The organism is Bradyrhizobium sp. CCGUVB4N (genome assembly GCF_024199945.1).
In the GTDB taxonomy this organism is placed as follows: Bacteria; Pseudomonadota; Alphaproteobacteria; order Rhizobiales; family Xanthobacteraceae; genus Bradyrhizobium.
In genome coordinates, this window is sequence record NZ_JANADP010000001.1 from 1,594,019 (window position 1) to 1,651,689 (window position 57,671).

Below are 57,671 nucleotides of genomic sequence, written 5' to 3' on the forward strand. Positions count from 1 at the left end.
GGCTCGTGATGTGAGTGCGTCAGATGCACCATCTGCGAACTCTCAGGAGATGCCTGCCTGGGCGCGCCGCGCAAAGCGCGCACAAGCGATACACCAGGGCGCGACAGCCGCGACAAATGCGGTTCGTGCCGGCGACCACGGAGGCGGTGGCGCATCGGTCGATCTTAGGGAGCAAGAGTAACGATGCCAGTGAAGGCGTCTTTCATCCTTTCCGGGCGCGGCGGCGCTCAAGGCGCGCATTTAGTTTCAGGGAGATCTCCGCATGTTCAAACGATCGGCCGTCCACTATGGCAGCACGCCGGGACCGGTCACGCCCTATCAGAGGGCCGCCCAAGTCTGGGACAATCGTATTGGCTCGGCGCGCGTGCAGGCCAAAAACTGGCGCTTGATGGCGTTTGCATGTTTGTTCTTGAGCGCCGGATTTGCGGGTGCCCTCGTTTGGCAATCGGCGCAGGGAACGGTTACGCCCTGGGTTGTCGAAGTTGATCATCTGGGCGAGGCAAGAACCATCGCTCCGGCAAATGCCGGCTACCAGGCGAAAGACCCGCAGATCGCCTTCCATCTCGCGCGCTTTATCGAGCATGTGCGCGGCCTTCCGCTGGACGCCATCGTACTGCGCGAGGATTGGCTGCGCGCCTATGACTTCACCACCGACCGTGGCGCTGGCGCGCTGAATGACTATGCCCGTAACAACGATCCCTTTGCCAAGGTCGGGAAAACACAAGTCACTGTGGAGGTCTCGAGCGTCATTCGCGCTTCCGTCGACAGCTTCCGCTTAACCTGGACCGAGCGGCATTACGAGAACGGGCAGTTAGCGGCCACCGAGCGGTGGAGCGCGATCCTCACGACCGTCATTGAACCGCCCCGCGATATCGAGCGGCTGCGCAAGAACCCGCTCGGCATTTACGTCAACGCGATCAACTGGTCGAAGGAGTTCGGATCGTGATGCCTCAAGCTTTCATGCCGAGCCCCCGGAAATGCCGACAAAGCGCCGTGTCCGCACTCCTGATCAGTCTATGTATGCTTGGTGGCTGCACCACATTCAAGCCGCCGCAGATCAGCTATGATGACGAGATCCCGCCTTCTCCCGATCTGCCGGCGTTGGGCGATGACCGTCCAAAGCCGCTTCACGTGCCGCCAGCCTGGACGCCGGCGCGGGGCGGCAAGAAGCTTGAGTCCAAGGAGCCTGTCGAGCGGATCGAGAATGCCAATGACGCTGCGCGGGTCGAACCGCGCAAGGCGGGGTATTTCAACGCGGTACAGGTGTTTCCTTATAGTCCCGGCGCGCTTTATCAGATCTATGCGGCGCCGGGACAGATCACAGACATTGCGCTCGAGCCGGGGGAACAACTGATCGGCTCGGGACCCGTGGCTGCGGGCGACACGGTGCGCTGGGTGGTGGGTGATACCGAAAGTGGCGGCGGCGATACACGCCGTGTCCATATCATGGTCAAGCCAACCCGCCCGTCGATTACGACCAACCTCGTCGTCAACACCGACCGCCGAACCTACCTGATCGAGCTCCGCTCCCGAGAAAAGCCCTACATGCCTTCGGTTGCCTGGTTTTATCCCAAACCTCGAACCGCTTCCGCTCAAACGGTGGCTGCCACACCGTATATTCCGGATCCGGCCGAGCGCCGCTATCGCTATGCGATTTCAGGAGACAGCCCGCCCTGGCGCCCTGTCAATGCTTACGACGACGGACGCAAGGTCTACATCGAATTCTCGGTAGGGATCACTCAGGGCGAGATGCCGCCGCTCTTTGTCATTGGACCTGATGGCAAGACCGAGATCGTCAACTACCGCGTCTACGGCAATGTCCTCATCGTCGATCGGCTGTTTGCGGCGGCCGAATTGCGGCTCGGCGGTGAAGGCCAGCAGAAAGTCCGGATCGTAAGAAGCGACGGGAGGCCGCTATGAGCGCCACGAGCGGAGATCCCGCGGAGCGCGAGACGGCGCGAACAGATGCATCCGCGGACCTTGCCCAGTCCTTGCGGCTGCGACCCGAACGGCCGCGTGTGATCCGCCTCTCCCGGAAGGCGCTGCTTGCTGGCACCGGTTTGGCTCTGACCGTTGTCTCCGTTGCGGTTTTGTGGTCGCTGCAAAGACCTGAAAAGCACACCCCCACGTCTGAGGAGCTCTATTCGACTGATCACCACACCATTGCGGATCAACTTTCGACTCTCCCTAAGGATTACGCTGAAATACCCCATGGCGTGCCACGGCTCGGACCACCTTTGCCCGGCGATCTGGGGCGGCCGATCCTCGCAGCCCAAGCCCAGACGCAATCCGGCTCGCTCGTAGCTGACGCCGAACAGCAGCGCGTCAATCAGGAAACCGAGGCGGCCCGCATCAGCAAAGTATTCGCCTCGACCAACGTCCGCCCATTGGCGGCAACAACACCATCCAGTGAAACATCTTCGAACGCGACGACGTCTTCCGATGACGTATTTGCGCAGAATGGGCAGGATCGCAAGCTTGCATTCGTCAACGGGGCTGTGGATCGGCGGACAACAAGTCCTGATCGCCTGGTGAGGCCAGTATCGCCCTTCGTGGTCCAGGCAGGAACAGTCATTCCGGCCGCCCTCATTACCGGAATCAGGTCTGATCTGCCCGGCCAGATCACGGCGCAAGTCACCGAAGCCGTCTACGATACTCCGACCGGTAGGGCTCGGCTGATCCCACAAGGCGCGCGACTGATCGGGATCTACGATAGCCAGGTCGCGTTCGGACAGTCGCGCATACTCCTCGTCTGGACGCGTCTGATCATGCCCAATGGACGTTCCATCGTGCTCGAGCGCCAACCTGGCGCGGACGTAGCTGGCTACGCCGGCCTTGAGGATGAGGTCGACAATCACTGGAAGGAGCTATTGGGAGCCGCCGCGCTATCGACGTTGCTCGCCGTGGGGACGGAGGTCAACTCAGGGGCAGACGGCAATAGCTCCAATAGCGACATCATTCAGGCGCTTCGCCGTGGAGCGGGGGACGCCGCCAATCAGGCCGGACAACAGGTGGTTCGGCGCAACCTGAACATTCAGCCGACTTTGACCATTCGGCCGGGATTTCCGGTGAGGGTCATTGTCAACCGCGATCTCGTGCTCGAACCCTATAGAGGATGACATGACCAAACTGAAGATTGGAGCGGTTCAAGATGACAAGCCTGTCCGGATCGCCATCGACCTGCCTGCGACCGTGCATCGGGATCTGATTTCGTACGCGGAAATCCTGGCTCGGGAAGCGGGCCAAAAGATCAGCGACCCGAACAAACTGATCGCGCCGATGGTGGCGCGCTTCATGGCAACGGACCGGGCCTTTGCCAAAGCGCGAAAGCGACGTCACGCCAAGGATGACGAAGGATAGCGTTCGGCCAGCAATTTGAGGAAACTGGCCAGAGCCGGGTTTTCGTTGTCATCGCGCCACACGGCGGAAAAGCCAACGCGGCTTGGTTCCGCGCCATAGCGCAATTCCCGATAGACCAAGCCAGAAGAATTGGCGCCCACGTCGGATTCCAGCACGAGGGTGATACCGAGGCCCATACTCACAAGGTTCTGGAGTTCTCCGCGGCTGACATCGCGATGCTCGATCCGCGGTCCCTCCATCGAGGTGATGAGTCTTCCATTTAGCAGCGCTTCGAGGTCGCGCCCGGAATCGTATTGGCTCATCAGGATGATTTGGCTACTCAAATCGGTCCATGAGAGAGCATCTTGCTGAACCAGAGAATGATCCTGAGGAAGAGCAGCAAGGATCCGTTCGCTCCAGAGGGAAGTGCTTCTGCTGCTGATATCGAACGAATCTCCAGCTGCAACATAGAGGTCAACCATGCCATTGCGGAGCGCGGTTGCTAATCGGCTTCGAGATCGTTCGAGGATTCGAAGCGTTGCCTGCGGAAATCGCGAACAATATTCCAGCAGCGTCGCACGTAGGTGACCTGCGGTAAGCGACGTGGAGAATCCGATGACCAATCGGCCGTATTCCTCACGGTCTTCGGGCTTCGCCCTCGCGACGACCGTATCCATTTGCTCAAGGATGGACCGTGCTATCCGAAGAAAATCAATTCCAGCTGGTGTGGCTGTAACTCCGGCGCGCGATCGCTCGAAGATAACGATTCCGATTGAATGCTCCAGTAGCTGTATAGAGCGGCTGAGCGTCGATTGCGTGATGGAAAGACTGTCTGCAGCTCGGCGAAAGCTCCCACATTCGGCTGCCGCAATGGCTAGCTGAAGTTGGCCGAGATCCAGATTGAGGCGGCGAATTCCGGCCACCAGATCGACGAAGCTTGTGTGTCGCACCATTGCAGCACCGTGGATTTCAAACGTCGACCAAATGGCGTTCCCGAGACAATGAAGAGGAATCGCCGGCCGGCGAGCTGTGGCCAGGAGAACGAAAGGCTTTACTCGCGCTTGATCGCTCCTGTTTCTTGGCGAGCGTGTGTAGCTAGGTGGGTGAACATCGTTTTGTTTGCGATTCTGGCTTGCTGCCGATCATATGGACCCGAATTGTTTCGTCTTTCCTGGATGGCACGCGCAGTTCACGATATCTGGGGGCACAAATCTGACACGCGCGCAGCCACGATGAATCCGCTCTCGATCAAGTTGGACGTGAGAGATGCAAAGACGATCAGGCGAGCTCAATCCGGCCGGGGAGGTCGGGTAATCAGGCAGCATTCAGTAAGACTGGTGTCCAGAGAACCAGCCCGTCGAGACCGCCCGCAGCGCATACCTTCTGAAGAGCTTCCGTCGAAATTTCCAGGTGTCCTGCCACAGCGAGGGTGTTGCCGATATTGCAGGGAGCGGCGATACGGCAGAGTGGCCAGCCCGCGCGTTTCAGTATTCTCTCCATTCGAACGTCGGTCACCGTGACGATGTTCTTAAGTCGTCTCGACAGTCCGAATTCGATCATCCCCGCGAAGAGCTCGTAAGTCGACTTGGCCAGCCCGTGTTCGCCCTTCGGAGCATGGGGAGAAGCATCAACTGCGAACCGGCTGCTCTCCCAGACCAGCGGGTCTGCCGGAGCAGGAAATCCCCCAAGGACCATTGGAAACGTATCGCGGACCATCGTCGGTCCCATGGTCGGCAACAGACGAACCGAGCCTTCTACGTGACCCTCGAGAGACGTTTGAACCAGGTAGGCCGGATGCAGCGCATCGAAATCATCCATTTCGATGTCGCCGCAAGTCTGAACGCTCCACTCCAACCGTTGCTTAAAAACACGATAGCGCAACTTATACATGGATGCTAAGGTGCTGGAAAACGCGTCGTACGATGTCTCCGTGATAAGCTGAATCATGGTCCCCTCCCAAAGGAGATGAGATTTTGGAGGAGGCGCACGCCAACATCATCCCCTATAACTCTGCGGGATCAGAGTCTTAATCTTGCCCATCTCGTTTGGCAGCGCTCAAACGCACGGCGGCCTGAACGACTTTACGAACTCCCAGCTTGTCTCTCGCACTCCTCAAGTAGTGAGCCGCCGTGTTGTGGGATATGCCGAGGATCCGTCCAGTTTCCCAGGCGCTTTTGCCCTTGGCGGCCCAGTCCAAACATTCGATTTCGCGAGGAGACAACCGGATTCCGTCCATCGTCAGTTCATGCACGAGCTTGCGGCGCACATGAGAATGGAAGCATCTCGCCATCAGCTGAAGGACAGAGGCGTTCAGATCGATGCACTTTTCGAATTGCGGACGCCTTTGGTCGGCGGCAAAGGTCAGAGCAGCAACCGAGCCGTCGTCATCGTGAATCGGGACGGTGAAACCTAGCCGAATTCCGAATCCGCTAGCTTCATCAAGAAGCCTTCGTTGCGCCGGAGAAATTGGTCTCGAAGGTACGCCTAAACCCCATTGAAATGGTTCAGTGCTCTCCAATGAGCGCGCGATGATTGGATCCAAACGTTCGTAGTGGCTGCGCACATAATACGAGATCCAGTTATTCGGATATGTTGATATCACCAATGGCTCTTTGCCAGCCCGCTGCGGCATCGCAAGATATGCAAAGCAAGACAGATCAAGCTCGCTCGCGGTGATCGCCATCGCCTCCGCAAAGGCATTCGCATGTTCAGCGCTCAACAGAAGATCCATGAAGTTTTGAAAGATGCGGTGCATGTTCGTATCCGATGATCAGGATTCGCAGGCCCACAAGATAACCGGAATTTCCTTAAACTGGGCTGCTTAGTCGAAGGAAATCCCCCAAGGCGAGGCATGAGAGCACGTTCGTGTTGAGGCCGAGTAAGTTAAGATATCTCCGTTCATACCCTTCGGCGGCCGGTGCGCATTCGCGATGCTGTGCCATTCGATTAGATAACAAGTATGGCTCGTCCGCGCGTCGTTGCCGGGGCTTGGCTTGGACAATCTCATCTCAACATTTGCCCCACCGAAACTGGGCTAGAATCCTGCGCTATGGCCGGAAATATCGCAGAATTTCAGCGCGCATCTCGCGCCTGTGTCACGAGTTTGCCGTTCTTCGGATAGAACGCATCGCTAATGCAATGAGGGCGGTGTTCCCAAGGAAGTCTGCGCCTGGAGCCGCCGGCCGAATATCTGGCCCGCCGCGCCACCGCGTAGTGGTTGAGGCCAATGCTGACTCCGGCATTGGAGCTAAGGATGGCAGTAATTGCGAGCCTGGGGCAACGATCTCGAGCTGCGGTCGCGAGGCATTTTACATCAACGATGATCGAAGATCGCTTGGCACAAGCCTCGCGAACCGGCTGAGTTGAGTGAACCAGATGCCCTTCACTTACGCCCAGACTAGCAGAAGCCGAAAGGGGATAAAGAATGGATGCCCCGTTAAGGCCCCTGAAACCGGGATTGACGCGGATGGCGGCTTCCGCTACTTGCGCGGAGGTTGTGGACGGGGTGTAGTCGAGACTTAGGATTGGATCGCTTCCAATCACAAGCTTGGGTGTTACAGGCGATGCATATTTTGTCTCCTCGCGTCGGCCGCAGGCCAACCACACTGGTCGTCCCACCTCATCTGATAGTTGATTCATCCGAGCGTTGGTGCTGAGCTCGGCTCGGGATAATCGATCTTGTTCCCGCCTTGGCGGCCAAAATCGTTCAAGTTCCGCGCCATTTGCGTAGCGCGCGTGGAGATCGCGATGAGGCTCAATCGTTCGCGCGGAAATCAAGATGCATGGTACCGGGTGGCCTTGCGCCTGCAGTCGTCCGCAAAATGTGTCTTGGGCACAGTCCGTTGGTCGAGACCAATGCCGGCGTCGACGTTGGCACTATAGATGACTGGTACGAACGATCCGGACTCGGTTCGCGAGGTGTTGGTATCGAGCAGGAGGATTGAAAGGTCCGCGAATTCTAGTCGTCCCAACGGCCGTCCCAGCTGAGAGAGAAGCAGATCTTCGCCTATCTGGCACCAGGGCCGGGCGTCTCATGAAGCTTGGTGCACCAAACCGCCGACAAAACTGCGAGAATGCAGATGTTGAGCTCTTGCTGCTCGCGCTGATGACAAAGGTAGCAGACAGCCTTCGAAACAGCCATGCGAGCCGCGGGCGACTGGCTACAGATGCCATGGGGCCACATTCGGAGCCGTGCCCTCGTGCTCCGAAACCGCAGCTACCTCAAGTTTGTGCCCTGACTGCCAACTCTTATCAGGTCGTCTCCCTCAATCGCAATTGGAAACGCCGAGCCGGATGCCTGCATACTCGCGACGGAGTGCTTTTACCGAAACGTTCGGCCTTAAACTCCACGAATATCACGGCAGATTTGCACGGCAAATAGGCCTCAGCATGCGGCTTAACGAGGCTAGCGCAGAGTGCAGTTCAAAGATCCATATTCGGTGGCGGTAATCGTCTCAACGTTGCGACGAGTTCATGGCGACGACATTGCACGTACGTTGCTCACACAAGGCATGAGCCTGGCGGCACTTATCGATGCGACATTTTCATTGCGAATAAGCAACAGTGAAGCTGTCCGAATGATCGCGTCAGCGCTTGAGTCTGGCGATTTCATCTTCACGCCAGACATAGGGCCAATTTGGCACCTGCGATACGTTTATGAAGACCGACGTGCATCGATGCGCGTCGTCGATATGGAGATGTCAACTCCGCACAGGACCTTCGCGAGCACGGAGATTGCGTTGCGATTGACCGTATGATGCGAGGTCCAGTCATGCGGCCGTTGTGTAAATCGAGTTCCAATTCGTCTCGGATCGACATCCAAAGTGTGAATGCCGATCCGCATCAAGGATCATCGTAGGCCGAAACAGCTGTTGAGATGTGCGAGCAGGAGCGATGCGGCGCCAAGAACCCGCCATGCCGCTTGCTCATTTGAGTTATGAATCGCGGTCGTGAGGAATGACTCGCTGGCCGATGCTTTCGTTGGGCGCAGACAGGTGTTTGATCTTTCGCTTGGCGCATCCTTGCCCGTCGTCATATTGGTGTTGTGCCACCGAGACCTCTCCCGGCCAGGAGCAGCCAATGCACGGGAGGCCGTGGATCACTTCGCCGGCTCGGCATCGCCTTCGCCGGCCGCCTCGATCGCAATCGCAACCGACTGCAAAGCGCACGGCGCTCTGGATCATAGCCGCGCCGACGCGGGTTTCCTGCAGCGCCTTCTCGTGGGCATCCTTCATGTGGGCCTATCGCAGCGGCCAGGACTGCGCGCAGCCGGTCGTGCTGTTCGATTACCAGCCCGGTCGCGGCCAGGAACATCCTCAGGCCTTCCTGGCCGGCTATCGCGGCTTGTTGATGAGCGACGGCTATGACGCCTGGCGCACGCTGACAGGCGCGACCCATCTCGGCTGTATGGCGCATGCGCGCAGGAAATTTACCGATGCGCTCAAGGCCAGGACAAAGCCTGGCGGTCCGCCATTGCAGGCGCTCAGGTTCTTCGAGGCGTTGTATGAGGTCGAGAGGGTGGCGCGCCAGACGCCGCCCGACGGCGAAACGTGCGCCGCATACACCTTGCGGCTGCGCCAGCAGCATAGCCTGCCGGTATTGGCCGCCTTCCGGACCTGGCTCGACGACCAGGCGCCGAAGGTCCTCCCCGAAAGCTTCACGGGCAAGGCGATCGCCTATACGCGCAACCAATGGGATTATCTGACCCGTTACACCAGTGACGGTCTCGCCCCGATCGATAACAATGTTCTAGAGCGCGACATCAGGCCGTTTTGCACTGGACGAAAAAGTTGGCTGTTCAGCGACACCGTTGCCGGCGCCAAGGCAAGCGCCGTGATCTACAGTTTGGTGCTGACATGTCGGGCATGCGGCGTCGATCCCTATGCATGGCTACGTCACGCGCTCACCGAATTGCCCCAGCGCGCGCCAGACGCCGATATCGAAGACCTGTTGCCATTCAACTGCATCGCTCAAAAAACTGCCAGCTGACAACGACAGCGGCTGACGGTCGAACGCTCAGGATCAATTAAGCCGTTCCGATGATCCCGCTGACGCCCGGCGCCACGCGACGCCGTGGACAGCCGCGCGCGCAGCCTGTGCAGTAAAATGCGCGCTTACGATACACTGCGGGCGGCGTTCTTTGCGCTCAGGCGTAGGGCCGCTCCCGGAGTGGATGGCATGACGTGGCAGGACTACGAGGAAGATCTCGAGCCCCGGCTCGCCGATCTGCACAAACGGGTCCAACGAGGAACGTACCGCCCGCAACCGTCTCGCCGGACGTACATACCAAAGGCAGACGGCAAGCAGCGGCCGTTAGCGATCGCGGCGCTCGAAGACAAAATCGTCCAGGGCGCCACCGTCATCGTGCTCAACGCCGTCTACGAAGGAGACTTCTGTGGCTTCTCCTACGGGTTTCGGCCCGGCAGAGGACCACATGATGCGTTGGACGCGCTCTGCACAGCGATCGAGACGCAGCAGGTGAACTGGATCATTGACGCCGACATCCAAAATTTCTTTGGCGCAGTCAGTCAATCTTGGCTGGTTCGCTTCTTGGAACATAGGATCGGCGACAAGCGCATCATCCGCCTCATCCAGAAATGGCTGAAGGCGGGTATTCTCGAAGACGGCGTCGTAACCGCTGATGACAGGGGAACGGGTCAAGGGTCGGTGATCTCACCGCTCCTCGGCAACATCTACCTGCACTACGCTCTCGACCTGTGGGCCAAGCGCTGGCGACAGCGCGAGGCCTCCGGCGATATGATCATCGTGCGCTACGCGGACGATGTAGTGGCCGGCTTTGAGCGCGAGGATGACGCACGTCGTTTCCTCGACGCGATGCGCGCGAGACTGGAGGAGTTCGAGCTGACGCGCCATACGGCCAAGACCCGCCTGATTGAGTTTGGTCGCCATGCGGCGGCTCAACGTAAGCAGCGCGGACTCGGAAAGCCGGAAACCTTTGCGTTCATGAGGGTCACGTTCATCTGCGGCAAATCACACCAAGGGCGCTTCCAGCTTCAACGGAAGACCCGTAGCGACCGCATGCGAACCAAACTCCGCGAGATCAAAGAAGAGCTGAGGCGCCGAATGCACTGGCCGATCCCTGTACAGGGGAGATGGCTCAGGCAGGTCGTGACCAGCCACTTTGCGTACTTTGCTGTACCGACGAATGGCCGAGCGCTCAATGCGTTTCAGTTCTATCTGACCGACCTCTGGAGGCGTACGCTTCGGCGGCGCAGTCAGCGGAACTGTCTGACCTGGGATCGCATAACGCGGATCGCCGACGACTGGCTCCCCAAGGCTCGCATCCTTCATCCATGGCCGAAGCTGCGCTTCGCCGTCAAACACCCGAGGTAGGAGCCCGGTGCCTTAATTGGGCTCGCCGGGATCTGCGCGGGGGGCGCCCAGTGATGGGCGTCCCTACCGCGAACAGATTTCGAGCGGCGCTGCTCGTGGCAAATCCAATTTCGGCAAAATGGGCATCGCTGCGGCGACAGTCGAGCGAAGTGTTCGAGGATGGCGTGGCGCACGGCCGGCAAGCTTGGTTGAGGCGGTGGGCCGTTGATTCTTTTTGCCTCTTTTGAAAACCGAGTGGGGGCAGTGACGGCTTTGGCCGCTTGACGACGAGCGCCGCGTTCATCCCTATGTTCGACCGGATGAGAGACCATCCCTCCGTCCCGACCTGCCTTGCCCGGTGCAAGGGGGCGTTCGGCGGTCAAGGATGGCCGCAGGCCACCGCACCGCGGCGCGAAGCGTCCTTGAGGGCCGACCGCCCCCTTGCGATGCTGGGTGCAGGTGGGGCTCTGGGAGGCGTGTGGGACGGTGCAAAATCAGCTCTTCGAATCGGCGCTTGGGATTACCAAGCCGTGGTACGTTCGGGGCGTCGACTTCGACGCTGCCAAGAAGGTTCTGACGATCACTGTCGATTTCGTCGCCGGGACGCGATTTGCGGTCGCCGGTGTCGCGGGCGTCCACCCGGTTCATGACACCCAGATCAAGCGGCTGCGACATCTCAACTTCTTCCAGCACGAATGCTTCCTGGAGGTTCGGACGCCGCGGGTGAAGCTGCCCGATGGGAAGGTCGTCCTGGCCGAGCCCGCTTGGTTCGGCAAGCTCGCCGGCTTCACCCTGCTGTTCGAAGCGCTGGTGCTGGCCATGGCCCAGCAGATGACCTTTGCGGCCGTCGCCAAGCTGGTCGACGAATCCTGGCATCGGGTCCACGCGATCTGCTCGCGCTATGTCAATCTCGCCTTGGCCGAGGCGGACCTTTCGGCAGTGACCGCCGTGGCGATCGACGAGACGTCCTGCCGGCGCGGCCACAATTATCTGACCATCACCGCCGACACCGATGAGCGGAAGGTAGTGTTCGTCACCGAGGGCAAGGACGCCAAGACGGTGGCCGATTTCGCCGCCGATCTGGCCGCCCACAAAGGTACCGCCGAGCAGGTCCGTTTGGTCAGCATCGACATGTCGCCGGCCTTCATCAAGGGCGTCGCAGATCATCTGCCCAACGCCCGCATCACCTTCGACAAGTTCCATGTCGTCGCCCACGCTTCCACTGCCGTCGACAAGATGCGGCGCCTCGAACAGCGCACAGATCCAAGCCTCAAAGGGCTGCGCTGGACGTTGCTCAAGGACCGCGGCCGGCTGTCGGACGAAAGTCGCGCCGATCTCGACACCTTGATTGCTCAGGCCGCGACCAAACGCACGGCGCGTGCCTGGCTCTATCGCGAGCATCTGCGCGACATCCTCGATCGCAAGCAGATCAACGTCGTCTCCGCCATGCTCAAACAGTGGTGCACCAACGTCCTGCGCTCCAGGGTCGAGCCGATGAAGGAGGTCGCCAGAATGATCCGCAAGCACTTCGACGGCATCGTCGCCTGGACGCAAACCCGCCAGACCAACGGCTACATCGAAGCCCTCAACGGCCTATTCCAGGCGGCTAAACGCAAGGCCCGCGGCTATACCCGTTTCACAACGATGCGCACCGTCCTCTTCCTCATCGCCGGAAAACTCGACTTCACTCCGATCAACCCCCATGCCGCGTAGCCCACTCAAAGTTCAAAAGAGCCATAAATAACTCCTTGCTCGCACATGCCGATCCGGTCGACGCAGCTCTACGAATCACATTTCCGGTGCGATCGGCGATATTCGCTGGTCAAGAAGATCGCGAATGATTGGCGGGCTGGCGCAATCTTTCTGATCGGCAGCGGTGGCGTCCTTGGTACCCCAACCTGAGTCGGCTCGTCGACAATTGGTTAAGGGCAGCTCATGATGAGCGAAGCAGCGGATGATTGCCAGTGGTATTGAATCGAACCATCGACTTGAATGCGGGCCGCGGCGCTGATCGACTGGACGCGTCCGGATGGCCGCGTTGGTTCGGTGTGCCAATTGGTCGGGTCCCGCCTGGCCTGCCAGCCCGTCCCTGTCGTTGCCGTACGTCACGAAACACATCTCAATCACTCGGATGAAATGGTGGATAACTCTCATTCCAACACTTCTGCGGGCGAGTCGAGCTGCCAGCGCTGCCGCTCGATCGTCGAGACCGCGCTGACATCAATCGATCGGCAATAAGCGGCTCATCGCGCTGATCGAGGAATCTGATGCCGCACGAAAACCGTCGGGCGCACGCAGGACGACAACTATCGCCACAGGCGACTTGAGTTTATTGGTGTGGCCGCGGACGGGATCCAGCACCAGGGCGTGGTCTCTTCAACTGCGGTGGGCCAACTGCTTATACGATTGAGGAGCGGATGCCCGAGAACCATAGCGCTGGCCTGATCGTCTTAGCAATGCACTGCGCCGCAAGCTGTAGCAGCCCCATGGTCTAATACCGACCGAGAGCGCTTGGCCGCCGTTGAGGCCAATCATTCCAAGTGGCTCCGTCAATTGGAATAAACATTTCCCTCATCAGAATAGATAGTATCTTGAGACATCATTGGTACTGTACACATCAGCTGAAAGTGGCCGTCTAGGCTGCGCGCATATCATCACATCAGGAACGAGGGGCAATAATGATGAACATAGTAGATCCGCTGCAGGTCTCACGATTCCTTCGAGTATACGACGACGCCGCCGCCCAAAATGGCATCAGGCTTTCGATAGGACTTGATTTCAATGAGTACGTCTCGATCACAAGAGCCCTTCCAACGAAAAAACCGACATATCCAAATTTTCGGCCAGATCGTTCGCCGATCAAATTAGGCGAGGGATATTGGATGGTGGGGTTCGACAAGAACAACCAAATTGCGCTTGTACAGGCTGCTCGACTTTACGACCTTTCGCATAGTAGCTTTGCAGAGCATCTTGAATCTCTCTAGGGCGTTTTACGCCGATCCCGCTGTCCATGCGCATCCACAGGACTGTTGTACCTGTGCTGCGCCAACCGCAAAGAAGATTGCCGGCAAAGTAGCCTACCACGGAGATTTTTGGTTGCGCAGCGACTTTAGAAGAAAAGGCATTCCCACGATCATGGCTGCAGTACTGCGCGGTGCTTCACTCGCCATGTGGGCTCCGGATTTCGTATGTGGACTCGCAGAGCGCTGGCTGCTGGAAAAGGGTGTTCTCGCGCAATACGGACATGCCCATTATGAACACGGGGGATCGATACTACACTTGGTAGAGGAGAATATAGTGGATCACGATCTGCTTGTTTGGCTAACCGGCGACGAGTTGAGGGGCCTTGTTGCCGATTACGACAGAAACGAGCCAGCCTCAGCCTCCTGAGGTCTCGCTGACGGTGATCGTCATCAATCTGTTGATTGTGGTACATCGATCGCGTTTCCGCAGATCTCGAGGTCGCGCAGGACCAAGTCTTCCATCATTCGGTCTAATTCACGAGAGTGTCAGCCGAGCGGCCGTCGCCTCCGCCCCTGCACGGTGAAAAGATCGGGGTGCGGTCAAGATCAGGTGCGCCCGCCGGAATGAATACGACGTTCTTGAGCTGGCAACGAAGCGGCGTGCCCCGGTGTCCCCGCCATCACCCCGCGCGTGACGACCATTCGCGTTAGTTGTCCAGATCTGCAGTAAGTAGCTTGGGGCTTGCACACTGTCGAGCATGCCGTTCATTCTTGTCCGTGTTGACGGGAGCCTGAGTGATCGTCTTGGCTTGCAGGAATTGGCGACTATGGCGACGCCACCAAAGATGGCGAACCCTCGACATCGCTATGATTCGGTCGCTCGACCACCACTTTACTGCTGGCCTGAAGCGCCTTGCCGGATCCCGCCAGCGCAGTCTGCGTCTAGAGCGTTTTCCGACCGGAATGAATCGGTAGGGATTCCCAAAACGGCACGAGTCAGATTCAAGCGACATGCCGGCGAAGGAGGTCAGCATGTATGACCAGGGCGCTTTCAGTTGACCTTCGCCAGAGGGTGGTAGCCGCAATTGACGGTGGTTTGTCCTGTCGACAGGCCGCGGAGCGTTTTGGTGTCAGCGCGGCGAGCGCGATCCGCTGGCGAAGTCGCCTCAAGGAAGTTGGCGACATCGTTCCTAAACGCCAAGGCGGTGACCGCAAATCGCAGCGCATCGAAGCACATGCACAATTGATTTTGGACGCGGTGACAGCGAAGCCGGATATCACGCTCGCCGAGTTGCGAGAACTGTTGACGCGTCATGGAATATCGGCCGGCATCGCGTCGCTCTGGCGTTTCTTCCAGCGCAGAAAGATCACACTAAAAAAAAGACAGCGCACGCCGCCGAGCAAAGGCGCCGCGATATAAATGCCGCGCGTGAGGAGTGGTTCGAAGGGCAAATCGATCTTGACCCTGAGCGCCTGGTCTTCATCGACGAAAGTGTGCTGCAGACAGCGGAAGGAGTTCAACATGAACTAAGACCGATGGTGAAGCTGCGGGAAAGATGGGGGCTGGCCCCCCGAGATCGGCTTTCAGGAGCGGGTCTCAAACCAGTCCGAGCTGCTGCGGTAAAGAGCCGTGGTGGTGAGCGTCGGATCAAAAGTTCGGATTAAACCGAGCAGGTGAGTGTCCGAAAGACGAACGAAAGTGAACCCTTCGAAGACGCGTCGTTATGAATCCAAGTGTCGTCAAAACCAGGACCGTTTCGTCATCCTGGGACAAGTCCGCCAGATGCCTGATGACCGGGCGGGCGGCGACCGGCGTAGAGGGGGCGTGAGTCGGACACAGGCTTTCGCGTGGAACTGCAGGAACCAGGCTCTTGATGCCAAGGGAGAAGCGCAAGCGGCGTCAACCGTGAGGCGAGAGTACCGATGCAAGAGACTGGGGCGGACCGATCCGTAGGAGCGTTGAGGGCCCTGTAATGGGGTCGGAGCAAAGGGATCGGGTCAGGTAGTCGTACTCTTGGACCAACTGGAAACAGGATGACTTCGAACAGTGCGATAAACAAGCCGTTCTCGATTGAGAAGCGGCGAGTGTACGAAGCGTACAAGGCGGTCAAATCTAATCGCGGAGCGGCTGGAGTGGACGGACAGACCTTGGAGATGTTCGAGACAGATCTTGCAGGGAATCTCTACAAAATCTGGAATCGCATGTCGTCAGGGACGTACTTTCCACCTCCGGTGCGCGCCGTCTCCATTCCAAAGAAGACGGGCGGCGAAAGGATTTTAGGTGTGCCCACTATCAGCGATCGGATCGCGCAGATGGTGGTCAAGCAGATGATTGAGCCGGAACTGGAATCCATCTTCCTGCCGGACTCTTACGGTTACAGGCCGGGAAAATCGGCTCTGGACGCCGTCGGCGTCACGCGTCAGCGGTGCTGGAAATATGATTGGGTCCTGGAGTTCGACATCAAAGGACTGTTGGATGTTGCGTCATACTACACCTTCAGTTTTTTTGAGAGGGTCGAAGAGGTCCGGAGCAACTGCAGGTACTTGAATTCGTATGCCTTTTGCCCGTCCGCGATAGACGTGAACGGCCTTAAGCTCGCCGCACTTTACACGTTGCAAGATGGTTTGCCGCGAGACGCCCAGTAGATTCATGGCCTTGAACATCTTCACATAACCTTCGGGCGCGCTCTCCACAAAGCGCGACCGCAACTCGTCATTGATACGGATGCGCCACGGCGCGCCAGGTGTGATCTGCTCTCCGGCAATGAAGCCATCGTTGAGGCAGCGATGCAAAGTAGAGGGTGCGATCCCGAGAGCGCGTGCTGCTTTCTCGATCGTCATGCACTCGCCGTCCTGCACTTGCTGTTTCGGCTCGAAGCGCGGGATCTCCCAGTGCGTCCGCAGGCTCGACACACGATTTGCCGTAAACGACAGTCCTGTGGCCGTTGTACGGCCTTGGCGATTGAGGATGCCGGCGATCCTGGTGTCGGGATAATGTGCAGCCAGTCGCCGCAGCAGATCGATCGTATCGTCGGCGGTGCGGATCGGCGATGGATGCGAGTGCGGCAATGGGACATTAACTTCACTGAAGAGACCGCCGCGCCAACGCAGCGTCAGGTGAGCGTTGTATTTATCGCGCTCGACTCTCAAGGTGACATCGTCGAGCAGCGTGCGGAGCAACTCCTTGCGATCGCGATCGCTCGTGGTGGGAGCGAACCAGATATGCTTGAGGTCTTTACCGAGTGCAAGGATCGCGTCGCGTTCTTCGCGCGTAAGCGAGCGCGGTCGGGCATGTTCGCGATCCGAGAGTTCGGATTCGGCAGTCTTCAGTTCCAGCAGAGCGCTTTCCCATTCTGCTTCGAGTCCACGCGCGACGAGTCTATTCTCCGGGTCCACGGCGCGATAGCGTCGCTCGGCGCGCTGCGCGTTGTAGCGCGCACGCTCGACGTCGCGACGGAACTGCGCGAGAGTCGTCTCGTGATCGGCGTCGAATTGCTCGATCGCCTGGAGCGAGGCTTCCAGGCCTGCGGGCGCGAGAGCCGCAAGGAACGCTTCGGCGACAGCCGCATCGATCTGCACACCGCCGATGTTGAGGCAGTACTCGCCCCGGCCGTTGACGATGTTCTTGCCGGCGCAGTGATATCCGGGCGCCGAGAACCGGCCGCTGTAGTGTACGGCCAGGCGCCGACCGCAGTGTCCGCACACGGCGAGGCCTTGCAGGAGTGCTGCGCCTTCTCTCACGGCACCCCCGCTCTGGTGCGGTCGAGGACGGATGTTCTGCGCCAGGCGCTTCTGGTTCGCCTCGAAGGTACTCCAATCGATGTATCCGGCATGATGGTCACGAATGAACACCGGCCACTGCTCGCGGTCGCGTTGTCTGATGCGCTTTCGGATTCGACCGCCCGCATCGAGATAGCATGTCTGCTGGGTGCGGCCATACACATAAACGCCGGCATAGAACGGGTTGGTAAGGACCTGGTGGATCTTTGTGTAGGTGGGGGCGACCCAGCGGAGATCGACAAGGCTGTTGGAGTGCAGCGGAAAGCGCAGGCCTTGCGAGCGGAACCACAGCCACACGCGTCGTGCCGAGCCGAATTCGGCAAAGCGGTCGAAGACAGCATGGATCGCGGCTTGCACCGACTCGTCAGGATGCAACAGCACCTCCCCGTCGGCGTCGCCCCGTACCAGACCCACCGGCAGCCCGCGGTGCAGTTCTCCGCGTGCGGCCTTGTTGCGGATGCCACCGAGCAGCCGCGCACGCAGCACATGCAGCTCTGCCTCTGACATCGTACCTTTGAGCCCGAGCACCAGGCGGTCATTGAACAAGCCCGGATGATAAATCCCATCTCCATCACCGATGAGCGTGTGGGTCAGGCCGCATAGATCGAGCAGACGGTACCAATCAGCATTATTGCGCGCTAGTCGCGAGACTTCCAAGCCGAGCACGATGCCCACTTGGCCGAGGCCGACCTCCGCGGTCATACGCGCGAAGCCGGTGCGCTCGGAAAGGCCGGAACCGGAAATACCGAGGTCCTCATCGATAACCTTCACTTGATCGCGTCGCCAACCAAGCCGCGCGGCGCGTTCGGCTAACTCGTACTGACGGGCAGTGGACTCGCGATTATGCTCGACCTGCGTCGTACTGGACTGACGCACGTAGACGATTGCGCATCGGCGTAGGTGCTCAGCGGTGATCTTGCTCAGTTCGTTCATCGTTGCGATCTCCGGCAGTGGCGATTGCTCGGGCGATTAGTCGGGCGAGTCGCAGCACGAGATGTGCGCGCTGCTCTTTATCGAGGGCCTCCCATACGGGTACGGCCCCGCGCTGAGGTGGTGGGTCGAGAAAGCTTAGCTGCTGCATGGCTGTCCTCGGATTCCGGTGGCAGGACAGTATGCGCGGCATCCAATTGCCGCAGCAAAGCGTCGACGATCGTCCGGGCGTGCAGCAGCGCGGCGTGGGAAGCCAGGAATGCCGTTCGAGCGCATTGCGGGCTTGCACGCGATAAATGTTGTGCGATAGGCAGATCTGTCCACGCGGCCGGTACAAGGGCACGGGTACCATCGGGCAGTACAAGCGTCAGATGAAGTTCGCCGCGTCGATGACACCAGCCAAGCACATCGAGCGCAGATCCCTCAAAGGGATGCCGCGACCGAACGATGGTTACCTGATCGGGATAGTCGTCGAGATGATGAGCGCGGTGGTGGGTAGTCTGTCGAGTAGTCTTTTGACAATCTCCCGCATGATCTTCTGCTGAAGGCGGTCCGGAGACACGTGAAATGCAAATGGGCGCTGCTCTACATCGAAAGATGGCTGACGGCGTCAATGGAAAAGGACGGGAAGCTCGTTGAGCGGATCCGCGGAACCCCGCAAGGGGGCGTGATCAGCCCAATGCTGGCCAATCTGTTCCTGCATTATACGTTTGATCTCTGGATGGCGCGGACACATCCCGATCTCCCTTGGTGTCGGTATGCCGACGACGGACTGGTGCACTGCCGGACCGAGCAAGAAGCGGAAGCCATTAAGGCGGAGCTTCAAGCAAGGTTGGAGGTGTGCGGACTTCAGATGCACCCGACAAAGACGCAGATCGTCTACTGCAAGGACAACAGACGTCGGCGAACGTATCCGAGGGTCAAGTTTGACTTCCTCGGATATCAGTTCAGGCGGCGGCAGGTGGCAACGTCACAGCGGAAGGAGTTCTTCTGTGGATACACCCCGGCGGTCAGTCCGACAGCTTTGAAGGCCATGCGAGCGACGATCCGAAGCTTGCACATTCCTCGGCAAACGCCGGGGACGCTGGCTGAGATCGCCCAACAGATCAATCCGCTCCTCCGGGGGTGGATAGGTTATTATGGCCGGTTCAGCCGTTCGGCGCTGTTCTCTCTGGTCGACTACGTCAATCAGAAGCTGAAGGCGTGGATCATGCGAAAGTACAAGCGCTTCCGGCTCCACAAAACCCGTGCGTCGCTGTTCTTGCGAAAGTTGGCTCGGGATAATGCGGAGCTGTTCGTACACTGGCAGTTGTTCGGAACGACCACGTTCACCTGATGGGAGCGGTGTGAATCGAGAGGTTCACGCACCGTTCTGCGAGAGGCCGGGGGTGAAAATCCCCCGGCCTACTCACCCCAGCGCCAACACTAAAATGGCGCGGCTTTACGGCCGTTCACCTCGCGGCGAGCGATGTCGCGTGGCTGTCCCACACGGACATTGGAAGACGACGACATTCACCGCTGGCTTGCGCTCCAACGGTCTGATCGCGCCGCTCGTCCTGGACGGTCCAATGGATGGCGACGCTTTCCTGGCCTACGTCGAACAATTGCTCGCCCCATCGCTGCGGCCCGGCGATACCGTTATCATGGACAACTTGCCCGCTCACAAGGTCCATGGCGTCCGAGAGGCTATCCAGGCAGTCGGGGCAAGCCTGCTCTATCTCCCACCCTACAGTCCGGACTTCAACCCGATCGAGATGGCCTTCTCCAAATTGAAGGCGCTGTTGCGCGCCGCTGCGGCGCGCAACATGCCCGATCTTTGGCAAGCAATCGCCAGCGCGCTCAAACGCTTCTCACCCGAGGAATGTCAAAATTATCTCGTCGCTGCTGGTTACGATGCAACGTGATCGGAAAATGCTCTAGACCTGCCGACGTCCCAAGATTCCACGTTCCTGGGCGTTTGCGGCATCTGTCAGCATATGTGGGTTCAGCAGGCGACACGACGATAGACTTTGCCCCTCAAAAGCCAGCTCGCAGAGGCGGCCAAAGATTAACTCAAGCTCTCGCCCATCGTGGCTTCGGACTGCTCGCAACCTCAGGACCTGGCGCCTTTGTCCCGCCGCTCGCGCCCTATGCTACGATACTGGATGCCTTAGCCTAACGTTGGTTTGAGTACTCTCATGCTGGTTACCAACGCTCGATCGTTCTGAACGGCGAGATCAAGCGGGGACCGAGGCGGTCGGCATCTTGCCAAACGAAGATACGAATGTTGCACGTCATCAGCGCAATCCTGCTAGAGCAGCACATGGATCGTTGGGCATCCGAAGGACGAGCACACCGAAGTCACCCTGCTGTTCTGCAATCGATGGTGCCAGTCGCGGGACGAATGATCATCGCAGAAGTTCTCGCCAGATAGTCCAAGGCGTGGCACAGGCGTCAATTCAGTCGGTACCCTCAGGACTTCGCTCAAAGAGCCTGCGAGCCAACTCTGGGGCTGTGGCTGCGCGCAATGTGCGCTTTGATCAACTACCATTGCTAGGCCGTGTTGAAGGTTTTTGACAGAGGAATCGAGGTTTGATTCAAGGCTGCCTTTCTAGGAGGCAGGATTGAGTCGGGCCGATCTGACGGAGACACGATGGCAGATGCTCGATCCGTTGTTGCCCGATCGCGGCGAACGAGGCCCGCCAATCCTAGACAAGCGGCGTACGGTCAACGGCATTCTGTGGGTTCTGCGAACTGGCGCGCCGTGGCGCGACATGCCGGAACGATATGGCAAGTGGAACTCGGTCTTCATTCGCTTCACACGCTGGAGCAAGCTCGGGGTGTGGGATGCGGCATTCGAGACTTTGGCGAGTCTCGGGCCTGCCGCCGACGAGGAGCACGCCATCGATTCCACCATCATCCGGGCGCACCAGCATGCAGCTGGAGTAAAAGGGGGGAATCAAAATCAAGAGGCGCTCGGCCGCTCGCGCGGCGGCTTCTCGACGAAGGTCCACATCCGCACGAATGCCGAAGGCCACCCGCTGACCTTCGACATCACTGGCGGCGAGGTCCATGAAGTTAATGGCTACGACGCATTGATGGAGCTTCACGACCTCAGTCCCAGAAAACTTCTCGGTGACAAAGGCTACGACAGCGACGCCATTCGTGCTGACCTTGTGGAGCGTGGCATCGAGGCTGTGATCCCGCCGCGATCGAACCGCACGATCCAGATCAAATATGACCGTGAGGCCTACAAACATCGCAATCTTGTCGAACGCTGTGTCAATCGCATCAAACAGTTCCGTCGCGTCGCCACCCGTTACGAAAAAACTGCCAGAGCTTTCCTGTCGATGCTAAGCATCGCCGCAGCGATGCTCTGGATTAGAACCGTCAACACGACCTAGGTCAGCGTTTTCATGGTTCGAATCATATCAGGCCGCCTCGGCGAGCTTGTAGGACCAGGTGTGGATGACCGGGTGCCGATTGACGTCATCGATGCCTTCCATGATGCGCTCCTTGAGTTCGTGTTTCGATGTCACTCGGATGTGGCGTAGGACGGAGCGGGCGAACTTGGAGAAGAAGCCTTCGATAAGGTTGAGCCAGGAGCCGTGCCTAGGCGTGAACGTAAACTCGAAGCGGCCTGCCGGTTGTGTATCGAGCCAGGCTCTGGTTTCTTTCGAGATGTGTGCGGAGTGATTGTCGAGAATCAACTTGATCGCGGTACCGGCCGGATAGGCAGGATCGATAAGTTTGAGGAATTCGATGAACTCGCGGCTGCGGTGGCGGTCTTTGACGAGAGCGTGGACCTTGCCGGTCAGCAGATCGATTCCAGCCAACAAGCTGAGCGTGCCATGACGTCTATACTCAAAATCGCGCGCAAAGGCCGGATAGACGCCTGGCACAGGGGGCAAATCCGGCGCCGTCGTCGCGATCGCCTGGATTCCGGGCTTCTCGTCGTAGGAGACGATCGCCACCTGCTTGCCCGATTTCTTCGACCTGGCTGCGCTCTTCTTCAGGACCTGGACTTCACGATAGACACACAGGACCTCCGCCATTTTCTGCTCGAACTCGGCATCGCGACGCTCCAGATAGTAGCGCACCTTGTGCGGCTTGATTTCCTCTTGGCCGAGAATCTTGCACACTGTGCCCTGGACCAGGTTGGCAACGCATTGGTGCCCCGCCGACGGGCCATGCTCACGCGCATGGCGTGCCAGCAGCCGCGTCGTCCACAGCTCGTGCGGGTAGCCGTGCTCCTTGGCCTTGTCGCACGCCAAAGACACCAGCCAGGCCTTGGCCTCCGGCGTGATCACCGGCTCCTTCCCCGGTCGCGGTCGGTCGTCGAGTGCCGCCACCGCACCATAGGCTACCGCCCGCTCGACGCAGCGCTGAACCGTCTGATGATGCACACCAAGTCTTCGTCCCACGGCAAAGAACGACGGGTTCTCGCGATAGGCCAGCGGCATTGCTGCCCGCGACACCCGGCTCGCCGACTCGGTTCGAGACCGCGAAAGAGCCGTCAACGTTTCAATCTCCTTCTCAGTCATCGCCAACTCGACTGCTTGCCGCCATGTCGCCATGATACCAACCCTCGTTCGGACAATCTCAAAACGAGGAATCCACGAACACACTTCCAGTTCCGTGCCGGTTTCATGGAATCGATCGTCTAGCACTACTCTGGCAGTTTAGTTTTGCTTGGATCGACGAGGAGTTTCTCACAGTGCGGGCATCGCCGGGGTGGAGGCTGCGCGAAGAGGTCGAGGATGGCTTGCCTGACGGCCGGCATGCTCGGCTGTGGCGGCGGTCCGGCGATTCTTTTTTTTTCGTCCCGCTGCTTTGAGGCGGCGGGATTGGAGGAAGGCGTAGGCGATCATGGTCATCAAGGCGTGTCGGTGTAACCCCGTCCAGGATCTCCCTTCGAAGTGGTCGAGGCCAAGCTCCTCCTTGAGCTGCTGATGGGCCTGCTCACAGACCCATCTGGCTTTGATCGTGGCGACGAGCATCTTGAGGCTCGCATCGGCCGGTAGGTTCGACACATAGTATTTTTGCTCGCCAGTCGACCGGCGTTCGCCGACGAGCCAGACCTCGTCGCCCGGCATGCACTGCACCCGATTATCGAGCATGCGGTGCTTATGGCCATCCGCAACGCGGACACGGCGGGCCGCGAAGAGACATGTCAGTCGACCTTTGGTGCCCCGCCGCCAACTGACCCTTCGCCATTTTCCTTTGGCCAACATCGCTTCAGCAGCGACAGGGGGCTGATCTGGAATGTGGTATTTGCGGCGCTTTCCGGCCTTCGCGACAGGGAAGATCAAGGCAACGTCGGTGGGATAAACGTTCTGGCGTCGCGACAGACCCACCGCCCACAACAGACCGCGCTCGCTCAAAGCCTGACGGAAAGTCCCGCTGGAGCCGTACCCTGAATCGGCAAGCACACAGCCAAAACGTGCACCGGAGGCGATGACGCGGTCGATCTCCGCGATCGCGATTTCCGGCTTTGTCAGTGCAGTCTGTCTATCCTTCGGCACACCGGCCCGCGCCATGCGCTCACGATCATCTGTCCAACTCTCGGGTAGGAATAGCCGCAGGCCCACCATCACGGGTACCTCGCGCGACGCCAACGTTACCGAGACCAGCGACTGGCAGACCGTATGTTCGTTGTCCGAGAGGTGGCTCGTCCGCAATATGCGATGAGCGAGGGTTGCGCCGGGTGGGCCGACGCCGAGCCTCTCGCATAGGAGGACGAGCCGTGCGGCAGGATAGCAAAATCTACGTGGGACTGGATACGTCGAAGCTGAAGATCTCGGTAGCCGTAGCCGAGGCGGGGCGCGATGGCGACGTGCGCTTCATCGGCGAGATCGACAGCACGCCTGATGCGGTGGAGCGATTGATAACGAAGCTCGCCAAAAGGCACCGGGGCCTCGCCTTTTGCTACGAAGCCGGCCCGACCGGCTACGGTCTCCATCGTCAGATCACACGGCTTGGCCACGACTGCATCGTGGTTGCACCATCACTGATCCCGAAGCGGCCTGGAGAACGGGTCAAGACCAACCGCCGTGATGCGCTGACCCTGGCCAAGCTGCATCGTGCAGGAGAGCTGACCGCGGTCTGGGTACCGGATCCGGAGCACGAGGCGGTGCGAGAACTGGTACGTGCCCGGGAAGCCGCGATGGAAGATCTGCGGCGGGCCCGTCAACGCTTGCAGTCCTTCCTGCTCCGTCACGGCCGGGTCTTCACCGGCCGTCAAGCGTGGACCAAGGCGCATACACGATGGCTGTGCGAGCAACGCTTCGAGCATCCGGCGCAGTATCTCGTGCTGGCCGAGTATCGCCAAGCGATCGAGGCCGCCGAGATCCGTCTGAAGCGTCTGGACGACCAGGTTGCCGAGGCGGTGAGTTCATGGTCCATGGCTCCAGTGATCGCCGCCTACCAAGCGCTACGCGGCGTCGCCTTCCTGACCGCGGTCACCTTCGTCACCGAAATCGGCGACGTGCGCCGCTTCGACAGCCCGCGCCAACTGATGGCGTATCTTGGCCTGGTGCCCTGCGAAAACTCTACGGGAGAACGCATCCGGCGGGGCAGCATCACCAAAGCTGGTAATGGCCGGGCGCGCCGCGTGCTCATTGAGGGCGCCTGGACCTACCGCTTCCCCGCCCGGATGAGCCGCCTACTGCAGGAGCGGCAGGCCGGCCTGACGAAAGCGGTGTGCGACATCGCCTGGAAAGCCCAAGTCAGACTCTGCGCTCGCTATCGCAAGCTGATGGCACGCGGCAAACGCCAGGCAGTCGTCACCGTGGCCATCGCCCGGGAAATGGCCGCCTTCCTTTGGGCAATCGGCCAAGAGGTGGAGCCGCACAGCGCAACCTGATCGCTTGCTGAATTAGCTACGCTTCCTTCCACCTCAACACAGGAGAACTCTCAGGAGCGACATCATTGTTGCGCATCGCTGGAGGCAGGGCCCCGGTTGGGGAACTCTCGCACCAATTGTGTGGCCGACATTGTCGATGCCCGCTGGCAGATCGAGACAGCCCCGGACGAACAAACGGAAATGCGGTATCCAACCCGCGTATCAGAGTCTACAAACCGTCGTCTCAGCGGCTCTGCCTCCTGCGCTGCGTAACAATCATCCAATTGACAACTCCGGCACAAACGGAGGTCGCACCCTCATGCCGATAACCCTGGACAACGAACATCAGAGTTGGCCGTCTTTCCGAGCGACGAGGCATATTGGGGTGCCACGCCAACCGAGTGAGATCCCTTCTTGGGCAACGCCGTGTCATCGATGACAAGAAACCCCGCCTCATCACCAACCAGGCCATCTGCCTTCTTCAGCAAAACGGCTTCAAGCGAGGCACTGTCCCAAACTCCGGCGGTGACGAAATGATGCAGCTGATCGTAGCCGACTTCGCGAGCGCGCGTCGCCATCGGCTGAATGCTCTTGCGGTCTCCTGGACCAATCAGCCCGGCGATATAGGCTGGACACATCCGCGCTCTAGTCTTGTGCCGTAGCGCCGCGACAAACGGCGCAAGCCAGCGATCGAGATCAGCCTGCCAGTTTACGTCCATTGATCGGCCCTCCATGAGCCGACCTCCCATGAGTCACAGAAAAACTGATTTGGGAATCCCGCGCCGCTAAAAATCTGCCAAGGTAGTGCTAGCAATTGATCCACATAGCGGAAGCATGTCACCTATCAATCAATGAAGGTCAGCCGGTTAAGTCACCCACGGCATCATGCAACGAGGCTAGGCGGTTCGGAAGCCAAAGCCATCGGGCAATGGCGACGATCGTCGGCGAAAGTTTCCCGGTCGGCCCTGCGTTCGGGATCCTGTGAATCTGACGGCAACCCGACACGCGCGGCGGTCGCGTTAGGCTTAGGCCGACCAGAAACCTTCGGCCGCTACGAAAGATCGAACGGGGCAGCCATCTGTTTTGGTCAAAGACGAGGACTGCCAACCGAACATGGTGCGCTAGTTAATCCAATTCAACACTGGAGATGCGACATGCAACGCGATGGTGAAATGAAGCTCGGGTTGTACCTGATTCAGGCGGGGTACAACGAAGGTGCATGGCGCGATCCGAGCGTGCCGGCTGATGGTGGAGTTGATGTCAACCATTATGCTCACCTAGCAGAACTTGCTGAATCTGCAGCGTTTCACTTCGTGTTTCTACCCGATAGTCCAAGTGTTGTAGAACAAGATCACGCAAACATGGCTCGCGTAAGCCGAAACGATGGGTTCGAGCCATGAAGTGGACCCCGGATTTTGGACCGGCGGCTTAGGTGGTGCGGATGCCGTTCCGTTTTGATAAACGGAGCGGACCATGAAGAAGACGAGACGGACAATCGATGCGGCGCTGAAGGCAAAGATCGCCTTGGAGGCGCTGCGAGAACAATCAACGGTGACGGATCTGGCGCAGCGCTACCAGGTGCATGTGAACCAGATTTATGCCTTGAAGAAACAGCTTCAGGATCAAGCGGTTCGGGCGTTCGACGCGGGCGCTGGTCGGGATGGCGAGGCGGCCCACGAACTGGAGGTCGAGAAGCTCCACGCCAAGATCGGACAATTGACGGTCGAGCGGGATTTCTTAGCCAGGAGGTCCGGAAGATGAGCGCGCCGGATCGCCGAGGATTGCTTCAGCGCGATCATGCGGGTCTATCGATCCGCCGGCAATGCCAACTGCTGAGCGTTGCGCGATCGAGCGTGTATCGGCCGCCGCGGCCGGCCAAGGACAACGACCTTGAGCTGATGCGGCGGATCGACGAGCTGTTCACGGCCTGGCCGTTCTTGGGCTCGCGGCGGATGACGGCGATGCTCAATAGCGAAGGCTGTCGCATCAATCGCAAGCGCGTGCAGCGGTTGATGCGCAAGATGGGCATCGCGGCGCTGGGACCAAAGCCCAGAACCACAAAGCCGGCGCCGGGACACAAGATCTTCCCGTATCTCCTGCGCCATATGGTGATCGACCGACCGAATCAAGTGTGGGCGGCCGATATCACCTATCTGCCGATCGGCCAGGGCTTTCTGTATCTGGTGGCGATCATCGATTGGGCGAGCCGTGCGGTGCTGGCCTGGCGGCTGTCGAACACGATGGACACATCGTTCTGCGTGTCTGCGCTCGAAGAGGCCTTGGCGCGCTTCGGCCGGCCGGAGATCTTCAATACCGACCAGGGCAGCCAGTTCACCAGCGCCGCCTTCACCGGCACGCTGGCCGCCACCGGCGTCAGGATCTCGATGGACGGTCGTGGGCGCTGGATGGACAACGTGTTCATCGAGCGGCTGTGGCGCTCGCTCAAATACGAGGACATCTATCTCAAGGGGTATTCGGATGGCCCCGAGGCCAAAGCCGGAATCGCCCGATGGATCGAATTTTACAATTTCCAGCGCCCTCATCAGGCGCTGGAAAACCGCGCGCCGATGGCGGTCTGGCGGGCCGGTGTCACCGGCGCACAGGCTGTGGATATGACGCTTCTCGCAAGCGAGAAGCTTGGACAACGCTGCGCGTTGCCCACAGCCACAACAGCAGCAGGCAAGAGTAGCGTAAAGTCACTGGGAAGAACGAACGGCAGCAGCTCCACTTAAAAAACCAGACCCAGTGGTCCTCAGCATAGGGTCCACTTCACAACCTGAACATTGCCTTCCTTTCTCGACTGACCGCAATAGTAACGTGCAGACCGAATGCGCCCAATCGTGGCAAAGTCGGTGTTATCAACGATTCAAGCTTCGACCTCTCGTGCAATTCCGCGCCTCCAGTACCAACGCACGAATCCTGACCAATAGTTGGTGGTTCAATCAGTCGCATTCTCTTGCGATCACATTGGCACGGTCGAAGTGTACGAAAACCGACGCTACGTCGTCCGCTTTATCAGTTTCATGTCGACCTCCCTCACAGAAAGTGAACTCGCAAAGCCACATGATGCCCGCCGAGAAAGGCCACCAACATCACAACCAGTAAATAGGTGCGACCTGGGAAACACGCGGTACCGCGATCATCCACTGCCCATGCCTGCTCGAGTGAACCGATTGATCGGCCGCTCGAGGCCCAGATTCTCTCTTAATGTCGTTCCCGAATATTTGGATCTGAATTTACCTCGCCGGCGCAACTCTGGGACAACAAGTTCAACAAACTCCTTGAGGCCGCCCGGAACAGTTGCGGGCAGAATATTGAATCCGTCAGCCGCACGTTGATCAAATCTCTGCACCATGGCGTTGGCAATTTCGTCCGGCGTTCCAACGATCATGAGATGGCCCCGGCTGTCCGATACCGAACGGATCAGTTGTCTCCAAGTGAACTTCTGGCTCACGGCCAAGTCGAGGATCACCTTCTGACGGCTCTGGATAAAGTTCGTTCGCGGCAACGATTCCGGTACCAATGCGTCAAGGTCAATCGAACGGAGGTCCGTGACAAATCCGAGCCAACGTTCGGCGGTCCCAATTTGAACGTCGATGTGCGTATACGATTGCAGCCTTTGAAGCTTCGCGGACGCTTCTTCCTTCGTCCTCCCGACGATTGGAACAATGCCTGGCATGATTTGCACTTGATCGTACCCTCTCCCCAGTGCACGTGCCTCCGCTTTGAGAGTTGCGTAGTATCGTTTACCGTTCTCTAAGCACGGCTCAGCGGTAAACACCACCTCGGCCAGCGCCGCACCGAATCGTATTCCGGCATCCGATGCACCGGCCTGAACCAACACGGGATATCCTTGCGGCGGCCGTGCAACGTTCAACGGGCCTCTGACTGATAGATAAGCCCCCCGGTGATTGAGTAGATGCAGCTTCGTCGTGTCGGCAAAAATACCTGTCTGCTTGTCGCGGATGAAAGCGTCGTCTTCCCACGTATCCCAAAGCCCTTTTACAACTTCTACGAATTCTCTCGCTCGGACATAGCGCGTGTCGTGATCCGGAAGTTGCTCTTCGCCGAAATTTGGCGCTTCGTACTTATTCCCCGAGGTAACAATATTCCAGGCCGCCCGTCCATGCGACAGGTGATCAAGTGAGGCGATCATCCGTGCAAGATGGTATGGCTGGTGATACGTCGTTGTCGCTGTCGCGACAAGACCGATATGCTGTGTTCTGGACGAGAGTGCCGACAAAAGCGAGATTGGTGAAGTGGACCCTATGCTGAGGACCACTGGGTCTGGTTTTTTAAGTGGAGCTGCTGCCGTTCGTTCTTCCCAGTGACTTTACGCTACTCTTGCCTGCTGCTGTTGTGGCTGTGGGGATGTGGGCAACGCGCAGCGTTGTCCAAGCTTCTCGCTTGCGAGAAGCGTCATATCCACAGCCTGTGCGCCGGTGACACCGGCCCGCCAGACCGCCATCGGCGCGCGGTTTTCCAGCGCCTGATGAGGGCGCTGGAAATTGTAAAATTCGATCCATCGGGCGATTCCGGCTTTGGCCTCGGGGCCATCCGAATACCCCTTGAGATAGATGTCCTCGTATTTGAGCGAGCGCCACAGCCGCTCGATGAACACGTTGTCCATCCAGCGCCCACGACCGTCCATCGAGATCCTGACGCCGGTGGCGGCCAGCGTGCCGGTGAAGGCGGCGCTGGTGAACTGGCTGCCCTGGTCGGTATTGAAGATCTCCGGCCGGCCGAAGCGCGCCAAGGCCTCTTCGAGCGCAGACACGCAGAACGATGTGTCCATCGTGTTCGACAGCCGCCAGGCCAGCACCGCACGGCTCGCCCAATCGATGATCGCCACCAGATACAGAAAGCCCTGGCCGATCGGCAGATAGGTGATATCGGCCGCCCACACTTGATTCGGTCGGTCGATCACCATATGGCGCAGGAGATACGGGAAGATCTTGTGTCCCGGCGCCGGCTTTGTGGTTCTGGGCTTTGGTCCCAGCGCCGCGATGCCCATCTTGCGCATCAACCGCTGCACGCGCTTGCGATTGATGCGACAGCCTTCGCTATTGAGCATCGCCGTCATCCGCCGCGAGCCCAAGAACGGCCAGGCCGTGAACAGCTCGTCGATCCGCCGCATCAGCTCAAGGTCGTTGTCCTTGGCCGGCCGCGGCGGCCGATACACGCTCGATCGCGCAACGCTCAGCAGTTGGCATTGCCGGCGGATCGATAGACCCGCATGATCGCGCTGAAGCAATCCTCGGCGATCCGGCGCGCTCATCTTCCGGACCTCCTGGCTAAGAAATCCCGCTCGACCGTCAATTGTCCGATCTTGGCGTGGAGCTTCTCGACCTCCAGTTCGTGGGCCGCCTCGCCATCCCGACCAGCGCCCGCGTCGAACGCCCGAACCGCTTGATCCTGAAGCTGTTTCTTCAAGGCATAAATCTGGTTCACATGCACCTGGTAGCGCTGCGCCAGATCCGTCACCGTTGATTGTTCTCGCAGCGCCTCCAAGGCGATCTTTGCCTTCAGCGCCGCATCGATTGTCCGTCTCGTCTTCTTCATGGTCCGCTCCGTTTATCAAAACGGAACGGCATCCGCACCACCTAAGCCGCCGGTCCAAAATCCGGGGTCCACTTCACTCCCGCTCTGTCACATCGAAGCTATCGGATCTAGTAGCTGCCCAAGCGCCCTCGTCAATGGTTAAGTCTTTTCGACCGCAGGACGCGGTCGAGCCGCGCGCAAAACGTCCAGTGCGAGCGGTTGTCAAAGTGCCTGCCATGCGACTCAGATAGCCGTTGGCTCTGTATGCTTGGCAAGTGAAACGGAGAATGAGATGCCACAGCGGAGCCTATTCTCCGAGGATCGTCGGCCGGGCGGACATTTCCGGAACACCGCTTACATGATCGACAAGAGTCGCTCGTATTTCGATGCAGCGCATGACGCTGGTCTTATGGGCGTCCATGGACGTTCCACGGCCGGACGTGCCTTTGCTTTGGGCTCCGGTCCGCTTGAAGGTCGAGCGGAAAAAATCGATTTCGTGCGATGTTCCTACCTTGGCTTGGACAATCATCCTCTGATCATCGCTGACGCGATCGACGCGATCGAGACGCATGGGTCATTGCATTGGTCATGCGCGCGAACGCGGCTCAATTTCGATCGTCTAGCAGAGCTTGAAGAAGCCCTGTCGGGAATGTTCGGCGCACGCGTGCTCGCGTTTTCCACTGTTATGCTCGCCAATCTAGGTGCGATGCCCCTTCTTTCTTCCGGCCAACTGACAGGCGGAAGAAAGCCGCTTGTCGTGTTCGATCGGCTTGCGCACATATCGCTGGCCTATCACAAGCCGGTGGTCGCTGATGAAACTCAGGTGGAAACGATCGCACACAATGACGTCGACGCCCTCGAACGCTTGTGCCGTGAACACCCACTGGTCGCTTACGTATGCGACGGCATTTACTCCATGGGAGGGAATGCGCGTGTCAAAGAACTGCGCCAACTCCAAGAGCGGTACGGGCTCTTTCTCTATATCGACGATGCGCACGGCATATCGATCTTCGGGCGACAAGGCGAAGGATTCGCTCGCGCCCAGTTTCCGGAAGTGCTGGGTGACCGCACGATCATCGTAGCCTCATTGGCCAAGGGCTTTGGCGCATCGGGCGGCATGGTGATGCTCGGAACGGTCGACCAAGAAGCTCTGTTTCGACGTTACTCCATTCCGTATGCCTTTTCTGTACCACCAAATTTGGCGGCGGTGGGCGCTGCGCTTGGCTCGTGCAAGATTCACCGGTCGCCAGAACTCGGGGAGCGGCAAAGGCGTTTGGCCCGACGTATCCAGGTCTTTGATCGTAATGTTGCAACCGCGCAGCAAGGAAATGCATTTCCCATCAGAATGATTGCGTTGGGATCGGAAACCAAGGCGATTGAAATCGCCAAACAGCTACTCGATGCCGGCTTCTACACGTCGGTGACGTTCTTCCCGACGGTTGCGCAAGGGAAGGCCGGGATTCGCGTGTGCATTACAGCCGATCATGAAGACAGCGATATAGAGCGATTGTGCCACTGCATCCTGGAGGCAGTGGCCGAGACGACCGGAAAACCGTACCCTCTGAGGTGATATGATGATTCAGCCGACGAGATCATTCTGCTGCCCTGCACGGTGTCTATCACACGACGCGTGGAAGACTGATGAAAGCCTGCCAGGTCTCGACCGATTGTACGACGGCGAAAGCGTATCCGGACCGCCTAGACCAATATTCTCGGCGGGGCGGTACTCGCCGCCGTTTGCAACGGCCTGATGATGCTACAGCCAGAAAAACGCAGCGGCCCTAGCGACCGGCGCATTGCTCTGGTGACTGGAGGAGCGCGTGGGATTGGACTGGAGATCGTCCGCCGGTTCTTAACTGATGGCTATCGCGTCGCCTTTGTCGCGACGAAGGCGGAACATGTGGAGGGGGCGCTCAAAACTCTCCGCTGCCCTGAAGATCGGCTCTACGCTGAGAGGATTGACGTATCACGACACGACGATGTGCAGTGGTTTGTTGACCTCATCCGGGAGCGTTGGGGCGAAATAGCGATCCTGGTGAACAATGCTGGCATCTCCCCCAAGCGCGTGGACCAAAATGCGCCTTGGCTTTCGCAGACGTCCCTCGATGAATGGGCGCGGGTCATCGATGTCAATCTCGGTGGCCCCTTCATCCTCATACGGCTCTTGGCGCCAGCAATGATCGCGAATGGCTATGGGCGCATCATCAATGTAGGGTCGCTGGCGGGGCGTGCCATGCCCCTGATCGCAGGGCCACATTATGCCGCGTCCAAGGCGGGATTGATCGGATTGACTCGCGCTACTGCGCGGGATCTCGCTCCACACGGCATTACCGTCAATTGTATCGCTCCTGGACGGATTCTTAGTGATCTGACCGGGCCACCCGAGGCCGCGGTCAACCGCGCCGCTCTTAGCAGAATTCCAATGGGCCGTTTTGGAACCGCTGAAGATGTGGCGCACGCCGTGGCCTTTCTAGCCTCTCCGATGGCGGGCTTTATTACCGGCGCAACAATCGACATCACGGGAGGCGAGTTCGCCGCATAAGCCGATGCAGATCGCGATCTGATCGCGGACAGCACCATGCTGGCCTCGTTCAGGATCAAGGTCGTCGAGTGTCACGCCTCGTCAATAGGCCGTTCAGCCGTGCGTAAACATGAACAACATGGATGCAACAGTTTCTGACAGTTCAATCACAAGTGTTCCGTGCGGCCAATCTTCAGCTGGGAGAGGGGGAAAATCGCCGATCTGCTTCTTCATCTATCATGAGGAAAGCAATTGCGGGGCTCTCTGCCGTTTGGCCGCGACGTTCAAGATCAACACCGTCATCAGTACGTGGAACAGGTGTAGGCTCCCGTGGCGATGACGCCGACACTCCGGACGGTCAGATGGGACGAAAATGGAGCGAAGTGTTCTCGCATCTGCGAGTCGTCGAGATAGGTAGTTCAGCGGCGACCAGCTATTGCGCGCGATTGTTTGCCGACTTCGGCGCCGATGTTCAGAAGGTCGAGCCGCCAGGAGGAGATCCACTCCGCAATAGCGCCCCGCTCACGCCTTCAGGCCAGAGCGCGTGGTTTGCATTCCTGAACTTCAACAAGTCAAGTGTGGTCATCGATGCTGCCGACCCGGACGCGACCCCGCGGCTGACGACTCTAATCGAAGACTGCAACATATTGCTCGATGGCCGCGATATTGAAGTCGCAGATTGTCCTTCGATTGATATCGCCGCGATACGGCAGAGAAGCCCCGGGTTAATTCATATCGAGGCGAGCTGGTTTGGCCGCGCGGGGCCGTATGCAGGATTCGCCGCAACCGATTCGACAGTCCGCGCACTCGCCGGCCTCATCAAGCTGGCTGGACCGGCCGAGGGCCCGCCATTGCATGCACCGGATTTTCAGACAGGTATCCTGGCCGGTCTGTGGGGCTTCATCGCCGCGGTGTCTTCGACGGTTCAGGACGAAAAAGGTGGTGGGAGAGTATGGTCGTGGTCGCTCAGTGTCTTTGAATCGAGCCTCGCTTTGAGTGAGTATCAGATGTTCGAGACGTATGAGCGCGCGGACGTGATGCGCCGGCTTGACCTCAATCGCTTCTGGCCGAACTTTCCGATCGGCATCTACGAGACCAAAAGTGGCTGGCTTGGCGTCACGACGATCACTCCGGCACAATGGTGTTCGTTCTGTGAGATGGTCGATTTGCCGGAACTGGGTGACGATCCGGCTCTCCTTTTCGGCGCCGATCGCCTGCAACACGCGGAACAGATCGAGCAACAGTTCATCCCGAGGCTGAAAACGCGCACCGCGCTTGAGTGGTTTGCGGAAGGACTGAAGCGCAAGATTCCGATCGTGCCGATGCCGGAAATGTCCGATCTGCTGCAGGATGCGGAGAAGAGGGAGCGCGGGGCCATCGTGCCTATCGTGCTTGGCGAAGAAGAGGGCCAGACAGCCGGATCGATGCAGAGGCTGACACTGACGCCGCCGCGCCGGGGCGGCAAGGTCCCGGCTCCTGGCGAGCTGCAGCGCTTTGCAAATGCCCGGAGACGTCTTGTCGGCGCCGCGGAGGCGTCCTCCGACCGAATCGATTCCAGCGCGCTGCCACTGCAGGGTGTTCGGGTTGTTGACTTCTCGATGGGCTGGGCGGGCCCACTGTGTACGCGGACTCTGGCTGATCTTGGTGCCGACGTCATCAAGATTGAGGCCATCCAGTATCCGGACTGGTGGCGCGGTCTTGATCGGCGGCCCGCCTACATCAAGGAACAAATGTATGAAAAGACGATGCGCTTTTGCATGGTCAACCGCAACAAACGTGGCGTCACACTCGACCTGACGCGGCCGCAGGGCCGGGATCTGGCGAAGCGGCTCGTGGCGGCAGCCGACATTGTGGTTGACAATTATTCGGTCGACGTCCTGCCCAAATTCGGGCTTGGCTACGACGTGCTCAAAAGGCTCAATCCTCGTCTCGTCATGATGTCGATGTCTGCCTTTGGTACGAGCAGCGTCAACCGCAATTGCCGGGCCTACGGCTCGACCCTCGAGCAAGGCTCCGGTCTACCGAGTGTGGTCGGAAATCCCAATGGGCCGCCGGCAATGAGCCACATCGCCTTTGGCGATGCGGTCGGCGGGTTGAACGGTTGCGCTGCAGTTCTGGTTGCTCTGATTTATGCCCGCAGCACCGGGCACGGTCAGTTCATTGATCTTGCGCAGATCGAGTGTATGCTGCCGTTTGCGGCGCCGTGGATCACGGTGCATTCGATCGATGGTGCGGCTCCAGTGAGATATGGCAATCGACATCCGCAGTTCGCGCCGCATGGCTGCTTTCGGTGCGCCGGTAAGGACTGCTGGATTGTGGTAGCCGCGACCGACGAGGACATGTGGCAGAGGCTTGCCCGACTAATCGGGCGATCAGACTGGGCCATGGACGTCTCGCTGAGATCTGCGGAAGCTCGCCGCGATATTGAGGACTTGATCGAAAGAGGGATCGAAGCCTGGACGCTCACCCGCGGCGCGGACGACGCGATGTCGGAGTTACAGTCCGCAAGGATTGCGGCCGGCGTGGCCCGCCTGCCAATGGACCTGCTCAGCGACCCGCATCTTAAGTCACGCGGGTATCTGCAAGACGTCGTACGCGCGTTTATTGGCTTGCATCCGCAGCCGTCAATGCCGATTCGCGCGAGTGAAAATCACTATCCGATCCGGAGTGCCGCACCAACGCTTGGCCAACACAACCGAGAAGTTCTATCAGGGCTTCTGGGGCTTTCCGACATAGAGATCACCCAATTGGCCAGGGAGGGTATCATCGGCACGGTCATGCTTTCGGAGGAAGAACTTACAAAAGCGAAGACGGCATCACCAAGTTGATAAGTCAACGATGCATCAGAGTGATGAATTCTCAGGCTTGCTTGGCCGATCGGGTGGCCCGTGAGGTTGTCGTTCCTCGCGAGACACTCTTCAGTGGTCCGGAGCGGGGCGCAAGCGCTGCTCCACTGCATGGAGTTGATCGGCGGGAACAAGGCCAATCAGCGACTGTCAATGCACTGGCGTCGCTCCGACCGCCTGAAGGCATCACAGCAAGGCTTACGCTTTAGCGATAGGTCGAGCCGTGCGCTGAGTCGGGTGTAGTGCTGCGACACCAAGTGTATTGCGGTGGTATCACTGGTTGGGGGACGGGTTGACTTCAAGTTCAGACTGCTCGAGTCCATAAGACCAACATGCTTGTCGTGTGCCAGAACCCCGGGATGCAAGTATCTTCCAGCTGCCGGGTCGGCCGGCACGCAATCACCAAGGTGGCATGACGATTACGTTCTCCGCGCAGCACGGTAGGGCCATTTCAGCCGGACGGTCTGAGGTTAAGCAACCAGTCAAACGAACAGCAACTTGGCGCTAAACTCAGCGGGGCGAAAGATATTGCCACCCATCCGAATTGGCCGTCAGGGCTGCATAGGACCGGTACGGCGGCTCTCTTGGTTAGCCACCACGCGTTCCAGCCCGCGCGTAGCGGGAGCGCTCTCGGCTTTCAAAGGCGCTATCCTCACCAGAGTAGGTAGTGTCTGGGTCGACTATTAATGTGTACGGTCAACCAGCAACTCGCGGTACAGGCCGTGATGGCGCTAACCTCAGGATGCCAACAGAGCGCACCACACACACGGTTGCCAAGTGACGACATTCCCCGCAATCCCAAAACGGCTATGGCGGGCTCGCGCGCGAGACGCGTCCGCAAGCTTCGCTACCACTGCTGCCACAAGATGCATTGGACACGTCGACCCAAAAGTCGGGAGGCGGCAGTATAAGCCAAAAATCGGCAGTTCGGTACGAGAGGTCGCAATCTATTATCAGGTCGCCACGATCGAACGATTCGGCCGATAGCCGCGCCCAAAAGTTATGACTTGCAACGAGTGCTGATCGGTCCACTCAGCAAAAGTCCAATGAGATAGAGGAGGATACTGTGAACCGGGAGATCACAGGTTCCAATATGCCGGCTGGATTTTCATGCGCCGGGCGGCGGTCCGACGAAAGCTTTGCGCGGGCGCAAAGGGTGTTCCCGGATGGTACCTCGCGCGTAACGATTGAGCGAGATCCAACGCCGCTCTACATCGAGCGTGGAATGGGCAGCTACCTGGCCGATGTCGATGGCCGCCGGTTTCTTGATCTCAATTGCAACTTCACAACGCTGATCCATGGACATGCCTTCGGACCGGTTGTGGAGGCACTTACCCATCAACTCCAGCGCGGCAGTTGCTTCGCAAATCCGACCGAGAGCGAGATCGAGCTCGCGGAATTGCTCTGTAGCCGCATTCCGCACGTTGATCGCGTTCGCTTCGTCAATACTGGGACTGAGGCCGTGCTGTTTGCGATCAAGGCTGCGCGGGTTTTCACGGGACGCTCGAAGATTGCCAAGCTCGAGGGCGCCTATCATGGCGCCTATGACTGGGTCGAGGTCAGCCAAGCGGCGGCGCCGGACAATTGGGGTGAGGCCATCCAACCCAAGTCGACGGCCTTCTATCGCGGGATGCCTGCGAGCGTGCCAGAGGAAGTGGTTGTGCTCCGCTTCAATGATGTTGAAGGCGCACACCGCTTGTTATCATCGAATGCACACAATCTTGCTGCCGTCGTTCTGGATCCGATGCCGAGCCGCGGTGGCCTCGTTGCGGCTAAGCCTGACTTCATGGCTACGGTGCAGGAAGTGACCCGCAACAACGGCATTCTTGTGATCGCTGATGAAGTCCTCAATCTCAGACAGAGTTTCCAGGGTGCTTCCGCTCGTTACGGCCTTGTTCCGGACGTCATCACGATGGGTAAGATCATCGGCGGCGGTTTACCGATTGGAGCGATCGGTGGTCGCGAGGACGTAATGAAGGTATTCGATGCCTCAGCAGGTCGGCCGCTGCTTCCGCAAGGCGGTACGTTTTCCGCCAACCCTCTTTCGATGACAGCGGGGCTAACCGCAATGCGGTATCTAGATCATGCGGCTTTTGCACATCTGGAGCGTCTTGGAGACATCGTTCGGGACGGGATTGGCCGAGCCATATCAAGCCGGGGCGCGCCGCTCTGTGTCACCGGAGCCGCCTCACTCTTCCGCATTCATCCCCGGGCAGAAATCCCAAATGACTATCGAGAAGTCTATCCCACGCCCGCCGGAGCAACCCTAATGAAGGAGCTCACACGCTTCTTCGCTGAAAACGGCATCATCTTGCCATGTGGTGCTGCCGCATCGATCTCGACACCGATGACGGGCGCCGAGGCCGGGCTCATCGTCGATGTGTTCGCAGGATTTCTCGAGAGTCGCCAAGATATGTTGGACACGATAGCGTTCCGCAAATGACCGCAATGTGTCGGCAGTGTCGTTCGGTATGATACCGTTAAGATGGATCTCGCCCAGAGCTCGCCATGCGCCGTGCGATCCCGGTTGGCGAAAGCCAGCTGGGGAACAAGCGATGCCGACCTCTGTCTATCGACTGGTGGTGGTGTCCGCACTCCGCCACACAGATTAAGCGCGCCCGACAGAATCTGGCAATGAGGCTCTCCGCGACCTCGGTTCGATGACGATTAAATCCAATACCTGACCAAGCACACACCGCAGTCGCTGGCGACGTTTTCGATTGTTCGACCCTGACCAGCTCCGATGGCACGAGCGCTATCCTCGCGCCGTTGGTGAGGTCCGCGATTGAAAGGCCGGACATCGACAGCTCGGCGTTAAGTGTACGAAGGCGCACCAACCTCGCGGCCTCAAGTATTCAGAAGGTTTCGGGACATAGCCATGGTTGAACGCGCGTGGTTTTTTGCTGCTTCTGATAGTTCCGCAGCCAATCTGCTGCTCTCTTAAGGGCGTGGTCGCTTACTCGCTGGACTGCAGCAAAGGCAACTTAACCCCTCTCAAGGGCGCCGATTTATCAGAACCTGCGCCCGATTGTCGGAAAAACGAGTTCGATCTCGCAAGACATCTCGAAGATAGTTTCTGGATGTTTGCCATTCTCGCAGAGTGCGTACTTGAGCGCTTGATCGCGACTCGCAAATAGGCCACCAAAAGTACCATTTTCTTCGCGGACGACCCAGTCTCCTGAACGATTCTTGCCAACAAAGACCGTCGACCCGGTAGAGCTTTCGGAAGGATATTCGACAAGCTTCATGATTATAGTCCAAGAGTCTGCACGCATAAACAATTGAGAAGCCCGCACCATTTCATGAAAGCCGCCTCGCTGCACAAGATGAGTAGAACGATCACTGCGAGTTTTGGTGGCGCGAGATAATCTCCGTTTTCGGGTGCAAGTGATAGGAAGCACGCACTAAGTACGCCTGCCGCTGAGTTGTCTGCTATTCCGTTTCTGTTCAAATCTTGCTGCACTTTTCGCGAGTGCCACCAAGCGCAAAAGACGTCGTTGCCATCGGGATTGCCAGCCAAGCTCACTTGGCGCCTCCTGACACGAATTGCACCGGTTCGGCGATGCACACGTACGTGGAATCTGTGTGTGCTGGTGGGGTAAACGGATTATCGATCAGTATTGCCATCTACAGCTCCGTTCTTGGATCGCGACTCGTGTTGGCGGGATCGTGCCACTTAAGGGGAACACTCACGATTGTAGCTATGTCGAATGTCGTTGCAGATCGAGGGCCGCCAATTACCTCGCTCTAGTCGCGCACCGATCGTCAATTGCGAAAGCTACGGCAAACACGGACCGAGTGCCGCTACCAATTCTAGGGAAGACAGATCGCGTTCGTCGTCGCTGCGAACGAGGAAACGACCTGGCGCATCAAGGCGTCTTTGATGCTTCCCCAAACAGATCCAAGAGAATGAATGATCTGAGGCCGGAAAACTGAATCAATTCAAGCTAGTAGCTTGTCACAGTGATTGTGACTCTTTGGACGTTGCGGGATAGGCGCGGCCCATTTTGGCGCGGGCTTTTTCGGTCGTGAACATCCATTTGATGCGGGCGCCAGCGGCATTTCGTTGTTTCTCCCATGCGGCGATTTCGCGGCGGAGCCAGTTTGGGTCGTCGATCCTGCGGTCGAGGCACTGACCGCGGAGCACGCCGATCTCGATCTCGACCATGTTGAGCCAACTGGCGTGCTTTGGGGTGTAGTGGAACTCCAGGCGGCGCAGAATTCGCCGGGCTTCGTCAGGCGCGAATGCCTCATAGAGGGAGCCTACGGAGTGGGTCGACAGATTGTCCTGCACGACGCGGATGCACCCGGCGTCGGGATAATGAACATCGACGAGTTCGCGCATGCACTGGGCGTAATCTTCTGCCGCCCGTCGCTCTGTGACTTTGACTTTGCGCCATGGCCGATGCACGTCGATGCAGACGAAGAGATTGACGGTGCCGTTGCGGCGATACTCGCAATCGTAACGTTCGAGTTGGCCCGGCTCGGCGGGGATCGGCTCGCGAACCTCGCCGATGAGCTGGACCGGGCTCTCGTCGAAGATTCCATGGGGAGTGGATAGCGACTAGGTCTGAGGCCAGACTGAGGTTGCTGAATCCCTTCAACCTGGAGAACGACGATGTTGCTCGATCATCATTCCGACGGACCGGCCGCTATCCGCACGCAGTTTGGCGCAATTTTTGTGTCGTTGGAACTGAGCCGTTCGACTTGGCTGGTTACCTCGCTATCGCCCGGCAAGAGCGAGAAAATGTCCAAACGCAGCGTGAAGGCCGGCGATATTGCGGAACTCTTGAAGCTGTTCGCAGAGCTAAAGCGCAAGGCGCAGGCGCGAACGGGTGAGAGCTATCCGATCATTACGATCCAGGAGGCGGGGCTGGATGGGTTCTGGCTTCACCGCAGTCTGCAGCAGGAGGGCATCGAGAGCCACGTGGTGGATCCGGCCTCGATCGCGACTTCGCGCCGGCGCAGGCGGGCCAAGACGGACAGGCTGGATGGCGAGACGCTGCTGCGGGCGCTTTTGGCCTACAAGCGCGGCGAACCGCGGGTCTGCGCGATGGTCGTTGCTCCCTCTCCGGAAGAAGAGGACCGCCGCCGGATTTGCCGTGAGCGGCGGACATTGATCGCTGAGCGGATCGAGCATGTGAACCGGATCAAAGGCCTTCTGTTCGCGCAAGGGATATCTGATTACGCGCCGTTGCGGCGCGACCGGCGGGCGCGCCTTGAGGCCCTGCGTACGGGGGACGGTCGCGCACTGCTGCCGCATCTCAAAGCGCAGGTCAGTCGCGAACTCGATCGGCTCGAACTGCTGCTCGACCAGATCAAGGCAGTGGAGGCCGCGCAGGATGCTCTCCTGGTCGAGGCGGGAAAGCCAGCCGGCGAGAAGAAGGGCGCAGCGGACCCGGTCACAATGCTGCTCGCCTTGAAGGGAATGGGCGCCAACTTCGCCGGGGTTCTCTGGTCGGAGGCCTTCTACCGCCACTTCGCCAACCGTCGTCAGGTTGCTGCCTATGCCGGTCTTGCGGCCACGCCATGGCGGAGTGGCGGTATCGAACGCGAGCAGGGCGTGTCGAAGGCCGGCAATCCGCGGCTGCGCACAACCATGGTCCAGCTCGCCTGGCTCTGGGTGCGCCACCAGGGACAATCGGCTCTGGCGCAGTGGTTCAAGGCGCACAGCCAGCGCGGCCGCAAGCGTGCGATCGTGGCGCTGGCGCGCAAGCTGCTCGTGGCTCTGTGGAAGTACGTGACCGCAGGCGTCGTGATTGAGGGAGCCGTGATGAAGTCCGTCGCCTAACACAAGCGCTTTCCCCCGCAAACTCAAAACCAATCTGCCGAGGTTCGATCAGCCTCGGCCGATCCGGGTGGACGAACCGATGGTCTGCATGGCTTCAAAAAGCCGCGTCGAAGAATGGTCTCGTCCTCTCGAGCCTGCCCGCCGCAAGCGGAATGTTGGTGCAGTTGCCTCGCGCGACGACCGAATGTGAGTTTGATCTGGCAAGTAAACCAGATTGCCAAAACCGGGCTCGACTTGGATCGCCATCGAAAAAAGGAGCTATCTGGCCTGCCTACGCCCGACCACATCAGCCTGATGGCGTGCTCGATCAAGTCAAGGCCAAGCCGCTGCGCGGCGGCCCTACGGGCCGGCCTTGACTTGATCTGCGCGCCCCATCTCCAAAGCTCCAAGGTCGGGACGAAGAGCTGGCCTGCCATCGAACAAAGAGCTGACCAACCACCTTGACACACTCAATCCCCATGTGAGCAGACCACCGGCCGGTCGGGATCAGGCGCCTCGGCATATAGGTCGAGCACGTCTTCCATGCGGGCGACATATTCGCCATCGACCTTTGGAATGCACCACATATCCTTGCGCCACGGCTTGAGGCCGTTTTCGGCCAGCCGCCGGCGCACCGTCTCGCCCGACAGGCTCTCGTGGTCGGTGAGCCTGACCATGGCGTCGGCCAAAAGCTCCAGCGTCCAGCGGGCGCGACCCTCGGGAGGGGTTGCGCAAGCCGTTGCCACCAGCAGGGCTTCCTCCTTGCCGGTGAGCTTGCGCTCCGCGCCTGGACGCGGATCCTCGCTCAGCGCCCGCTCCAGATTGCCTTCCACGAAGCGCCGTTTGGTCCGGTACACGGTGGAACCGCCCACCGCCACGGCGCGGGCAATCTCTTCATCGCTGCGGCCGGCATCGGCCGCCAGCAATATCTGGGCGCGCTTGAGCTTGCGGGCAGCCCGCTTGCCCTTGCTCAACATCGCGGTGAGTTCACAGCGTTCGGCTTGGCTCAATTCGACCCGATAACGTACATTCATCGCGACCTCCTTGTCGGAGGACCGGACGAATCGACAAATGAATCGAAAATCAGGCGCCGCTCGCAGCCTCAGCCCTCAAGGCTTCACCGAAAAGCAGGGCCAGTACCTGGCCTTCATCTACACCTACGCGCACATGTTCCGACGCCCGCCCGCCGAGACCGACATGCAGCGCCACTTTCAAGTCAGCCCGCCTTCGGTCCACCAGATGATCGTGACCCTCGAACGAAATGGTCTCATTCGGCGCCAACCCGGCGTCGCTCGAAGCATCCAAATCCTCGTGGCTCCGAAAGACCTGCCCATCCTGAACTGGCTCGGAATCAACCAGTCATAATCAGTGTGACGAGGTACTAGAATGTTTCGCATCGACCTGCCGGCTGGGAGAAGAAATGAACGATGAAAGGCTCGAAATGTCAGACGGCCAAAAGGCTCTCATTCTCAAGCAAGGCGACAACGAGGCGACGATTGCTGAGATGTACCGAAGGCTGGAGTAAGCCACGCGACCTATTTCAACTCGAAAGAGAAGCAAGAGGTGACTCGGCAAAATCGGACGGTAGCTTAAGTGGATTTTCTGCCTGACAGCGGCGAGGATTCTTGCCGCGAATCAGGAGCGAAGATGACGAAGAGGAGCCGCCGGACGCATTCTCCGGCCTTCAAGGCGAGGGTGGCTTTGGCTGCCGTGAAGGGGGAAAGGACACAGGCCGAACTTGCGCAAGCGTTTGATGTTCACCCCAACCAGATCACGACCTGGAAGAACCAGCTCCTGGAAGGCGCCGCCGGCGTGTTTGGGCAGGACAAGGGATCGGCGGAGGCCCCGGTCGATTTGAAGGCGTTACATGCCAAGCGACAAACTTCGTTTGCGCAGAGATCGGCGAGCTTGCGTTGGAGAACGATTTTTTGTCCGGCGCGCTCACCAAGGCGGGCCTGCTGAGCGCAAAGCGATGATCGACCGCGATCATGATCTGTCTGTTGTACGCCAGGCGAAGGTCCTGAGCCTCGCCCGCAGCACGGTCTACTATGAGCCTCGGCCGGTTTCGGCCGAGGACCTTGCCTTGATGCGCCGGCCCGATGAGCTGCACCTCGATTACCCCTTCGCGGGAGCGCGGATGCTGCGATTGCTGTTGCGGCGTGAGGGCGTGCGGGTTGGCCGCCGCCACGTTGCGACGCTGATGAAGCGGATGGGGATCGAGGCGATCTATCGCCGTCCGAACACCAGCAGGCCGGCACCGGACCACAAGATCTACCCGTACCTGTTGCGCGGATTGAAGATCGAACGGGCCGACCAGGCGTGGTCGATGGACATCACCTACATTCCGATGCGGCGTGGCTTCGTCTACCTCGCGGCGGTCGTTGATGTGTTCAGCCGACGGGTCCTGGCCCATCGCGTATCGATCACGATGGAGGCAGCCTTCTGCGTCGAAGCGCTCCAGGAAGCATTGGCGAAGCACGGCAGGCCCGAGATTTTCAACACGGATCAGGGCAGCCAGTTCACCGGCCTCGACTTCACCAGCGTGCTGCTGGACGCGAAGATCGCCATCAGCATGGACGGCAAGGGCGCTTGGCGCGACAACGTGTTTGTCGAGCGGCTCTGGCGGACGGTCAAATACGAGGAAATGTATCTTCGCGCCTACGACAGCGTGTCGGAGGCGCGAGCGTCGATTACCAAGTATCTGACGTTCTACAATCAGGGAGGCCCTCACTCGAGCCTTGACGGACGCACGCCCGACGAGGCTTACTTCGGCGCGCAAGCAATGGTGATGGCCGCATGACCGTCGTTTACGATTTTGTCGTCCCTCTGGTCGGGCTACGCCCTCCCGACGCAACGACAAAATCGTAGAGCCCCACGTTCAGCATAACCCGGCAGGAATCCACTTAACTTCCTCGGGGCGCTGTCCAAACAACCGGGGCCACCTCTGCATGACCGGCTGCTGCCGACGGAGATGAGGCGGCTGAAGCAGCTCGAGGGTACGCCTCCGGCGAGGCCGCAGGTTGCTTGGATCATTCTCGTTGCCAGCGCGTGAGAAGAAATTGCCAGGATCTTCGCCGCAGGAACGAAAGGAGCTCGCGGCGTTTGACGAGGCAGCTATGTGCGGCATGGTGCGACCTCACTGTTTGCTGCGCTCGATGTCGCCTCGGGTCTCGTCATCGGCAATTGCGACAGGCGCCATGGGCGGTTGAGTTCTTGAAGTGTCCAAAGGAGATCGATGCTCAAGTACCTGAAGGGCTCGATGTCCATATCGTCATGGATAACTGCGCCCCACCGGGCGCCTAAGATCAAGGCGTGGCTCGACCGTCGGCCACATTATCATGTGCACTTTGCGCCGACTTCGGCGTCATGAATCAATCAAGTCGAGCCCTGGTTCGCTGAGCTCGCCCGAAAGCAGATGAAGCCCACAGCCCTTTAAAACCTGCGCGCGGAGCGACTGCTCCCGAAGGCCCGTCATGGGTTTCGATCAGGAAAGAGAGGTCGTCGTTGGAGCAAGCCTGAGAGCGAAGTAGATCAGCAGGCAGCGATTTCACAGCTCGATCGGGTCCCTTTTGCGAACAGCTCTCTGTTGCATGCCGAATTTCCGGTGGCACGACCTGCGTGCCTTGATTAGGCATTGATTGCATGTCTCTATCATCTCGATCAATTACTAACGTTAGTGGTTGACTAGACTGCAAAGCTCCGGATGTCGGATGAGGGCAATATAATTCCAGGCTTCGAGTTGGTCGGCGACAATTTTTGCGAGATCCTCACTGGATCGGCAATGCCCGGCGCAAGTCGGTAAAGAGCTTCGGTCGCTCGCGTGCGTGCATTCCCTAGCGCACTCGTTCAGCCTTTGCGCGAGAGGAGATCGTAGGCACATCAGTACCACGAGATTCCTTGGTCTACGCTAGGGATGTCGTCTTGGTGCAAACAGCGATGTTGTAAATCTGACGTATGTCGCAGTGCTTAAATTCTTAGGACCCGTCCATCTCTTCAAGTGCTTTCCTTGACGACTAGCGTCCCCGGGGGCGCGACTGGTATGACACTTGCTGAGCTTATCCCGGTCCTTCAGAGTTCTTGGAGAAGCGGATGCTCAGCGTCATCTACACCAATCGGGTTCCGGATCTTGCCCGAACCTCAGTGCGGCTTGTCGCCCATGTCCGCGAGCGCAAGGACAATGACCAGTGTCAATCGATTCGATCGGCTCGTGTTGAACGGGACGGTGGACGTGCGCGAGTCGTTCGACGGAAACATGGGTGGTCTCACAATGAGTGCGGCAAATGCGCCGCGTTATCTGCCGGGATTTGGTTCATTTGGATCCGAGACCACCGATCACCCCAAAGATCGCGGGTTCACCGACGCCGGCTCGCTGCCGATAAGCTATACGCTGGCCGTGGTGACACGCATGAAACAACTGGCGATATAGTCCGTACGAACTCATATTCGCTCGCAAGCGAGCCTTTGATAGTGGCATCAAGCAGTTGGAGCGCGGCATCATCAAGCCGGTCTGTGCACTGCTGCTCAGGGGCCTGGCCGAGGCCGGAACTCTGGATCTCGCCCCGCGGGCGATCGAACAACCAGCTGATGATTGTTTGGTGTAGCGGGGAGGCTGACAAAGCCACACAGTCTAGCGCGAAATATGGGCGCAGGCGTCCCCCGCGCGATCCACCATCATTTGAGCACCGACGAAAGAAATTTGGACGTCGCCGTGCAAACCAGCGGAAACGCGCGGGCGTTCCGACCTTGCCTATATCGACAACGAGTCCATGCCGAAACGGCGCTGAAGGCTTCGTTCGGGCCGAAGCTATCAGCGCAGTCGCTCGGCCGCATTCCGACTTGGAACACTCCAAAAATGCAACGAACTTCCGTTTGAAACAAACGCAATCGAAAGGCGTACAACTGCCTTCTGGCTTGATCGCGTGAGGCGCCAATGAATCTCTTCAGCTTCGTCGAATGCGCTAGTCAAACGCAATCTCTCAAAGCGCTGTTTGAGCTGCTTGTGAGCTGTGCGAGCGAAGAGGGGTTCACTGAGATCGCTTACGGAGCACTCACTTTCTCGGAGTCGCTCCGTCTACCGGGGTGCCCGCCGCCTCTGGTAGCTATGAAGGCCCCGCCTGATTGGTGCCGGCGCTATTTGGAACGCAAGTACTACACCGTTGACCCGGTGGTCCGGCGGACACCAATGTTTGCGGGGCCGTTTCTATGGGACGAGCTCGCCAAAGCATATCAACTGCAGGCATGCGAACAACGTGTACTACAGGAGGCCAGAGAGGCTGGCCTGAAGAATGGTGTCGGTGTGCCATTATTCGGGCCATTAGGGCAAATATCGGTGATATCATTCGCTTCCTGTTTTGATGATGCCGATCCTCAGGCGAATGTGAGGCGCCTTAAGGCGCTGGCTTGGCACTTTCATATTGCGTTTGCGGAGATCGCGAAGCCCTCAGACTGCGCCTCAAACGGAAAGATCAATCTATCCGAGCGCGAAAAGGATTGCTTGCGATGGGTCGCGGAAGGCAAATCGTCCTGGGAAATCGGGAAGATACTGAACGTGAGCGAGAATACGGTGAATTTTCATGTTAAGAATGCAATGCGAAAGCTTGGCACGGCGAGCCGGACTCATGGTCTTGTAAAGGCAATTCGTCTTGGGCTTATTGAATTTACGGAGCCCGCGTTGACGAAGCCGATGGTAGCCTAACTGGTGTCGCGTTCGCTCGCAGGACGCCGCCACAAACGTGGCAAGCCGATTTCTGCGAGCGAACGAGCAGTGCGCTCTCGGGGCGCTCCAATGCTGTGCTGGTTGCGATGAATCCCCTGACGCGACTTCTTAGTTACTTCGACTGATGAGTGCTGCTACTCAATGAGCCCTCGTAAGCTGACGAGTTGTGCCGGTAGAAATCTAGCGCGCCGGACAAGATCACGTGCTGGAAGACATGGGTTGAATGGTCTTTCGAGGCTTTTGCGTGGAGGAGCGACAGCGACGTATAAAAGCCATGTGATACAGATCGCTCGATATTCCGGACTTGCGGGAGAGCCGCCGGTCCTCCAGGCCACGGAGGCGCCCTGAAAAAAGTGCTAAACCTTGCCGCGGTTCTGCCGAACCACGTGTCAGCGACTCCCATAGGGAGGTAGAGGGAATGCATGCCGAGCGCGACTCGGCGGAACGTATCGTCCGCAATGAATATTGTTGGCGATGAACCTCTAGCTTTGCGATCGTCAGGTGTGCAAAATGGGTCACGACGTGAGATTTCCCCGAGACTGTGCGGGTCGATGATGCTGCGAGGGGATGGCCGCGAGCTCGATCCAAGAGTCGCGAGCGATCAGCGTCATTCACGTGCTCTTCGCACTCATCGAGCGCGGGTACATAATGCAGGTCACACATCCGCGCCCTTTGTAGATCATCTCGGGTAGGCGGTGTAGGCGTGTCTCGTGGGCATATTGGGAATGCCCTCAGCTGTGTCCGTGAGCCGAAAGCCAAAGCATCGGGGTTGAGGTTATCAAGTTAGAAAAAGCCGCCAGCTGTGACGTGCGGACCCATTTTAAGGTCGCTGGATTCACGAAGTTTAAGCTTTGGCAGAGTGCGATAGTAACACGCCTCGAGCATAGTTGTTGATGGACGCTATCGTGCCCTGCTCACTCGGTGCCCTCACATCCAGGCAAACGCATCCTTCGACTGTCTGAATGAAAATGAAATGCCTTTAAGCTAAGCATCAGCTTTTGAAGACAAGAGGCGCTCCGATGATTGGGCGCTCCTAAAATTAGCTCAAGAAAGAGCCCCGGCTAAAGGCCGGAGCTCTCGATCGCCCTTTGGAGGTGAGGAGATCGCTACTTGAGAACTAAGGGCCAGCCAAACTTGTAATTGACTCGCGCGGTCACGAGATCGAAATCTTGGTGGATGCGATCGTTCCTAAGGGTGCCACCGCCGGCGGCGGTGAAGTTCACGTCGCTAGTCGGCATAAACACATGGTCGTACTCGAGGCCAGCTGACCAATTCGGCGTCAAGTTGACCTCGAATCCGGCACCAACGACGCCGCCCCAACGTGTCGTGTCCGCGCTCCCAAGTTGCGTGCCTGAAGCAACGGAGTTGACCTGGTAGCTGCTGCTCACGATCGCGGTGCCACCTTTGGCGTAAAGCAGTACGTTGCTGACGGCATACCCGATCTGGCCAGTGACCAAGCCGAACGCGTCGATCCTTGTCTGGTTCCTGTCGGCTGGGAAAGCAGTGCTGATATTGGAGCCGTTGAAATCGGCCCAGTTGCCCTGGCCCTCGACGCCGAGCACTGTCTGGCCGATCTGCCAGCGATGGCCGATCTGGCCACCCACCGTGCCGCCGCTTGCGTCGTGGGAGCCCTCAGGATTCGTGCCGGCAAAATCCCATGAATTGTGGCTCGACCCCCATCCGCCGTTGACGCCGGCATAGAAGCCGCTCCAGTCGTAGAACGCGACCACGACCGGTGCGGGTGGCGCCTTGGTGTAGACGGGCTGTGCAGCGAGATCCGCGGCGAATGCAGGCGCCGCAGCGGTGAGTGCGACGATGCTCGTAGTCATAAGCAACAAGTTTTTCATTTCGAGCTTCATTTCCTTTAGCGGCCCCCGGCCGGGCGCGTCATAACAGCGCCAACGCAAATTGCTGTAACTGCTGCGCAACATTCACCTTGGAAGAATCGGCTTGATTCTGACGCTGCGAGAGGTTGTACGCTTGAACGTTGCTGACAATGAACGCATTGGCTGTATTTGATGCGTACGGAAATTCTGACAATGGAGTAGGTGGCCGTATGTCGAAGCTCGTTGACGAAGGCTGACGGCCCGGATGCTTTCGCTGATGGACGACGACTGGAGTACGGTACCAGCGCATTTGCCCGAGCAGCGTCAAATGTGCGTTCGTTGAAGCTGTCGTGTCCATCTTGCGAGAGAATGAGGGCGTAGAAATGCCGCTGCGTTGGCAAACCGGTGGTCCATGGAGAGTGGTCCGCTATCCACACGGCTTCGCAGGCACCGAGATTGCCGCGCGCTGAAACAATTTGCGACATTGAAGGAGCTAGCTCGACGATGCTTTGCTACATGCGCAGCAGCGAATGTCAGGGTGCAGAGGGACAGTGGGTCTTCGGCTACTGCAGCACAGCGATGCCTGAGGTGGATTGTGGTCCGCTAGCAGGTCGCCTAATCTTACTGCGTCACAAAAGAAGGCGCTGTTTGATCGGGCGAATGCAACAGGGACAGCGTGAGAGGGTGCGGACGATGGCAACGATCAGTCTTCGCCGCATCGTCGCAATCGAGTTCGGGATGTGACGTTCGGGTCGCAGCAGCGGAGCCTCTGGGTCGGTAACCGTTGGAAACCGCAAGTCTCTTGAACGGCCTGGTGGAACGAGATCCCGAGGGGGGAATCGTCTCCCTCTCGGAGACCAGGAATCCGTAGGCTGCGATGCACAGCGTAGCGTGGTGGTGGAAGCCACGCCAACCTCGCCCTTCGAAATGCCCGAGCCCGACCTCTTGTTTGAGATCCTGATAATCGCGCTCGATGCGCCAGCGCAGCTTGGTTAGATCGACTAGCCTTCCAAAAGTGATCGTTTCCGGCAACGTTGAAAGCCAGTATTTGGTCGGCTCGTCCTCACCTTCTGGCCATTCGATCAAAAGCCATTCTTCCGGTCGGCTTTCGGTGAGTTGGTAATCTCGATGCGCGACGCAAACGCGCGCGCGAGCGAAGCGCGACGATAGCCGCTCGGCCGCGCCCTCTCGCCACTTGATCGTGCGCCAGACCCGCTTAGGAAGGCAAAGAGCAAGCTCCTTGACCGAAATCGGTTGATGCTTGTGGTCGCGGCGCAGCAGCTTTGGTGGTCGCCCTTTGCCCGACCATTTTTTCGGCGGTAGCGGCGCCGTGTCGGATGTCCACACCGTGGTGTTTGGCAAGATACCAGCCACATAGGTCAACGCCAACGCGCTGATGCTGGTCCGCAGGTCCGTGTTGCAGCCATATCCGGCATCCATCAGCACCACGCCGCGAGGAAGCCCGGTTCTGCAGGCTGCTTCGATCTGTTCAAGCGCGATCTCTGGCTTGGTCTTAAAGCTGATCTCCTTGGGCACGCCCGCTTTGCGCCGACGTTTCTTATCTGCCGCCCATTCCTGCGGCAGATAGAGACGATACATCGCCGGCAGACTGGCGTGGTGATTGGCAAGCGACAGGGATACCGCGACTTGGCAGTTATCCTGCTTGCCGAGCTGCCCGCAATATTGACGCGCCACACCGACCGAGTGCGCTCCCTTCTTGGGAAAACCGGTGTCATCGATGATCCACGCTTCGATCGGTCCATGGCGCTCTATCGCCGGCAGTACCATCTCACCCACTTTGGCCAAAACACCCTCGTCAGACCAAGGCGATTGGCCGACGAAGTGCAGCAGCGACTGATGCTGCGCCGCCGTCCGATCAGGTGCCGTTACCGCTGCCATAGGCTCAACGCTTTTACGCTCCCCCGGCATGATTAAGCCGATGCAATAATCAAACAACGGCTGGGCCCGGTCCGCATGTCCGATCACACTCACAAGTTTCTCGACAAAAGCCGAAAATCGCGATTCACTGCCGCCTGATGTCCGGAGATCCATATCAGCCCCCGTTGCCGATGCCTGAATCTCAACAGGTAACTGATTCTCTTAGATCAAGTTGCGCAATGACGTGGTTTCGAAGGTCTCCGATAGCGTCAAGAACGGATTGTGTATTCGGGAAGAGATAGGCGCCGCTTGGTTGGCGATCAATGAGCAAACGCTTACTTCGGATCTGTACATAGAGCCAGTTCACCGGAATCTCGAGCCTTCGTGCCAGTTCGGGCGGGCTGAGGAGTGAGTCGTCATGCTCCCATCGGCTGCGCTGGGTAGCTACCTTGATGGCAGCAGCACGACGGAGCCGCCCAACGGTGATGGGCAGCACCTTATCGGCGCAACGGGGAGAGCGGTGGCCTTCTTGGGTAAGGATTGCGGCGATCTCGTCGTCTGGGACGCCGTCGCGGGCGAGCGCCAGCGAGCTCCCGCATCTCTGTGCCTCGCGTCAATCTGGTGACGGAGTTGACGCTCATCTTCACCTCGAGCTCCGTCACGGCGCCTCCCCGCCAGACGATCCTGGCCAGGGCCAAGTCGTGCTCACCACGGTCGAGCACGACCTTTTCGATGAGGCATCGCAACAAAGCCTTGCGATGCGCGTCCGAGATAGTCTCGTCACCCCATATCTGCGGGAGGCGGCCGGTGAGGCTGATGACCTTGTCGTTGAGCTCCTTGCTTATCGCTACTTGCGTGATGGCTTTGGACGGCGTCTGTCGGGCAAGCGCTTCCTCGGCGGCGCGCAAGTCGTTTAGCGCCGCTTCCCATCGGCGCTCGAGTTCCGAGGCGACCAGCCGATTATCTGGATCAGCTCGGTTGAACTGCCGTTCGGCAAGCGCCGCCGCGTACCGCTTGCGCTCGAGCTCTCGTTCTGCGCTGGAGCGTAACGCATTGTTCATCTGCTGCTGGACCCGGCGGGAACGCGACAAGGCATCGAGTTCGGCCGGCGCTAGTGCGGTCAGGAATGCATCGCCAACGGCTGCATCGATATGGGCGGCGCGGATGTGTTGGCAGGTTGGCTGACCTCCCTGGGTACGCAGGTGGTTGCATATATACTCGCCGCCGCCCTTATAGCGGACGTACATCTTATGGCCGCATCGTGCGCACCAGGCGATGCCGTGGAGCAGAAGCTCGCCATTGCGAGGCGCGCCTCGGGTTTTGATGCGCATGTATTCGGCTCGGTTATCTCTGATGACGGCCCGGATTTTTTCATAAATTGGCCAGTCGATATAGGCTGGATATCGATCCTTGACGACGATCCGCCACTCCTCCATCGGCCGCGGAGCCTTTTGTGGCAGGGCGCCCTCCCGCTTCGGCGGCTGGAAGCGGGTTCGTCCATAGACGAAGGCGCCCGCGTAGGCGGGGTTCTTCAAGATGGCCGCTACAGCAGCCAGCGTTGCGCGCGTCCAGCACAAATCACCATACCGATCACGACGCGGCGGTTCCAGGTCACGCTCGTTTAACGCTCGCATGACCTTGGCAACGCTGCGCAGCTGCAGGAACAACTGGAAGACGAGACCGAGCCGCCCTTGCACGGCCATGTCGGGATCCTTAACGACCACTCCGCTCGGGTCCCGCATCAGTCCGACTGGAAGCATAACCGTAAGTTCGCGGCGTTCGGCTTTAGCCAGCAGGCCGGCGGTCAGCCGGCTGCGGATCGTATGTAGCTCAAGCTCGGAGATCGAACCCTGCAGCCCGAGAAGCAACCGTCCGTTGGGAGTGCCCGGATCATAGACACCATCGCGGTCGGCTATCAGGCAGCCACGTAGACCACAGATATCCAGGAGCGGATACCAGTCGGTACAATTGCGCGCCAAGCGGGTCACGTCGGTCGACAGGATAAGTCCCGCTTCGCTCAGGCCAACACGGCCAACGAGTTCCTTGAAGCCGTTACGCTGTGCTATAGACGCGCCGCTCAACCCGAGATCGGCGTCAATCACGTCGATGGCCGCCTCACGCCATCCGAGTTCGCGGGCGCGCTGGCGAAGCGCATATTGAAGGCGCAGGCATTCCTGATTGCTTACGACCTGGTGGGGCGTCGACTGCCGGATGTAGACTACGGCTTTGCGCGCCAAGTGGCTTGATGTGACCAACTCGGACTTCATGAGGGATCTCCGCCAAAATCGCGGCGACGTCTTCGACGATCTGGCGTCGGAGCGCGGGCGTCAGCGTCGACCAAAGATCGGCTGGATCCATGCTCATGTGCGTCGGGACAATCCGCTGTCGACAGAAGCTCGAGTAGAGCCTCCATACTTAGCTTAATCTGATTTGTTTCTTGTTCATAATATTCGATTGCGCTTGCCTGAATCAGGAGACTGCTTTCTGTCCGAAACTCAACTTCATACGAAGCGGGAATGCGCCCTCGCTGGCCGATCTTCCTGATCACTCGATATGAGCGGCCCCACAAAGGATGGTGGGGGTCCCGAACCTCGACCAACTCCGGAAATGATTCGTCAGACTCACTATTGGGGACATTCCTCAATCCCCTCGCTGTCCGGGATCGATTGGCGCAACCCACAAGAAACCTATCGTCCGACGCGGGTCGGATAGTCGTTTTACGGTTTGAATCTGCTGCTTGATCTGATTCAATGGCTTCATGATATCGAAGCCGGACGATCTTCCATCGGACCTTGTCAGTGCTCTGGCGGCGCTGCAGGCCGCGCGTGAGGCGCGGCTGCGAGCCGAGGCGGTGGCTGCCAGTGCGCGGGCGGAGCTGACGGACAACGAGGCGCTGATCGCGCATCTCGAGCTGCGGATCGAGAAGCTCAAACGCGAACTGTACGGGCAGCGCTCCGAGCGCACGGCACGGCTGCTCGAGCAGCTGGAGTTGGAGCTCGAAGAACTCGTCACGACGGCGAGCGAGGATGAGCTTGCCGCGCAGGCCGCAGCGGCGAAGACGCAGAACGTCCGCCCCTTCATGCGCAAACGGCCGGTGCGCAAGCCATGGTCGGATGACATCGAACGCGAGCGCGTCGTCATTGAGGCTCCAACGGCCTGTGTCTGCTGCGGTGGATCGCGGCTGGCGAAGATCGGTGAGGATGTGACCAAGACGCTGGAGGAGATCCCGCGCCGGTTCAAGCTGATCGAGACGGTACGCGAGAAGTTCACCTGCCGCGATTGCGAGAAGATCAGCCAGCCGCCCGCGCCGTTCCATGCCACGCCCCGCGGATTCATCGGTCCACAATTGCTGGCGACGATCCTGTTCGACAAGTTCGGCATGCATATCCCGCTCAACCGCCAGAGTGCGCGCTTCAAGTGCGAGGGGATCGACCTACCGTTGTCGACGCTGGCCGACCAGGTCGGCCACGGGACCTTCGCCGTTATGCCGCTCTTCCACTTGATCGAACGCCATGTGCTCGCTGCCGAGCGCCTTCATGGCGATGACACCACCATCCGTATCCTGGCCAAGGGCAAGTGCACGACCGGGCGGATCTGGACTTATGTGCGGGATTATGCACACCCCGTGATTATGCGCAGCTCGCAGGAGCGGGAGCCTATATCCATCGGATTCTCGGACGACTTCCGGCTAACGAACTGCGCATAATTTCGGTGTTTCCTATCGAGCCTAATCAGCTCGATAGGAGATCAGCATGCAAAAAACGATTGCCCTACAGCCACGGCCTCGTGCTTGGCTGGAGGGGAGTATTCTTCAGCCCTATGTTTCGCGCCTCTTTTGAAAACCGAGTGGGTGCAGTGACGGCTTTGGCCGCTTGACGACGAGCGCCGCGTTCATCCCTATGTTCGACCGGATGAGAGACCATCCCTCCGTCCCGACCTGCCTTGCCCGGTGCAAGGGGGCGTTCGGCGGTCAAGGATGGCCGCAGGCCACCGCACCGCGGCGCGAAGCGTCCTTGAGGGCCGACCGCCCCCTTGCGATGCTGGGTGCAGGTGGGGCTCTGGGAGGCGTGTGGGACGGTGCAAAATCAGCTCTTCGAATCGGCGCTTGGGATTACCAAGCCGTGGTACGTTCGGGGCGTCGACTTCGACGCTGCCAAGAAGGTTCTGACGATCACTGTCGATTTCGTCGCCGGGACGCGATTTGCGGTCGCCGGTGTCGCGGGCGTCCACCCGGTTCATGACACCCAGATCAAGCGGCTGCGACATCTCAACTTCTTCCAGCACGAATGCTTCCTGGAGGTTCGGACGCCGCGGGTGAAGCTGCCCGATGGGAAGGTCGTCCTGGCCGAGCCCGCTTGGTTCGGCAAGCTCGCCGGCTTCACCCTGCTGTTCGAAGCGCTGGTGCTGGCCATGGCCCAGCAGATGACCTTTGCGGCCGTCGCCAAGCTGGTCGACGAATCCTGGCATCGGGTCCACGCGATCTGCTCGCGCTATGTCAATCTCGCCTTGGCCGAGGCGGACCTTTCGGCAGTGACCGCCGTGGCGATCGACGAGACGTCCTGCCGGCGCGGCCACAATTATCTGACCATCACCGCCGACACCGATGAGCGGAAGGTAGTGTTCGTCACCGAGGGCAAGGACGCCAAGACGGTGGCCGATTTCGCCGCCGATCTGGCCGCCCACAAAGGTACCGCCGAGCAGGTCCGTTTGGTCAGCATCGACATGTCGCCGGCCTTCATCAAGGGCGTCGCAGATCATCTGCCCAACGCCCGCATCACCTTCGACAAGTTCCATGTCGTCGCCCACGCTTCCACTGCCGTCGACAAGATGCGGCGCCTCGAACAGCGCACAGATCCAAGCCTCAAAGGGCTGCGCTGGACGTTGCTCAAGGACCGCGGCCGGCTGTCGGACGAAAGTCGCGCCGATCTCGACACCTTGATTGCTCAGGCCGCGACCAAACGCACGGCGCGTGCCTGGCTCTATCGCGAGCATCTGCGCGACATCCTCGATCGCAAGCAGATCAACGTCGTCTCCGCCATGCTCAAACAGTGGTGCACCAACGTCCTGCGCTCCAGGGTCGAGCCGATGAAGGAGGTCGCCAGAATGATCCGCAAGCACTTCGACGGCATCGTCGCCTGGACGCAAACCCGCCAGACCAACGGCTACATCGAAGCCCTCAACGGCCTATTCCAGGCGGCTAAACGCAAGGCCCGCGGCTATACCCGTTTCACAACGATGCGCACCGTCCTCTTCCTCATCGCCGGAAAACTCGACTTCACTCCGATCAACCCCCATGCCGCGTAGCCCACTCAAAGTTCAAAAGAGCCTGTTTCGCAATACGAGGAACACCTCCAGCGAAGGCGATATGCGCCGAACACTCAGCGTGCCTACCTGCGCTGCGTCGCGCACTTCGCCCATTGGCTGACTCAGGAGCGGCACGACCTGGCAGCTATCGGCCAGGGCGCCGTTGTGCGTTTTCTCTCGGAACACCTGCCGGCGTGTACTTGCCCCGACCCAGTCCGCCGTTTTCGTCATGAGTTGCAAGCGGCGCTGGGCCATCTTCTAGAGGTACTCGAAGCCGGGGGCGTGCCGCTGCAGTATCCGGCCCGCAATTCCGCTATCGAACAGGAGTTGACGCGCTTCGATACCCATATGCGCGACGTCTGGGGTTTGGCGGAGAGCACCCGTCGGCGGCGTTGCAGAGTGGTCGGGGAGTTTCTTGTCGAGCATTTCGGCGAGCGGCCCATCTCCATGACGACAGTCAAGGCCACATCCATCCGCCGCTTCATCCTTGGCGAACAGGGGCGAGGCGCCGCCGCCGTCGCCGCAATCGGCGTCACCATTGCCTGTTATCTCCGTTTTCGGAGCATATCCGGCGACCGGGTGAACGAACTGAAGGCCGCAATTCCCCGAGTCGCACGCTGGCGGTTGGCCTCTTTGCCAGAGGTGCTGACCGACACCGAGATCGACGAACTGCTGAGTTCGTTTGATCAATCGTTCCCGTCGCGCCTGAGAGCTTATGCGATGGTGCGGTGCCTGATTGATCTCGGCCTGCGATCCGGCGAAGTCGTCAAGTTGCAGCTTGACGACATCAACTGGGCCGACGGCACGATCAACCTTGTCGGCACCAAGAGCCGACGGGCTGATGCTCTGCCCCTGCCGGCCGCAACGGGAGCGGCGATTGCAGCTTATCTGCGCGAAGAGCGGCCCGCGACGTCGAACCGAGCCATATTTGTTCGCCACGTCGCACCCTACGATGAACCGATCACGACCACGAGCGTCAAACGCGCAGTGCTGGCCGGCTACCGAAGATGTGGATGGACGCGAACCGGTGTCCATATCCTCCGCCACAGCGCGGCCAGTCGACTTCTGCGCGCCGGCGCGCAGATGAAGGAGATTGCGGACA

General features: G+C 59.2%; 37 protein-coding genes and 12 pseudogenes (2 of these 49 running past the window's edge). 33 read left to right on the forward strand and 16 right to left on the reverse strand.

The genetic code is table 11. The annotated features are described in order from the left end of the window. From trbL to NLM31_RS07240, 5 genes are all read left to right on the forward strand, one after another. Positions 1-181: the final stretch of a P-type conjugative transfer protein TrbL gene (gene trbL, locus NLM31_RS07220; protein ID WP_254191868.1), read on the forward strand. The gene continues 1,058 nt to the left of window position 1, outside the view; 181 of the gene's 1,239 nt are visible here — the last part of the coding sequence; its start codon lies off the left edge, out of view; it ends in the stop codon at positions 179-181. A gap of 81 nt (positions 182-262) precedes the next feature. Continuing rightward, on the forward strand, positions 263-946 hold the full coding sequence (trbF, locus tag NLM31_RS07225; protein ID WP_254191869.1) for a conjugal transfer protein TrbF: 684 nt from the start codon (positions 263-265) through the stop codon (positions 944-946). A gap of 14 nt (positions 947-960) precedes the next feature. Further along, on the forward strand, positions 961-1,920 hold the full coding sequence (trbG, locus tag NLM31_RS07230; protein ID WP_375167537.1) for a P-type conjugative transfer protein TrbG: 960 nt from the start codon (positions 961-963) through the stop codon (positions 1,918-1,920). Next, positions 1,917-3,119 (forward strand): TrbI/VirB10 family protein, encoded by a 1,203-nt coding sequence (locus NLM31_RS07235; protein ID WP_254191871.1) that lies wholly within the window; start codon positions 1,917-1,919, stop codon positions 3,117-3,119. Before trbG ends, NLM31_RS07235 begins: the two co-directional genes overlap by 4 nt. A gap of 1 nt (position 3,120) precedes the next feature. Beyond that, positions 3,121-3,360: a DUF2274 domain-containing protein gene (locus tag NLM31_RS07240; RefSeq protein WP_254191872.1), complete on the forward strand. Its 240-nt coding sequence runs from the start codon at positions 3,121-3,123 to the stop codon at positions 3,358-3,360. Here NLM31_RS07240 and NLM31_RS07245 read toward each other — a convergent pair. The 3 genes from NLM31_RS07245 to NLM31_RS07255 form a co-directional block, all read right to left on the reverse strand. Continuing rightward, a complete protein-coding gene (locus NLM31_RS07245; RefSeq protein WP_254191873.1) occupies positions 3,336-4,292 on the reverse strand; it encodes a LysR family transcriptional regulator in 957 nt (318 codons plus the stop codon). The two genes, NLM31_RS07240 and NLM31_RS07245, sit on opposite strands and share 25 nt — an antisense overlap. Positions 4,293-4,653: 361 nt before the next feature. Then, positions 4,654-5,286 carry an acyl-homoserine-lactone synthase gene (locus NLM31_RS07250; protein WP_254191874.1) on the reverse strand — a complete coding sequence of 211 codons (633 nt, stop codon included), beginning with the start codon at positions 5,284-5,286 and terminating at the stop codon, positions 4,654-4,656. Positions 5,287-5,365: 79 nt separating this feature from the next. Then, positions 5,366-6,094 carry a LuxR family transcriptional regulator gene (locus NLM31_RS07255; RefSeq protein ID WP_254191875.1) on the reverse strand — a complete coding sequence of 243 codons (729 nt, stop codon included), beginning with the start codon at positions 6,092-6,094 and terminating at the stop codon, positions 5,366-5,368. Positions 6,095-7,754: 1,660 nt separating this feature from the next. Between NLM31_RS07255 and NLM31_RS07260 the strand changes: the two genes are divergently transcribed. After that, the gene (locus NLM31_RS07260) at positions 7,755-8,096 is read left to right on the forward strand and encodes a hypothetical protein (protein ID WP_254191876.1); all 342 of its coding nucleotides are present in this window, start codon (positions 7,755-7,757) and stop codon (positions 8,094-8,096) included. 177 nt (positions 8,097-8,273) lie between these two features. Here the strand turns inward: NLM31_RS07260 and NLM31_RS07265 are convergent, their stop codons facing one another. Continuing rightward, on the reverse strand, positions 8,274-8,573 hold the full coding sequence (locus NLM31_RS07265) for a hypothetical protein (protein ID WP_254196358.1): 300 nt from the start codon (positions 8,571-8,573) through the stop codon (positions 8,274-8,276). Between NLM31_RS07265 and NLM31_RS07270 the strand changes: the two are divergent. The 6 genes and pseudogenes from NLM31_RS07270 to NLM31_RS07295 all read left to right on the forward strand — a co-directional run. After that, positions 8,563-9,327, forward strand: a pseudogene (locus NLM31_RS07270) (IS66 family transposase); the annotation flags it as partial. The gene NLM31_RS07265 and the pseudogene NLM31_RS07270 sit on opposite strands and share 11 nt — an antisense overlap. 117 nt (positions 9,328-9,444) lie before the next feature. After that, positions 9,445-10,692 (forward strand): group II intron reverse transcriptase/maturase, encoded by a 1,248-nt coding sequence (gene ltrA, locus NLM31_RS07275; protein ID WP_256562060.1) that lies wholly within the window; start codon positions 9,445-9,447, stop codon positions 10,690-10,692. A gap of 465 nt (positions 10,693-11,157) precedes the next feature. After that, complete coding sequence (locus NLM31_RS07280; RefSeq protein ID WP_254127840.1) at positions 11,158-12,384, forward strand: ISL3 family transposase; 1,227 nt, start codon at positions 11,158-11,160, stop codon at positions 12,382-12,384. Between the two features lie 1,257 nt (positions 12,385-13,641). After that, entirely contained in the window at positions 13,642-14,061 is a 420-nt protein-coding gene (locus NLM31_RS07285; RefSeq protein WP_254191878.1) for a hypothetical protein, read from the forward strand. 609 nt (positions 14,062-14,670) lie between these two features. Beyond that, a pseudogene (locus NLM31_RS07290) lies at positions 14,671-15,140 on the forward strand (IS630 transposase-related protein); the annotation flags it as partial. Between the two features lie 528 nt (positions 15,141-15,668). Continuing rightward, a pseudogene (locus NLM31_RS07295) lies at positions 15,669-16,112 on the forward strand (reverse transcriptase domain-containing protein); the annotation flags it as partial. Positions 16,113-16,118: 6 nt separating this feature from the next. Here NLM31_RS07295 and NLM31_RS07300 read toward each other — a convergent pair. Continuing rightward, positions 16,119-18,347, reverse strand: coding sequence for a recombinase family protein (locus tag NLM31_RS07300; protein ID WP_254191879.1), 2,229 nt, complete (start codon positions 18,345-18,347; stop codon positions 16,119-16,121). 368 nt (positions 18,348-18,715) lie between these two features. Between NLM31_RS07300 and NLM31_RS07305 the strand changes: the two genes are divergently transcribed. The 4 genes and pseudogenes from NLM31_RS07305 to NLM31_RS07320 all read left to right on the forward strand — a co-directional run bounded on the left by NLM31_RS07305 (position 18,716) and on the right by NLM31_RS07320 (position 21,727). Further along, entirely contained in the window at positions 18,716-18,889 is a 174-nt protein-coding gene (locus tag NLM31_RS07305; RefSeq protein ID WP_254191880.1) for a hypothetical protein, read from the forward strand. 17 nt (positions 18,890-18,906) lie between these two features. Continuing rightward, on the forward strand, positions 18,907-19,680 hold the full coding sequence (locus tag NLM31_RS07310) for a reverse transcriptase domain-containing protein (protein ID WP_254191881.1): 774 nt from the start codon (positions 18,907-18,909) through the stop codon (positions 19,678-19,680). Between the two features lie 79 nt (positions 19,681-19,759). Beyond that, positions 19,760-20,248, forward strand: a pseudogene (locus tag NLM31_RS07315) (IS630 family transposase); the annotation flags it as partial. Between the two features lie 699 nt (positions 20,249-20,947). Further along, positions 20,948-21,727: an IS5 family transposase gene (locus tag NLM31_RS07320; protein WP_256561112.1), complete on the forward strand. Its 780-nt coding sequence runs from the start codon at positions 20,948-20,950 to the stop codon at positions 21,725-21,727. A 27-nt stretch (positions 21,728-21,754) separates the two neighbouring features. Here the strand turns inward: NLM31_RS07320 and NLM31_RS07325 are convergent, their stop codons facing one another. Together NLM31_RS07325 and NLM31_RS07330 are read right to left on the reverse strand one after the other, a co-directional pair. Next, positions 21,755-22,867, reverse strand: a complete 1,113-nt coding sequence (locus tag NLM31_RS07325) for an IS630 family transposase (protein ID WP_254191883.1) — start codon at positions 22,865-22,867, stop codon at positions 21,755-21,757. Positions 22,868-23,035: 168 nt separating this feature from the next. Then, positions 23,036-23,965: pseudogene (locus NLM31_RS07330) on the reverse strand (IS701 family transposase); the annotation flags it as partial. Positions 23,966-24,069: 104 nt separating this feature from the next. Here NLM31_RS07330 and NLM31_RS07335 point away from each other — a divergent pair. Continuing rightward, positions 24,070-25,188 carry an IS110 family transposase gene (locus tag NLM31_RS07335; RefSeq protein WP_254191884.1) on the forward strand — a complete coding sequence of 373 codons (1,119 nt, stop codon included), beginning with the start codon at positions 24,070-24,072 and terminating at the stop codon, positions 25,186-25,188. A gap of 329 nt (positions 25,189-25,517) precedes the next feature. On the opposite strand, the pseudogene NLM31_RS07340 reads toward NLM31_RS07335, so the two are convergent. Further along, positions 25,518-25,916 (reverse strand): annotated as a pseudogene (locus NLM31_RS07340) (transposase); the annotation flags it as partial. Positions 25,917-26,321: 405 nt separating this feature from the next. Between NLM31_RS07340 and NLM31_RS07345 the strand changes: the two are divergent. Both NLM31_RS07345 and NLM31_RS07350 read left to right on the forward strand, forming a co-directional pair. Continuing rightward, positions 26,322-26,567, forward strand: a complete 246-nt coding sequence (locus tag NLM31_RS07345) for a hypothetical protein (RefSeq protein ID WP_254191885.1) — start codon at positions 26,322-26,324, stop codon at positions 26,565-26,567. Positions 26,568-26,640: 73 nt separating this feature from the next. After that, a pseudogene (locus NLM31_RS07350) lies at positions 26,641-27,734 on the forward strand (IS3 family transposase); the annotation flags it as partial. Positions 27,735-28,306: 572 nt separating this feature from the next. Here NLM31_RS07350 and NLM31_RS07355 read toward each other — a convergent pair. Beyond that, the gene (locus tag NLM31_RS07355) at positions 28,307-29,449 is read right to left on the reverse strand and encodes an LLM class flavin-dependent oxidoreductase (protein WP_254191886.1); all 1,143 of its coding nucleotides are present in this window, start codon (positions 29,447-29,449) and stop codon (positions 28,307-28,309) included. A gap of 51 nt (positions 29,450-29,500) precedes the next feature. Beyond that, positions 29,501-30,729, reverse strand: a protein-coding gene (locus NLM31_RS07360; protein WP_375167469.1) for an IS3 family transposase whose coding sequence is annotated in 2 segments (ribosomal slippage) — positions 29,501-30,447 and positions 30,447-30,729 — 1,230 coding nt in all. Because the reading frame shifts where the segments join, the coding sequence is not laid out codon by codon here. Between the two features lie 271 nt (positions 30,730-31,000). On the opposite strand from NLM31_RS07360, the gene NLM31_RS07365 reads away from it, so the two are divergent. The 4 genes from NLM31_RS07365 (at position 31,001) to NLM31_RS07380 (ending at position 38,518) form a co-directional block, all read left to right on the forward strand. Then, the gene (locus tag NLM31_RS07365) at positions 31,001-32,278 is read left to right on the forward strand and encodes an aminotransferase class I/II-fold pyridoxal phosphate-dependent enzyme (RefSeq protein WP_256561115.1); all 1,278 of its coding nucleotides are present in this window, start codon (positions 31,001-31,003) and stop codon (positions 32,276-32,278) included. A gap of 180 nt (positions 32,279-32,458) precedes the next feature. Then, the gene (locus NLM31_RS07370; RefSeq protein WP_254191889.1) at positions 32,459-33,250 is read left to right on the forward strand and encodes an SDR family NAD(P)-dependent oxidoreductase; all 792 of its coding nucleotides are present in this window, start codon (positions 32,459-32,461) and stop codon (positions 33,248-33,250) included. A 122-nt stretch (positions 33,251-33,372) separates the two neighbouring features. Further along, positions 33,373-36,057, forward strand: a complete 2,685-nt coding sequence (locus tag NLM31_RS07375; RefSeq protein ID WP_254191890.1) for a CoA transferase — start codon at positions 33,373-33,375, stop codon at positions 36,055-36,057. Between the two features lie 1,111 nt (positions 36,058-37,168). Then, positions 37,169-38,518 (forward strand): aspartate aminotransferase family protein, encoded by a 1,350-nt coding sequence (locus NLM31_RS07380; RefSeq protein ID WP_254196146.1) that lies wholly within the window; start codon positions 37,169-37,171, stop codon positions 38,516-38,518. Positions 38,519-39,086: 568 nt separating this feature from the next. Here NLM31_RS07380 and NLM31_RS07385 read toward each other — a convergent pair. Further along, entirely contained in the window at positions 39,087-39,323 is a 237-nt protein-coding gene (locus NLM31_RS07385) for a hypothetical protein (protein WP_254191891.1), read from the reverse strand. Between the two features lie 710 nt (positions 39,324-40,033). After that, positions 40,034-40,615 (reverse strand): annotated as a pseudogene (locus NLM31_RS07390) (IS630 family transposase); the annotation flags it as partial. Between the two features lie 78 nt (positions 40,616-40,693). Between NLM31_RS07390 and NLM31_RS07395 the strand changes: the two are divergent. Then, the gene (locus NLM31_RS07395; protein ID WP_254191892.1) at positions 40,694-41,866 is read left to right on the forward strand and encodes an IS110 family transposase; all 1,173 of its coding nucleotides are present in this window, start codon (positions 40,694-40,696) and stop codon (positions 41,864-41,866) included. Between the two features lie 464 nt (positions 41,867-42,330). On the opposite strand, the pseudogene NLM31_RS07400 reads toward NLM31_RS07395, so the two are convergent. Continuing rightward, positions 42,331-42,879: pseudogene (locus tag NLM31_RS07400) on the reverse strand (IS630 family transposase); the annotation flags it as partial. Positions 42,880-42,916: 37 nt separating this feature from the next. On the opposite strand from NLM31_RS07400, the gene NLM31_RS07405 reads away from it, so the two are divergent. The 5 genes and pseudogenes from NLM31_RS07405 (at position 42,917) to NLM31_RS07425 (ending at position 47,540) form a co-directional block, all read left to right on the forward strand. Continuing rightward, positions 42,917-43,210, forward strand: coding sequence for a LexA family transcriptional regulator (locus NLM31_RS07405; RefSeq protein ID WP_254128687.1), 294 nt, complete (start codon positions 42,917-42,919; stop codon positions 43,208-43,210). A gap of 282 nt (positions 43,211-43,492) precedes the next feature. Beyond that, positions 43,493-44,645, forward strand: a pseudogene (locus tag NLM31_RS07410) (IS3 family transposase). Between the two features lie 312 nt (positions 44,646-44,957). Further along, positions 44,958-45,212 (forward strand): annotated as a pseudogene (locus NLM31_RS07415) (transposase); the annotation flags it as partial. Positions 45,213-46,022: 810 nt separating this feature from the next. After that, entirely contained in the window at positions 46,023-46,271 is a 249-nt protein-coding gene (locus tag NLM31_RS07420; protein ID WP_254191893.1) for a hypothetical protein, read from the forward strand. A gap of 504 nt (positions 46,272-46,775) precedes the next feature. Further along, entirely contained in the window at positions 46,776-47,540 is a 765-nt protein-coding gene (locus tag NLM31_RS07425) for a LuxR family transcriptional regulator (protein ID WP_254191894.1), read from the forward strand. A 1,127-nt stretch (positions 47,541-48,667) separates the two neighbouring features. Here NLM31_RS07425 and NLM31_RS07430 read toward each other — a convergent pair. From NLM31_RS07430 to NLM31_RS07440, 3 genes are all read right to left on the reverse strand, one after another. Continuing rightward, positions 48,668-49,408 carry an outer membrane protein gene (locus NLM31_RS07430; RefSeq protein ID WP_254196147.1) on the reverse strand — a complete coding sequence of 247 codons (741 nt, stop codon included), beginning with the start codon at positions 49,406-49,408 and terminating at the stop codon, positions 48,668-48,670. A 600-nt stretch (positions 49,409-50,008) separates the two neighbouring features. Beyond that, entirely contained in the window at positions 50,009-51,439 is a 1,431-nt protein-coding gene (locus NLM31_RS07435) for an IS701 family transposase (protein ID WP_254128465.1), read from the reverse strand. Between the two features lie 323 nt (positions 51,440-51,762). Next, complete coding sequence (locus NLM31_RS07440) at positions 51,763-53,532, reverse strand: recombinase family protein (protein WP_254191895.1); 1,770 nt, start codon at positions 53,530-53,532, stop codon at positions 51,763-51,765. A 491-nt stretch (positions 53,533-54,023) separates the two neighbouring features. Here NLM31_RS07440 and NLM31_RS07445 point away from each other — a divergent pair, with 491 nt between their 5' ends. The 4 genes and pseudogenes from NLM31_RS07445 to NLM31_RS07455 form a co-directional block, all read left to right on the forward strand. After that, positions 54,024-54,971 (forward strand): transposase, encoded by a 948-nt coding sequence (locus NLM31_RS07445; RefSeq protein ID WP_256561119.1) that lies wholly within the window; start codon positions 54,024-54,026, stop codon positions 54,969-54,971. 371 nt (positions 54,972-55,342) lie between these two features. Beyond that, positions 55,343-56,569 (forward strand): ISL3 family transposase, encoded by a 1,227-nt coding sequence (locus NLM31_RS07450; RefSeq protein WP_254127840.1) that lies wholly within the window; start codon positions 55,343-55,345, stop codon positions 56,567-56,569. A 39-nt stretch (positions 56,570-56,608) separates the two neighbouring features. Beyond that, a pseudogene (locus NLM31_RS42965) lies at positions 56,609-56,740 on the forward strand (site-specific integrase); the annotation flags it as partial. 177 nt (positions 56,741-56,917) lie between these two features. Beyond that, positions 56,918-57,671, forward strand: the 5' portion of a protein-coding gene (locus NLM31_RS07455; protein ID WP_375167538.1) for a tyrosine-type recombinase/integrase. The gene runs 101 nt beyond the window's last position; only the first 754 of its 855 coding nucleotides appear in the window; it begins with the start codon at positions 56,918-56,920; the stop codon falls past the right edge of the window.

Coding starts and splice junctions, on each gene's coding strand:
- trbF (WP_254191869.1), top strand. CDS start 263: ATGTTCAAACGATCGGCCGTCCACTATGGCAGCACGCCGGGACCGGTC.
- trbG (WP_375167537.1), top strand. CDS start 961: ATGCCGAGCCCCCGGAAATGCCGACAAAGCGCCGTGTCCGCACTCCTG.
- NLM31_RS07235 (WP_254191871.1), top strand. CDS start 1,917: ATGAGCGCCACGAGCGGAGATCCCGCGGAGCGCGAGACGGCGCGAACA.
- NLM31_RS07240 (WP_254191872.1), top strand. CDS start 3,121: ATGACCAAACTGAAGATTGGAGCGGTTCAAGATGACAAGCCTGTCCGG.
- NLM31_RS07245 (WP_254191873.1), bottom strand. CDS start 4,292: ATGGTGCGACACACAAGCTTCGTCGATCTGGTGGCCGGAATTCGCCGC.
- NLM31_RS07250 (WP_254191874.1), bottom strand. CDS start 5,286: ATGATTCAGCTTATCACGGAGACATCGTACGACGCGTTTTCCAGCACC.
- NLM31_RS07255 (WP_254191875.1), bottom strand. CDS start 6,094: ATGCACCGCATCTTTCAAAACTTCATGGATCTTCTGTTGAGCGCTGAA.
- NLM31_RS07265 (WP_254196358.1), bottom strand. CDS start 8,573: ATGAAGGATGCCCACGAGAAGGCGCTGCAGGAAACCCGCGTCGGCGCG.
- ltrA (WP_256562060.1), top strand. CDS start 9,445: ATGCGCGCTTACGATACACTGCGGGCGGCGTTCTTTGCGCTCAGGCGT.
- NLM31_RS07300 (WP_254191879.1), bottom strand. CDS start 18,347: ATGAACGAACTGAGCAAGATCACCGCTGAGCACCTACGCCGATGCGCA.
- NLM31_RS07305 (WP_254191880.1), top strand. CDS start 18,716: ATGAAGTTCGCCGCGTCGATGACACCAGCCAAGCACATCGAGCGCAGA.
- NLM31_RS07325 (WP_254191883.1), bottom strand. CDS start 22,867: ATGACTGAGAAGGAGATTGAAACGTTGACGGCTCTTTCGCGGTCTCGA.
- NLM31_RS07345 (WP_254191885.1), top strand. CDS start 26,322: ATGCAACGCGATGGTGAAATGAAGCTCGGGTTGTACCTGATTCAGGCG.
- NLM31_RS07365 (WP_256561115.1), top strand. CDS start 31,001: ATGCCACAGCGGAGCCTATTCTCCGAGGATCGTCGGCCGGGCGGACAT.
- NLM31_RS07370 (WP_254191889.1), top strand. CDS start 32,459: ATGATGCTACAGCCAGAAAAACGCAGCGGCCCTAGCGACCGGCGCATT.
- NLM31_RS07375 (WP_254191890.1), top strand. CDS start 33,373: ATGCAACAGTTTCTGACAGTTCAATCACAAGTGTTCCGTGCGGCCAAT.
- NLM31_RS07380 (WP_254196146.1), top strand. CDS start 37,169: ATGCCGGCTGGATTTTCATGCGCCGGGCGGCGGTCCGACGAAAGCTTT.
- NLM31_RS07385 (WP_254191891.1), bottom strand. CDS start 39,323: ATGAAGCTTGTCGAATATCCTTCCGAAAGCTCTACCGGGTCGACGGTC.
- NLM31_RS07395 (WP_254191892.1), top strand. CDS start 40,694: ATGTTGCTCGATCATCATTCCGACGGACCGGCCGCTATCCGCACGCAG.
- NLM31_RS07405 (WP_254128687.1), top strand. CDS start 42,917: ATGAATCGAAAATCAGGCGCCGCTCGCAGCCTCAGCCCTCAAGGCTTC.
- NLM31_RS07420 (WP_254191893.1), top strand. CDS start 46,023: ATGACCAGTGTCAATCGATTCGATCGGCTCGTGTTGAACGGGACGGTG.
- NLM31_RS07425 (WP_254191894.1), top strand. CDS start 46,776: ATGAATCTCTTCAGCTTCGTCGAATGCGCTAGTCAAACGCAATCTCTC.
- NLM31_RS07430 (WP_254196147.1), bottom strand. CDS start 49,408: ATGAAAAACTTGTTGCTTATGACTACGAGCATCGTCGCACTCACCGCT.
- NLM31_RS07435 (WP_254128465.1), bottom strand. CDS start 51,439: ATGGATCTCCGGACATCAGGCGGCAGTGAATCGCGATTTTCGGCTTTT.
- NLM31_RS07440 (WP_254191895.1), bottom strand. CDS start 53,532: ATGAAGTCCGAGTTGGTCACATCAAGCCACTTGGCGCGCAAAGCCGTA.
- NLM31_RS07445 (WP_256561119.1), top strand. CDS start 54,024: ATGATATCGAAGCCGGACGATCTTCCATCGGACCTTGTCAGTGCTCTG.